Genomic DNA, 56,681 nt, shown 5'->3' on the forward strand with positions numbered 1-56,681 from the left:
CAGGAACTTGCTGAAGTTCCATTTGATCGCGCTCAGGCCCAGCAGCCCGGTCTTCTCGGCCTTCAGCCACTTCCAAAGCGGATGCGCGCCGTCGCCGTTGACCTGGATCTTCTCCGAAAGCGGGAAGTCCACTGCATAGGTCAGCGAGCAGAAACTCCGGATCTCCTCGGCATTGCCGGGTTCCTGGTGACCGAACTGGTCACAGGGGAAGCCGATCACCACCAGGCCCCTCGGGCCGTACTCGCGCCATAGCGCCTCCAGCCCTTCGTACTGTGGGGTGAAACCACACTTGCTGGCCACGTTGACCAGCAGCAGCGCCTTGCCGCGGTACCGCTCCAAGGCCTGCGGCTGGCCGTCGAGGTCGTTGAAGCTGAAATCGTAGGCGGTGGTCATGCTGGCGGGCCTTGGAAGGTGGGGGGCTTCGGCCCATGGTAGCGGGCCAGCCACCGGTGCGGTGGCTCCACGGCATCGCGGCGGCGTGAACATGCCTTTTGACACAAGTGGGCACACGGCCGGCCGGGTTACCCTCGGGCCCTTGTTTGCCTTACCGGAGTTCCTACCTTGACCACTCGCCTTGCCCTTGCCGTGGCCATGTCCCTCGGCCTTGCCCTGCCCGCCTTCTCGGCCGGCGCCGCCACCCCGGCCGCCAGCACCGCCGCCCAGCAGGCCAACCCGTTCTTTGCCGAAAGCCCGCTGCCGCTGCACTTCCCGCAGTTCGACAAGATCAAGGACAGCGACTTCGCCCCGGCCTTCGACGCCGGCATGGCGCAGCAGCTGAAGGAAGTGGAGGCCATCGCCAACAACAAGGCCAAGCCGACCTTCGACAACACCATCATCGCCCTGGAAAAGAGCGGTGACATCCTCGACCGCGCGACCACCGTGTTCTTCAGCCTGGTGGGCGCCGATACCAACGACACCCGCAAGAAGCTGCAGGCCGACTACTCGGCGAAGTTCGCCGCGCACAGCGATGCGATCGCGCTGAACGGCAAGCTGTTCGCCCGCATCCAGGCGCTGTACGACACCCGCAGCCAGCTGGGCCTGGACGCCGAAGGCGTGCGCCTGGTCGAGAAGTACTACGACAACTACGTGCGCGCAGGCGCCAAGCTGTCCGAGGCCGACAAGGCCAAGCTGAAGGAGATGAACGCCGAGCTGGCCAACCTGGGCACCAAGTTCAGCCAGAACGTGCAGTCGGAAGTGAACGCTTCGGCGATCACCGTCGACGACGTCAAGGAACTGGACGGCCTGTCCAAGGAGCAGATCGCCGCCGCCGCCGAAGCCGCCAAGGCCCGCGGCCAGGACGGCAAGTACGTGATCACCCTGCTCAACACCACCGGCCAGCCGCCGCTGACCAACCTGGCCAACCGCGCCCTGCGCCAGAAGATCTACGAAGCGTCGGTCAGCCGCGGCAGCCGCGGCGGTGAGTTCGACAACACCGCGCTGGTCTCGCGCATCATGCAGCTGCGTGCCGACAAGGCCAAGCTGATGGGCTTCCCGAACTTCGCCGCCTACAACCTGACCAACCAGACCGCCAAGACGCCCGAAGCGGTCAACGCGATGCTGGGCAAGCTGGCTCCGGCCGCCGTGGCCAACGCCAAGCGCGAAGCCGCCGACCTGCAGGCGATGATCGACAAGGAACAGAAGGCCGCGCGCAAGCCGACCTTCCAGCTGGAACCGTGGGACTGGGCCTTCTACAGCGAGAAGGTGCGCCAGGCCAAGTACAACTTCGACGAGTCGCAGCTGAAGCCGTACTTCGAAATGAAGAACGTGCTTGAGAACGGCGTGTTCTACGCCGCTGGCCAGGAATTCGGCCTGACCTTCAAGCAGCGCACCGACCTGCCGGTCTACCACGATGACGTCACTGTCTACGACGTGTTCGACGCCGACGGCAGCCAGCTGGCGATCTTCATCTTCGACCCGTATGCGCGTGCCTCCAAGCGCGGTGGCGCGTGGATGAACTCCTACGTCTCGCAGTCCAAGCTGACCGGCTTCAAGCCGGTGGTCGCCAACCACCTGAACATCCCGAAGCCGCCGGCCGGCCAGCCGACCCTGCTGACCTGGGACGAGGTGAACACCACCTTCCACGAGTTCGGCCACGCCCTGCACGGCATGTTCTCCAACGTGAAGTACCCGTATTTCTCGGGCACCTCGGTGCCGCGTGACTTCGTCGAGTTCCCCTCGCAGGTCAACGAGATGTGGTCGGACAATCCGGTCATCCTGAAGAACTACGCCAAGCACTACCAGAATGGCTCGGCGATGCCGCAGGCACTGCTGGACAAGGTGCTGGCCGCGGCCAAGTTCAACCAGGGTTTCGCCACCACCGAGTACCTGGGTGCGGCCATGCTTGATCAGCGCTGGCACCAGATCGGCGCCGACCAGGTGCCGGCCGCCAAGGACGTGATGGCCTTCGAGCGCGCCGCGCTGGAGAAGGACGGCATCTACTACGCGCCGGTTCCGCCGCGCTACAAGACCCCGTACTTCAGCCACATCATGGGCGGCTACTCGGCCGGCTACTACGCCTACATCTGGTCGGAAGTGCTCGACGCCAACACCCAGAAGTGGTTCAAGGACAACGGCGGCCTGAGCCGCAAGAACGGTGACCACTTCCGTGCCACCCTGCTGTCCAAGGGCGGCAGCGTCGACGCGATGCAGCTGTTCCGCGATTTCGCCGGCCACGAGCCGCAGATCGAGCCGCTGCTGGAAAAGCGTGGCCTGACCGGCGCTGGCAACTGATCGCTGGTGCGGTAGCCTGAAACGAAAACCGCCCGGGAAACCGGGCGGTTTTTTTTTGCAGGGCCATCCACGCATGGCGTGGATCTACCCTCATTACGCAGACCCGGTAGATCCACGCCATGCGTGGATGCTCTTCCAGATCAACGCGGCGCCACGTACCCACCCGGCACGCCTTCCGGCGACAGCACCAGCTGCCACAGCTGCGCGTGCCGGCAGCGGAAGGTGGCCATCGATCCGGCCAGGTAGAAGCGCCACATGCGGCGGAAATGCTCGTCGTAGCGCGCGTCCAGCTGCGGCCACGCCGCTTCCACGTTGCGTCGCCAGGCCTGCAGGGTGAGGTCGTAGTCGGTGCCGAAGTTGTGCCAGTCCTCCAGCACGAAGCGCCCTTCGAACGCCTTGCCGATCTGCACCGCCGACGGCAGCATTGAATTGGGGAAGATGTAGCGCGCGATCCACGGATCGGTGCGATGCCGCGAGATGTTGGTGCCGATGGTGTGCAGCAGCAGCAATCCGCGCGAAGACAGGCAGCGCCTGGCCACCTCGAAGAAGCTGGCGTAGTTCTTGTCGCCGACATGCTCGAACATGCCGATCGAAAAAATCGCATCGAACGGTTCGTCCAGCTCGCGATAGTCCTGCAGGCGGATCTCGATCGGCAGGCCCGCGCACAGGTTCCGCGCGAACTCGGCCTGCTCCTGCGAAATCGTCACGCCGACGCCGCTGACACCGTAGCGCTCAGCGGCGAACTTCAGGGCTTCGCCCCAACCGCAGCCAATGTCCAGCACGCGCTGCCCCGGGCGCAGGCCCAGCTTGCGGCAGACCAGGTCAAGCTTGGCTTCCTGTGCGGCGTCGAGATCACCGGCATTGCGCCAGTAGCCGCAGCTGTACACCAGGCGCTGGCCGAGCATGGCCTGGTAGAGATCGTTGCCGAGGTCATAGTGGCGGCGACCGACTTCGTAGCTGCCCTGCCCGGCCTGCAGGTTGAACAGCCGCGCCTTCAGCGCATCGGCCACTTCGCGCCAACCGTGCACCCGTTCGTCCAGGTGCGCCCGCATCAGGTGGACAAGGAATTCATCGAGGACGTTGGCATCCCACCAACCTTCCATGTAGCTCTCGCCGAGACCCAGCGAGCCGTGGCCCATGACCCGCGCGAAGAAGCGCGGGTCATGCACCTGGATGTCCTGTGGCTGGGTACCGCCGATGCGGACCCCGGCTTCCTGCAGCAGGCCGGCGACCCGCTCCTGCAACCCTGTATCCACGCCACCTCCTCGACTGCGGTCAACCGCGTGCGAACAGCTCCACGTAGTCCTTGGCCACGTGCGGCAACAGCACCGCCGCCGGTACATCGGCGGTCTGGGTGCCGTCCGAGTATGGACCCACCTGGTACGGCGGGAACACAAAGCGCAGCGCGGTGATCTGCCCCTTGTCGTCGGTCAACGGCTGGAACTGGCTGAAATTGTCGGCCTGCGGGCCGGTACCGTCGGCGATCATGCGCGATGCGTTGCGCAGCGATTCCTGCAGCTGGGCCGGGTCCATGTCCTCGCCGCTGAGGCGGGTGGCCACGCGTTCGCGCAGCTGGTCGGCGACGAAATCGCTGATCGCCTTCCAGCCCTTGGCATCGGCCACCAGCTTCTCGGCGCTGAGCATCTGCTGGTGCTGCGGCAGCCATACGAAGCGGGCCACCAGCGGCTCGCCGTGGGCGCCACCGGTGTAGCGGCTGCCATCGGCACTGACCACCACCAGCTGCGGGGTTTCCAGCAGCTTCTCGAAACTCAGCGACAGCTCGTACGGCATGGTCGGCTTGTCGTTGCCAAGCCCGTCCAGCGCCTGCTGCAGGTCACTGCGCGCGCTGGTGGCATAGTCCTGCAACGCGCGCGCCAGGCCCGGGTAGCGGTCGATGCCGGCCGGGTAGCTGATGCCCACCACTTCGCGCTCGTTGTTCTCGATCACGTCGCGCAGGTCCAGCGGCGCGTCCGTGGCCGGCGTTTCACCCGCAGCGGTGGCCTCGGCGGCGGGGGCCGCATCGGTCGCCGGTGCCGGCTCGCTCTCACGCTGGCAACCGGCCAGCAACAGCACGCCCACCACGCCGGCCAGCACGCTGCCGCGCAATGGCCGGTTGTTTCCAATCTTCATCGGGATCCCCTGTTCATGTTTGTACATCATCGCCTGCCATGGCTGAAGCGTGGCCCGCTGGCATTCAGCCAACGAGCAGGTCGTGATACTCCTCATGCCGCTGCAGGAAGGCTTCGGCATACGAACATGCCGGCACCACCTTGTACTTCTGCTCGCGGGCAAAGCGCAGCGCCACGCGGGTCAGCTCACCGGCGATGCCACGGCCGGCAATCGGCTCGGGCACTTCGGTGTGGGTGATGACCATGCGCTTGCGTTTGATCTGGTAATCAAGCACCGCCAGCTGTCCGCGCACACGGGCGGTGAAGCGATGGTTGGCCAGATCGTGTTCGACCTCGTAGGCCAGACCGGGGGGCGTGACCGAAGCCATGGAACTGTCTCCTGCGGCGACTGCGTGGATGGTGCGCAGCCGGGCGCCATGATCGCGTGAAGCCTGAACAGGGGCAAGTCCAATCCATTCACGTCAGATTTCGACCCTCAAGCTGGAGGGTGGACGGCCGCTATCGCCTGTGGAGGGGTACGGCCAGGCTGGCACGGCCCTTGCGACCGTTGACCATGCGCATCACCGCGGAGGCCCCGATGCACCCCAGCGATTCCCATTCCGATACCGACCGCGCCCTGCTGGAGGGCCTGCTGCAACTGGCGGTGGAAGGGCAGACCGAAGACCAGGATTTCCAGCGCATCGGTGAAGAAGTATTCGCCCGTCTGCTGGACACCTACGGCCAGCAGACCCGCGCCTGACCAGGAGCGGGGGCCCTGCCCCGGGGGTTGCCCCAGGGGTCGGATCCAGCGGATCCGCCCCCTGCCCCTCAACCGCCGCCGAGGCGGAAGGTCGGGTTGGAGAGTTCGCGCAGGAAGTGGGTGAAGATGCTCGGCTGCATGGCCAGCATGAAGATCACGCCGAACGCTGCACCGGCCAGGTGCGCGCTGTGGTTGATGCGATCACCACCGCGCTTGTCCATCCAGATGCTGTAGCCCACGTAGAACGCGGCATAGACAATCGCCGGTGCCGGGATGAAGAACACCAGGATGATCGACCACGGCTTGATCAGGATGAAGGCGAACAGCACCGCCGACACCGCTCCGGACGCGCCGAGGCTGAGGTAGTTCGGGTTCTTCTGGTTCTTCAGGTAGCTGGGCAGGATCGAGACCAGCAGCGCTCCGATGTAGAACGCCGGGTAGGTCAGGTAGCTGCCGGTCAGCTGCACCATCACGCTCTCGATGAATCCCCCGAAGAAGAACAGGGTGATCATGTTGAAGATCAGGTGCGACCAGTCGGCGTGGATGAAGCCATAGGTCACCAGCCGGTCGTACTGGCGGTGACGGTCGATGGCCGGCGGCCACAGGATCAGCCGGTCGGCCAGCTTGCGGTTGTTGAACGCCATCCACGACAGGATGGCGGTGACGGCGATCAACAGCAGATTGACGGGGGTCATGTCGGGCTCAGGCGCTACGGTAGTTGTCGACCATACGATAGCGTTTCGCGTACCAACCGAAGGCCAACGCCGCGACGAAGGCAAAACCGGCGAAGAAGAACATCAGGAATGCCGCCTCGCTCAGGCCCGTACTGGCGATCTTGTGGGTCACCGCGTCATTGCGCACGGCGGCATTGGACAGCAGCACCCACAGGTTGCCGATGGTGGTGGTCAGGTTCCAGAAGCTCATCACCACGCCCTTCATCGCCTGCGGCGCCTGGCTGTAGGCGAATTCCAGGCCGGTGGCCGAGACCAGCACCTCACCGAAGGTCAGCAGCGCGTACGGCAGCATCTGCCAGAAGATCGACATGGCGTTGCCACCGTCCATCACCACCTGGATACCGCCGACGACAATCCAGGCCAGGCCGCTGAAGGCGATACCGGCGGTCATGCGGCGCAGCGCGGTCGGCTCGAAGCCGAAGCGGCGCAGGGCCGGGTACAGCACCAGGTTGTTGAACGGGATCAGGATCATCACCAGCAGCGGGTTCAGCGCCTGCATCTGCGAGGCGGTGAACCAGCTCGGCATCTGCATCTGCTGGCCCTGCAGGACCCAGGTCGAGGCCTTCTGGTCGAACAGCGAGAAGAACGGCGTGGTCAGGGCGAAGATCACCAGCACGCGCAGCACCGAGCGCACGCCTTCAACCGCTTCGGCCGGATGCAGGCCACGGGCGCGATCCAGCTGCAGCCAGGTGCCACCGCCGATGCCCGCCAGGATCGACACCAGCGCCAGGCACAGGCAGATGACGATGCCCAGCGAGGCGACCAGGCCGAACGAGGCCGCTGCCAGCACCAGGCCGAGCACGGCGATCACCAGGCCCGGACGGCCCTGGCCGGCCACGCGCGTGGTCAGTGCGGTACGCACCACGTTGGCGAACGAATGCGGATCCTTCGGCGGCAGCGGCACCAGCACGTAGCGCTTGCGGCCCAGCCAGAACACGAAGGTGGCGATGAACATCAGGATGCCCGGGATGCCGAACGCCCACTGCGGGCCCCAGTTCTTCAGCACCAGCGGGATCAGCAGCGAGGCGAACAGCGAGCCGAAGTTGATGATCCAGTAGAAGGCGTCGAACACGATCTTGGCCAGGTGCTTGTTGCTCTGGTCGAACTGGTCACCCATGAACGAGGCCACCAGCGGCTTGATGCCACCGGCGCCGAGCGCGATCAGGCCCAGGCCGAGGAAGAAGCCCTCGCGGCTGTTCTCGAACAGGGCAAGGCACAGGTGGCCGGCGCAGTAGACCAGGCTGAACCAGAGGATGGTGTGGTACTTGCCAAAGAACCTGTCGGCCAGCCAGCCACCGAGCAGCGGGAAGAAATACACGCCGATCATGAAGCTGTGCATGATGTCCTTGGCTTCACCGGCACGCCCTTCCGCAGTGATTTCCTGCAGCAGCAGCGAGGTGATCAGGAACTGCACCAGGATGTTGCGCATCCCGTAGAAACTGAACCGCTCGCAGGCCTCATTGCCGATGATGTACGGGATCTGGCGCGGCATCTTTCCCTGGCCGGCGATGGGGGCAACTGCGTCGTGGCTCATCCTGTAAGGCAATCCTGCAAAGCGAAAGGCGCAAGGTTACCGGAACCGGGGCTTGCGAAGCACGCTGCAGGGCTGCATGACAACGGTGCCAATCCATGGCAGGCAGCTTGTGCCCTGCCGGAAGTCACGGCACCTCCACGACAAAAGCGTAAACTTATCGTTATGCGCCCCCTCGCCCACGCCCGTCTCCTGCTCAGCTGCCTCGCAATGGTGCTGGCGTTGCCGGCCCAGGCTCGGACGCAGGTGCCGGCCAGCGCAAACGGTGACGCCGAGCCGCGCCAGCTGACCGTGGCTGCCCTGGAACTGCCCAGTCGCGATGACGCGCAGTGGAAGCTGCGTCGCGAACAGGTGGCAAAGCTGCTCACCGAGCTGCAGCCTGACGTGATCTCGGTGCAGCAGGTGCTGCAGCAGCAGGGCCGCAATCCGGCCTGCTGGCTGGCCAGCCGGCTGCGCTACAGCTGCGACTTCGTTACCGCCGACCCGCCCAGCCAGCCGCTGCGGCATGGCAACGCCATGCTGACCCGGCTGCCAGTCAGCGAGGATGGCGTGACCCTGCTGCACCCACCCGGCACCTTCAGTGCGGCCGGCATGATGCGGCTGAAGCTGGGCGAGGCGCTGGTCAACATCTATGTGGCGCGGCTGCGCCCGGACCCGGACGAGACCACCGCGCGCCAACACCAGACCAGCGACCTGATGACCTGGATCGGCGCCACCGCCGAAGGCATGCCCAGCCTGATTGCAGGCGATTTCTCGGCCAACACGGTGGAACTGGTGCGCAGCACGCCCGGCTTCCAGCCGGCCCGGCGCAATCCTGGCGGTCGCCCCGAGCCCCCGGCGGCCAGCGGCGGCGGCGCCAGTGGTCACGGCCTGGACGTGCTGTTCCAGGTCAAGCACTTCGGCGGCATCCGCCAGCAGCCGATCCTGCTGCCCGCCGACGGCGATCTGCCCGGCCTGCGGCTGGGCGTGATGGCCACCCTGCGCCTGCAGGGTGATACGGCCACAACCGAATGAATCCTGCAACGGAAAAGGCCGGGGTCTCCCCCGGCCTTTTCAGTTCATCCAGTCACGTAGATCAGGCGATCGCTTCCTGGTAACGGCGCTCGACTTCGTTCCAGTCGATGACGTTGAAGAACGCGCCGATGTATTCCGGACGGCGGTTCTGGTACTTCAGGTAGTACGCGTGTTCCCACACGTCCAGGCCCAGGATCGGCGTGTTGCCTTCCATCAGCGGGCTGTCCTGGTTGCCGGTGCTCTCGACCACGACCTTCTTGTCCGGGGTCACGCTCAGCCATGCCCAGCCGCTGCCGAAACGGGTCAGCGCGGCCTTGGTGAAGGCGTCCTTGAACTTGTCGAAACCGCCCAGGTCCTTGTCGATGGCCTTGGCCACGTCACCCACCGGGTTGCCGCCCGCGTTCGGCGCCATCACGGTCCAGAACAGCGAGTGGTTGGCATGGCCGCCACCGTTGTTGCGCACCGGGCCCTGCAGGTTCTCCGGCAGCGACTTGAGCTTCTTCACCAGTTCTTCGACCGGCAGGTCAGCGTACTCGGTGCCTTCCAGCGCCGCATTGACGTTGTTGATGTAGGTCTGGTGATGCTTGGTGTGATGGATTTCCATCGTCGCCGCATCGATATGCGGTTCCAGCGCGTCGTAGGCGTAGGACAGCTTGGGCAGGGTGTAGGCCATGATGCATCTCCTGATTGCGAGGGCACCCGACGGTGTCGGGCGTTGCGCGGTGAATGATGGGGACAGACCGCCAGATTACCAAGGGGGATGTAAAGGAAATTGCGTCCTGCCAGTGAGCACGACGGCAATTGTTACGCACCGGTGACGCACCGCGCTCCTCATGCACCGTGCAGCGCAGGAGCGCTACAGTGCCTGCCACCACCTCTGCCCGCCCCTGCCCATGCGCAACCCCCGGCTGCTGATCACCGCCATCGCCCTGCTGCTGCTCGGCCTGGTCGTCAACCATTTCATGCAGCGCCCACCGGCGCCGCAGTTCGCACCGGACCTGCAGGGCACACCCGCCGCGCGTGCGCCGGCCGCTGCCGGTGCAGGCAATGACAGCGGCCTGCCCGCCTTCCTGCCCGCCGAAGCCCGGCAGACCATCGCCCTGATCCAGCGCGGTGGGCCGTTCCCGCACCGCCAGGACGGCAGCACCTTCGGCAACCGCGAACAACAGCTGCCACAGCGTCCGCGCGGTTACTACCGCGAGTACACCGTGGACACCCCCGGCGCACGCACACGTGGCACGCGCCGCATCGTCACCGGCGGTGATCCGGCGGAGGCGTGGTATTACACCGACGACCACTACGAATCATTCCGCAGCTTCACCGTACCGGCCCAGGGAGCGCAGTGATGAGCCATGACGATTTCGGCCTCGGCCTGCATGACATCAACAACGCTGGCGTCTACGCCATCGACAGCGACGACATCAGCGCATTGGCCGCCGCGATGCGCGACGCCGGCCTGAAGGTGATCCGCATCGATCTGGAAGGCGTGGCCGACAAGCGCACCCTGCTGGCACGGCTGGCGGCGCAGCTGGATTTCCCGGCGGGCTTCGGCGGCAACTGGGATGCGCTGTCGGACAACCTGCGCGACCTGCAATGGCTGCCGGCCAACGGCTACGCGCTGTTCCTGGCCGACGTGGAGGCACTGCGTGCCGCCACCCAGAAGGACTTCGACACCCTGCTGGACGTGATGGATGAGGCCAGCCGCGACTGGGTCGGCCGCGATGTGCCGTTCTGGGTGTTCCTGTCGCAGAGTGCGTGACGGTAGCGCCGGGCCGCGCCCGGCGAGTGCGCATCGCGGCGTGCACACCACCGCCGGGCATGGCCCGGCGCTACCTGCAACGAATCGGTAGATCCACGCCACGCGTGGATGAGAGTTGACCCGGCATCGCCGCTAGCGACTGCCGTTATCTTCCTGCAGCTCTTTCTTGAACGGGATGTCCGGCGGCGGCCGTGCCACGGCCGGCTGGTCCTGCATGTTCGGATTGGTGAGGCCACAGCCACCACCCGCCTGCAGGATCGAGATCACACAGGAGATCTTCGTACCGGTGCCCGGCAACGGAATCTCCATCGACTTGATGCCCTTGCGCACCCATTCGGCCAGCAGTGATTCCTGCGGCACCCAGTACTTGTCGAACGAGGTCGGCGTGTAATCGTACGGCGGCCGCTTCAACCAGGTACCGGACTGCGCGATGCGCTCCTTGCTCCAGCCATCGTTGGCGCCACCGGGGGCGCCACGCTCGGCGTGCCCGTCACCCTGCTGCCCCGGCACGCGCACGCTGCCATCGGCATTGAACAGGCCATTGCCCCTGCCGGATGTACTGGCCTGGCTCGCGCCCTTGCTGGCGCCATCCTGGTTGCGGCTTGATGCACCCCAATCGTCACCCTTGGCCGGCGTGGCCCAGTTGCCCGGGTTGGGAGCCGGACGCGCGCCGGCCTGGGCCGGTGTCGTGCTGGAGGCGGACGGCCGTGGCGTGCTGCTGTTGGCCTGGCTCGCACTGCCGCTGGCCGCAGGCGCCGCCGTTGCCGCTGGCGCGCTGCCGCTGGACGTTGAAGGCGCCGCCGCGGGTGCCGACGCAACTTCGCGCTCGCGCACCTGCAGGTCACGGCCCGCCGGCGCACGCACGGTCGGCTCACGTCCGGCCACAGCAGCCATTCGTACCTGCGGATCGACCACGGCCTGCACTTCGCGCTCGCGCACCTGCACGTCGCGCTGCGGCACACGGACCTGTACATCAGCCGTGCGCAGCGGCTGCGACACCGCCGGTGCATCGACCGTACTGACTTCGCGCTCCTGCACCGGAATGTCACGCAGCTGCGGTGCCCGCACCGCGATCTCCGGCGCGCGCAGCGTGGCTGGGCTCGGCGGCGCCTGCACCGGCTGCACGCTGCGCTCGCGCACCGTCGGTGTGGTGTCGCGCGGCACGATGCTGACCTCGGTGCGCGGCACGCTGACCGGTGGCACCACGAAATCCGTACTGGCCTCGGCCACTTCGGTGGCCTGCACCGGTGACGGTGGCGGTGCCGCGACCGGCGCCGGCTCGGATTCGGCGGGCGGCGGTGGCACGCTGGCCGTTGCAGCCGGAGCGGGAGCGGACGCAGCTGCCGACGCGGACGCCGGACGCGGCTCAGGCGCCATTGCGGCCCCTGCGTTCTGGCCAGCTGCAACCTGGCCCGGCGGTGCAGCCGCCGCCGCCTCGGCACCCGGCTGATCGCCGCCGCCCTCCTGGGTGGCGCGACCGACGAACTCCACCTGCACGCGCTCGCCCTCGGCGCCTTCTTCTTCCGGTGCCGTGGTGCGGATCACGGCCACCCATAGCAGCAGCATGAAGAACAGCAGGTGCAGCAGCGCACTGGCCAATGCCGAGACCCAGCGCATCCAGCGCTGGTCGCGCGGCGCAGCATCCCAGTCCTGCCAGAACAGACGGCGCAGTGCTTGCCAGGGTGACAACCGGGGCAATTGCCCGGGGGGCCCTGGCAGCGGTCGCGGCAGCAGCACCGCGATCAATTCGCTGGCATGCAGCGGCCGCGGCAACGGACCGAGCGAGCGCAGCCACAACGCCCAGCCATACGGCAGGCGCGTGGTTTTCTCGAGGACGGCCCTGGGCTGCTGGCGGGCCAGCAGCAGGTCGATGAATTGCTCGGCCCGGGTCAGAGGCACGCGTCAGCGATCAGGCGGCGTTGCCGCGAGGGATATACGGCGCGTGGCCACTGTCGTGGTCGGTCGCGTCGCGCACGGCGGTCACGCCCGGCACGCGGCCCATCAGTGTCTTTTCAATGCCCTGCTTGAGGGTCACGTCGGCCATGCCGCAGCCCTGGCAGCCACCACCGAAGCGCAGCAGCACCACGCCTTCGGCCGAGACCTCCTGCACGGCCACCTTGCCGCCATGCGAGGCCAGCTGCGGATTGATTTCGTTTTCCACCACCCAGTGCACACGCTCGACCAGCGAGGCCGCGTCGCCGGGTGCTTCGCCCTTGATGCGCGGCGCCTTGATGGTCAGCTGCTGGGTACCGGCACTGCCGGCGACGATGTCGATCTCGGCGCCATCGAGCCAGCCGACGCTGCTGGCATCGACATACAGGGTGAAGCCATCGCAGTCCACCGCCCACTCGTCACCGAGCAGGTCGGCCGGCTCGGCGAACTCCAGCCGGGCGTCGGCGCGCGGAGTGCCAGGATCGACCGCGCTGAGGCGCACGCCCATGCCGGGCACGCCCTCGCGTTCGATCAGCTTGCGGAAATGGGTCTGGGCAGTGTCAGAGATCTGGATCATCAGGCTATTCTAGCCAAGTAAGCGTCAGCCGCTCATTCGGTTTATACACCGTCCGGCGCATTGTTCAGTCAACACGAGGTGGAGATTCCCATGGCCGACCTGATTCCACTGGCCCAGGCCCGTTGCGTGCCGCGCAAAGGCAGCGACCACAAGCTGGGCGAGGCCCGCCTGGCCGAACTGCTGCCGCAGATTCCCGGCTGGGAGCTGAGCGAGGGCGGGCAGGCCCTGACGCGCACCTTCCGCTTCAAGGATTACTACGCCACCATGGCCTTCGTGAACGCGCTGGCCTGGATTGCCCACCGCGAGGACCACCATCCGGACCTGGGCGTGCACTACGACCGCGCGGTCGTGCGCTTTTCCACCCACGACGTGGGCGGCCTGAGCGAGAACGACTTCATCTGCGCTGCAAAGACTTCGGCCCTGACGGAGCAACTGCCATGAACGTACGTTTGCTGAGCCTGTCCCTGATCGCTGCGACCGGCCTGGCCGGCTGTGGCCCGTCCGAGCCGCCGGCACCGCCACCGCCGCCGCCGACTGAAGTGGCTGCAGTGAAGACGCCGCCGCCGCAGTACCCGCTTGAGCTGGCCTGCATGGGCGTGGGCGGCACCAGCACCTTCAAGGTCACCATCGGCACCGACGGCAAGCCGAGCGACGTGGCCCTGTTGACCGGCGCCGGCAACCCGCAGCTGGACGAATTGGCGAAGACCGCCGTGCAGGGCTGGCAGTTCAAGGCCGCCACCCGCAATGGCGCTGCCGTGCCGGCCACCATCCAGGTGCCGGTCAGCTTCAACCCGCCGCAGCCGAAGCCGGACCAGTGCTTCGCCATCGAAGAACGCCTTCGCCGCGGCGGCTGACCGCCCGCGCCCCGACGAGGCCAGCCGACGCCCGCCTCGCCCTCGCCGCCCCGGCCTTGCCCGGGGCGGCTGTCTGTTGACCAGGACCGCGTCGGTACATGCTGCAGATTCCCCCCGAAAACATCTGGATCGCGCTGGCGGTCACCCTTGCGGCCGGCCTCGCTACTGCCATCGGCAGCCTGCTGGTGCTGTTCTCGCGCCGCCCCAATCCGCGCCTGCTGGCGTTCGGCCTGGCCTTCGCCGGCGGCGCGATGGTCTATGTGTCGCTGTCGGAAATCCTCAACAAGTCGATCGCATCGTTCGCCCTGGCCTATGGCGAGCGCACCGGCTTCACCTACGGCACCCTGGCGTTCCTGCTGGGCGTGATCGTGATCGTGCTGATCGACCACTTCATTCCCAATCCGCATGACAGCCTGGACAAACAGGATCCTGCGTTCCGCGAGAACAGCCGTGAGTACCTGAAGCGGGTCGCGCTGCTGACCTCGGTCGCGATCACCGCTCACAATTTCCCGGAGGGGCTGGCGACCTTCTTCGCCACCCTGGAAAGCCCGTCGGTGGGCATGCCGCTGGCCTTCGCCATCGCCATCCACAACATTCCCGAGGGCATCGCGATCGCGGTGCCGGTGTACTTCGCCACCCAGAACAAGTTCTATGCGTTCAGTGCCAGCCTGCTGTCCGGCCTGGCCGAGCCGGTGGGCGCGGCGCTGGGCTACTGGCTGCTGTCAGGATCGCTGTCGCACGCTACGTTTGGCTGGGTGTTCGGACTGATCGCAGGCGTGATGGTGTTCCTGGCGCTGGACGAGCTGCTGCCTGCGGCCAAGCGATATGCCAAGGGCCACGAAACCGTATACGGCTTGGTGGCCGGCATGGGCACGCTGGCGATCAGCCTGGTGCTGTTCAAGTGGTGAGGAGTTCCCGGCCAACGGGCTGAGCCCCCTCGCGGCTGGTACGTACCGCAGTATCGAGAGGTCACGGGCGGGGCCGGCTTGCAGGGGGCGCCGTGAATCCATCCATGGAGGCTTGGCCGCCGCATCCATGCGGCGGTCACCCCTGCAAGCCGCCCCCGCCCGTGCCCCGTCATTTTTCCGTGCGTGCCAGCCGCGCGATGAAAGAATGAAAAAGCGAAGCCCGCGCTGCGCGCGTGAGTCGAGCGTGGCTCGACTCTACCCGGGCCGCCGCGCGGCACGGGTCTGCTTTTCTTTTGATGTTCCGTGGCTGACGCGCACGCGATCTGTCGAAGGTCGGTCCGGATGGGTTGGCGGGGGTGTCCGCGGCAAGGATGCCGCGGCCAAGCCCCCATGGATGGGTTCACGGCGTCCCCCGCCAACCCATCCGGACCGACCAAAACCGGAATCCCGCTTTGGACGCCAGCCGCGAGGGGGCTGCGCCCGGTGGCCAGTCAGCCCCGCAGGGGCTACTTCAGCCGGTCCAGCGCCTCGACCAGCTCATCCGCCAGCGGCGCGTTCAGCACATACGGGCTCTTGCCGTCGTCCAGCGCGAACTCCAGCGAGGCCGCATGCAGGAACAGGCGTTTCAGCCCGATCTGCTCACGAAGCCGCTTGTTGACCGCCGGATCGCCGTACTTGTCGTCACCGGCCACCGGATGCCCCAGGTGCTGGGCGTGCACGCGGATCTGGTGGGTGCGACCGGTCTCGATGCGCACCTCGCAGTACGAATGGCCGCCGCGGCGCTCCAGCACCCGGAAGTGGCTGATCGATTCCTTGCCGATCGCGTTGACCTGCACGTGACGCTCGCCACCCTGGCGCAGGCCGACATGCAGCGGCGCATCGACCGTCATCACGCCGTCGGGCATGCGCCCGGCCAGCAGGGTCAGGTAGCGCTTGCGGATGCCGGCACCGTGGTCTTCACGCAGCAGGGCCTGCAGTTCGCTCAGCGCCGAGCGCTTCTTGGCCACGATCAGCAGGCCCGAGGTGTCGCGGTCCAGCCGGTGGACCAGTTCCAGGGTCTGACCCGGGCGCAGCGCGCGCAGGGTCTCGATGGCGCCGAAGCTGATGCCGCTGCCACCATGGCTGGCCACCCCGGTGGGCTTGTTCAGGGCCAGCAGGCGGGCGTCCTCGAAGACGATGGCCTGCTCCAGGCGGCGCATGAACGCCTCCGGAGGACCGGCCTTGTCTCCCTCTTCACTGAGACGGACCGGCGGCACACGCACCTCGTCACCCGCCTCCAGCTTGCGTTCGGCCTTGGCACGGCCGCCATTCACCCGTACCTGGCCGCTGCGCACCAGCTTGTAGACCAGGCTGCGCGGGGCGCCCTTCAGCTGGCCGAGCAGGAAGTTGTCCAGGCGCTGGCCGGCGCGGTCGGCGGGAACGGTGATCATGCGCACGGAAGGCTTGTCGCCAGCGGGTTTGGTCGGGTCTTGGGCGGTCATCAGGCTGTTTATTCTGTTACACTCGGGGGGCGAGATAAGGGATTGATTTCGTTGGAAGTTACTCAGGGCCAGAAGCCCAGCTTCCGACGAATCCGGCACAGTGCGCGACCACCGCCCGCGGGGCGGCCATGTTAGCGGCTCACCGGCCTTCCCGGCCATCGCCGGATGCCTGACACGCAACCGTGCTGAACATGTCCCGCGTGGCGCTCCAGCCTGGCTGACAGCTGCCTGCGGCCTGTAACACCCCAAAACCCATAAGAGTGAAGCGCTCCCGCGGCCTGCCGTGGTGTCGTAGCGCTGGAAACCCAAGCCGCCCTCCCCGCGCTTGCGCGAATGGGCGGCGAACCGTGTCCAGAGGCGAAACCCCATGGCGTTCCGCGCGGTAGCCGCTTGCGAGGAACGCAACAATGAAGCGAATGCTGATCAACGCCACGCAGGCTGAAGAGCTGCGTGTTGCCATCGTGGATGGCCAGTCGTTGTATGACATCGACATCGAACAGCCGTCGAAAGAACAGAAGAAGTCCAACATCTACAAGGGCCGGATCTTCCGCATCGAGCCCTCGCTGGAAGCGGCCTTCGTCGAATACGGTGGTGGCCGCCATGGCTTCCTGCCGCTGAAGGAAATCTCCCGCGACTACTTCCAGGCCGGCGTCGACCACAACAAGGCCGGCATCCGCGAACTGCTGAAGGAAGGCCAGGAGATCGTCGTCCAGGTCGACAAGGAAGAGCGTGGCAACAAGGGCGCCGCCCTGACCACGTTCATCTCGCTGGCCGGCCGCTACATGGTGCTGATGCCGAACTCGCCCAGCGCCGGCGGTGTCTCCCGTCGCATCGAGGGCGAAGACCGTGCCGCCCTGAAGGACGCCCTGGACAAGCTGAACATCCCTGATGACATGGGCGTGATCATCCGTACCGCCGGCGTCGGCCGCGATGCGGAGGAGCTGCAGTGGGATCTGGACTACCTGCTCAACGTCTGGCGCGCCATCGCCGAGGCCGCGCTGAGCAAGCCGGCCCCGTTCCTGATCTACCAGGAATCGCGCCTGATCGTGCGCGCCCTGCGTGACTACCTGCGCGCCGACATCGGCGAGATCCTGGTGGACACCGAGGAAATGTACGAGCACGCCCGCGAGTTCATGCAGCAGGTGATGCCGCAGACCCTGCGCAAGCTCAAGCACTACAAGGACGACATCCCGCTGTTCAACCGCTTCCAGATCGAATCGCAGATCGAAGGCGCCTACGAGCGCAACGTGCGCCTGCCGTCGGGCGGCTCGATCGTGGTCGACCAGACCGAAGCGCTGACCGCGGTCGACGTGAACTCCTCGCGCGCCACCAAGGGCAGCGACATCGAGGACACCGCGTTCCAGACCAACCTGGAAGCAGCCGAGGAAGTGGCCCGCCAGCTGCGCCTGCGTGACCTGGGCGGCCTGGTGGTGATCGATTTCATCGACATGGCCTCCAACAAGCACCAGCGCGAGGTCGAGAACCGCCTGGCCAACGCGCTGAAGTACGACCGCGCGCGCGTGCAGGTCGGCCGCATCTCGCGCTTCGGCCTGCTGGAAATGAGCCGCCAGCGCCTGCGCCCGAGCCTGGGCGAGTCCAGCCAGATCGTCTGCCCGCGTTGTGACGGCCATGGCCGCATGCGCAGCGTCGAGTCCCTGTCGCTGTCGATCATCCGCGTCGCTGAAGAGCATGCGATGAAGGAGAACACCGGGCAGGTGCTGGTACAGGCCCCGGTGGAGATCGCCAATTACCTGCTGAACGAGAAGCGCAGCGCCCTGCGCGAGATCGAGCAGCGTCACGAGGCGCCGATCGTGATCGTCGCCGACGAGCAGCTGCACACCCCGCACTACACCGTCACCCGCCTGCGCGAGAACGAGCTGGGTGAGGAGAGCAACAAGCCCAGCTACCAGCGCGGCACCCCGCGCAAGCTGCCGGTGCACGCGCTGACCAAGGGCCAGCTGAACATCCCGCCGCCGGCGGTGACCCAGGTCAAGCACACCTCCCCCGCTCCGGTGCGCGAGGAAGTGGAACCGGCTGCAGTGGCCCCGGCTCCGGTCGCTGCAGCGCCGGTGGCGCCGGCACCGAGCGGCGGCGTGATCGGTTGGCTCAAGCGCGTGTTCGGTGGCGAACCGGCGCCGGCACCGGCACCGGCGGCTCCGGTCGCCCGCCAGCAGCAGGACGGCGGCCGCAAGGACCGCAACAAGGATCGCAACAAGGACCGCAAGGACCGTCGCGACGAAAACCGTGGCAACGGTGGCAACGGCAACGCGCAGCAGCAGAAGGATGGCGGCAACCGCAAGGACCGCGGTGAGCAGCGCAACAAGGACGGCCGCAACGGCAACAACGGCAATGCCCAGCAGCAGCCGCAGCAGGGCAAGCAGAAGGAACCGCAGCAGAAGGATGGCCAGCAGCACCCGCAGCAGCAGAACAAGCCGCGCAACGAGCCGCAGGGCCAGAACCAGAACCAGCAGCAGCCGAAGCTGAAGCAGCCCAAGCAGCCGCGTCCGCAGCAGCAGGACGGTGACAAGCCGGCCGAGAAGCCGCAGCGCAACGCCGCCGATGCACCGGCCGAGGCCGTGACCGCGGCCGCAGCCGTGGCCGCTACGGCCGTCGCCGCCAATGTGGTGACTGCGCAGGAAGCCACTGCTCCGGTTGCGCCGCTGGGCGCCGCGCCGGTGGACGCCGCAGCACCGGTCGAGACCGCTGCCAACGCTGCCAGCGAGGCCGAGGTGATTGCAGTTGCCGGTGAAGAGGCTGCAACCGACGCCAATGGCGAGCAGGCAGGCGAAGGCGCGACCCGCCGTCGCCGTGGCCGTCGTGGTGGCCGTCGTCGTCGTCGCGGTGGCGCCGAGAACGCCGCCGGCAGCGATTCCCTGGGTGATGACCAGGACGATGGTGATGACGGTGATGACGCCGATGGCGCCGAGCCGAACATCGACAGCACTGCCGGCACTGCGCCGGTCGCTGCTGCACAGCCGGCCCGTTCGCAGCCGGAGTTCGACTTCGATGACGAAGCCGAGCCGGTCGCTGTCGAAGCCGAAAAGCCGGCCCGCGCTGCCGCCGCTGTTGTCGCCGCGCCCGTCGCGGTGGTGAGCAGCGCCGTGGTCGAGGCCGCTGCGCCGGTCGTGGCCGAGGTACAGGCCCCAATCGAAACCGTGGCCAAGGCCGAACCGACATCTTCGCCGGTGCAGACCAGCATGCTCGATGCCATCGACGCGGCGACCCCGGCCCAGCCGTTGGTGGCTGCGGCACCGGTGGTCGAAGTGAAGCCGGTCGTGGTCGAGGCCGCTCCGGTCGTGGAATCGAAGCCGGAGATCGCTGAAGCCGCTCCGGCGGTCGAAGCCAAGCCGCTGGCCGTTGAGGCTGCTTTGGTGGTGGAGGCCGCTCCTGCGGTTGAAGCCAAGCCGGTCGTCGAGACCACGCCGGTCGCCGAACAGCCGGTCGCTCCGGTGACGGTTGAAACCGTGCCGGTGGAAGCTGCGGCCCCGGTTGCCGAGGCGGTGGTGACACCATCGATCGATCCGGTCGCCGATGGCCACGCCGATGCCGCCGCCCAGGCAGCCGAAGCCAAGGCCGACGAAGAAGATGAAGAGGCCGCCAAGCGCACGCCGCCGGCGAACTGATCAATCGTTGATCGCGTGAAACGAAACGGCGGGGATCGATGATCCCCGCCGTTTCTGTTTGTGCCGTGCCGTGGTAGTTGCCGACCTTGGTCGGCGGCGTTGATTCAACGCACGCGGATACGTCCGTGCCAACCAAGGTTGGCACCTACCAAAGCAGGGACACGGACGCCGCCGACAGCACGGGCGCCGCAGTGGCGATTGCCGGACCTTGGTCGGTGCCGTTGTTCGCGCCAACCAGGGTTGGCATCTACCGAAAGCAGGTGTGCTCAGGGCTTCGGCGCGAACTGCAGGCGGGTCCACACGCCGTAGTGGTCCGAGGCCCAGCGACCGCTGTCGTCGGGCTGGTCGAACAGGATCTTCGCCTCGCGCGCAACCATCTCGTCCTGCTGGAAGAAGATGTGGTCGATCCGGGAGGGCGCCTGGTAATAGTGGCGGTTGAGCGTACTGACCCCGGCCAGGTCGGTATTCACGTGCACGCTGCCGTAGCTGTCGCCGTAGTGGCTGCGCAGCTCGCTCAGGTCGCTGGCATCCACCAGTGCATTGAAGTCGCCAGCAATCACCACCGGTGCGCCGGCCGACGTTGCAGCGATGAAGCGCAGCAGGTCCTCGACCTGGCTGCGGCGGATGCGTTGCCCGCTCTCGTCACTGCGCTCGTTGAGATGCGTGGCGTAGACATTCACCGGCGTACCGTCGACATCGATGCGCAGGTGGGCAACCGTGCGGTAGTCATCCAACGGCTGCAGCAGATGATCGCCGTGGGCAAGAATCGGCCGCCGGGTCAGCAGTGCATTGCCGTAGCGTTTGGGCGCGCCGACCGGATCGGTGGACACGAACACGTACTTGTAGCCGAGTTGGCTGGCCAGCCATTGCGCCTGGTTTCGCACGTTGCGGCGCTGGATCACCTCCTGCAGGGCAACCGCATCCGGCTGCAGGCGCTTGAGCTCGGCCAGGATGGTGCGGCGGCGGCTTGGCCAGTCCTCGCGGTCATGATGCAGGTTGAAGGTGACCATGCTCATGCCTGGCGCGGTGGCAACGTCAGCCGCTGCCGCGGCGGCCGGCTCGGCCGCCATCACCGCGCCCGGCAATGCCAATGCAATTGCCAGCCCCAGGGCACGCACGGTCGTGCGCACCCTTGCCCCCTGCTGCTTCATCGTTACTGCCCCTTGCGCTCGGCGCGGCGCACCGCGCTCGGTACATCGATCTCGACCCGCGCCGGCAGCTGGTGCACGTGCAGTTCCTTGTTGACCCATTCGGCCGCTTCACCGTTGATGGTCGCCTCGCCCGGGTCACCGGCGTACGGCCACGGCAACACCACGCCACCGACCGGTGGCAGCAGGCCCGGCTGTACCTCCAGCACCAGCTGCTTGTCGCTGCGCTGCAGGCGGTAATTGAGCTGGCCCTGCGGCGTGCGCAGGCCCTGAACGGCGATGCCCTCGCCCTGCAGCCACGCGCTCGGCACGCCAGCGGCCAGCACCAGCGCATCGTCCATGTCGCGGTTGTAAGCGAACATGTCCAGCGCCGAACGCACGAAATCCGAGGCCACCCACGCGTGCGGCAGGTCACCGACGAAGAACGGCTTGCGCGGGGTACGCGAGACCACTTCGGCCCACTGGTTCCAGGCCTGCGGCGCACGGTCCTTGAAGAAGAATTCGGTGGCCTGCCAGGCGCGGTCACGCCAGCCCAGGCGCACGAACGCCGCCACGTTGCGCCACTCGTACGGGGTGTAGTCCTTCCACTCCCGCTTGCCATCGCGACGGGCCACGAACTCCTTCCAGTAGCGCTCGAAGGTCGCCTCCAGCGCCTGCTGCGGCAGTCGGCCCTGCTCGCCGCCCGGCGCCAGTGCGATCGTGGTCGAGGTCGCATCGAAATCGCCCAGCTCGGCCGAGCCCGGCAGGTAGTCGATGGTGTGCTGCTGCATCGCCGACAGCAGCGATGCCTGCAGGTCATCACGGAACTGGTCACGCGATTCAGCGATCTGCATCGCCTCGACCTTGCCCAGCTGGGTCGCAAGCAGTGCCGCGTCCTTGTAGCCGCGCAGCGCCCAGAAGTTGTCCCAGTACGAATGCATCGGCTTGGCCGAATAGCCCTCGTGGCTGATCGAGGCCGGCATCATCCCGTAGAAGGCCGGGTTGCGCGCGCGGTTCTCTTCGGTGCGCTCGCTCGCGCGCAGCTGCTCCATGTAGGTGTAAGCGCCCTGCACGTGCGGCCACATCAGCTCGGTGAAGGTGCTGTCGCCGGTATAGCGCCCGTACTCGGCGATGCTGTAGATCAGCTCACCGTGGCTGTCGTTCTCCGGCACCGGGTCGCTGCCGCGCGCGTCGACGCAGCACGGCACCTTGCCGTTCTCGAACTGGTACGGCGCATACCAGTTGATGTAGTCACGCACCGCATCGCTGCGCCCCATGCGCAGCAGGCCCTCGGAAATCATCGCGCCATCGCGGATCCAGCTGCGGGCATAGGAACGCGTGCCCGGCTGCAGGCGCGGCCCGACGCGCGAGATCAGCATGTGCGCGACTGCCGTGCGCAGGGTGTCGACCAGCGGCTGGCCCGCAGCGGGCACCTGCAGCGAGACCACGCCCAGCTTCTGCCGCCACTGCTCGGCCACCTGCGCCTGCGCCCTGGCCACGTCCAGCGCCTTCGGCGCCCAGCCACCGGTCTGCGGCAGTACCACCGCCACCTCGCGGCTCTGGCCGGGCTCGAGCTTGATCGTGTAGATCAACGCGCCCGACGCCATGCCGGTGCTGTCCTTCACTGCGGTGGCCGCCGGGTACTTGCCGTCCGCCAGATGCATCGCATCGAGCTTGCCATCGAACGTGCTGGCAAAGCGCGCATCCGGAACCTGCAGCGGGTAGATGCGCGGCTCACCGTTGACCCGCACCAGCTGCTCGCCGACATCCAGTGCATCGATGCGGCTGAAGCCACCGACGGTATTGAGGAACTGCGTGGGCGGATTGACCTGCCACGGCCGGATCGCCAGTGCCAGGGTGTATTCGTGTGCGACCTTGTCCGGATTGCTCAGCCGGTAGCGGCCGATCAGCTGCGCACGCTCCGGTGTGCCCTGCACGAAACCGGTCACCGCCAGGCCGGCCTTTTCATGCACCCAATCGACATTGGCGATCGGCAGGTAGTGATCCTGCAACGACTGGGTGATCGCGACCTTTGACCAGTCCAGCAGCTTGCCATCGAGGCGGATGAACGGCTCGATGCTGAAGCTGCCCTTGGCCGGCTCCAGCGCGCCATCCTCGCTGATCAGCGCCTGTTCCTGGCCGCCATCAAGGCCGAGCAGGGTCCAGTACGGCTGTTCGCCCACATAGGCGCGCGGCAGCGAGCCACGCGGCAGATCGGCGGCCACCGAGGACAGGAAGGCATTGGGCGTGGCGGCGAACGCCAGCGGCTTCAGTGCGATGTCACGGATGCCGTAGCGCCAGTTCGGGCCATCCTGCAGATCGAAGCGCACGTAGCGTGCATCGGTATCCGGCAGCGCCAGCCAGTCACGGCCACCGGCGCCGCTGGTCACCTCGCGCACGGTGCGCCAGTCGCGGCCATCTTCGGAGGTACGCACGGTATAGCGGCGCGCTTCCAGGTTCGGCAGCCAGTCGATCACCGCACCGCCGATCTCGCGGCTCTTGTGCAGGTCAAGGCTGATGGTCTGCTGCTTGACGCCACCGCTGATCCAGAACGTATCGCTCTTGCCATCGATCATGCGGTCCTGCAGCGCGGTGGCGGTATCGGCGATCACCGACGGCACCAGCGCCGAATCATCCTGCGGCGGCAGGCCCTGCAGGGTCAGCTTGTCGAAGCACACCGTGCCGCGGCCGCCGACCTTGCTGTAGATGGTGAATTCAACCGCGGCGCTGCGTGCCATCTCCTTCTCGGGCGATGGCCCCCATGCCTTGTCGATCTGCCGACGCCGGTACTCGACCGGCGTCCACGCCTTGGGGAAGCTGTAACCGGGCCGGTTGACCCACCAGACGTTGTCGCCGCTGGCGTCGATCAGCTTGAACTGCAGGTCATTGCCCGGTGAATCACCGCGCAGCTGGAAGCCGAAGCGGTAATTGACCGGGTACTCGATGTTCAGCGCGCGACGGATGCCAACATAGCCGGAGACATCGTGGAAATCGTAGTCCAGGCACAGCGCGCGGCCACCGCCGGCGCCACTGACCGGGCGCAGCGAACCGCTGACCTGGTCGGACAGCACCAGCGTCCAGGCTGCGATGTCGTCGAAGTCGTCCAGCACCTTCGGTGCCGGCAGCGCCGGAGGTGCGGCGATCGCCAGGGAAGTCCACAACAGGCCCAGTCCAACGGCGATCGCTCGCTTCATCCCTTGACGCTCCCCAGCAACAGACCTTGGATGTAGTACCGCTGCAGCACCAGGAACAGCGCCAGCACCGGGACCACGGTGACCACCGCGCCAGCCATCATCATTTCCACGTCCATGATGTGCTCGCGCGAGAGGGTGGCCAGTGCCACCGGCAAAGTGTAGTGCTCCTGGTCGGTCAGCACGATCAATGGCCACATGAAATCGTTCCATGCGCCCATGAAGGTGAAGATCGCCAGGGTCACCAGCACCGGCTTGAGCATCGGCAGCACGATCTGGAAGAAGATGCGCAGCTCCCCTGCCCCGTCGATGCGCGCCGCTTCCAGCAGTTCGTCCGGGATGGAACGCGCGTACTGGCGTACCAGGAAGATGCCGAACACGCTGGCCAGCGCTGGCACGATCACGCCACCGAAGCTGTTGACCAGGCCCAGCTGCTTCATCAGCAGGAACAGCGGCAGCATCGCCACCTGCGCCGGAATCACCAGCGCCGCCATCAGCACCTGGAACAGGCGCTCGCGGCCGACGAAGTTGAGCTTGGCGAACGCGTAACCGGCCATGGTGTTGAGCAGCAGCGAACCAACCGTGATGCCGAGCGACACCAGCAGGCTGTTGGCGAAGTTGCCGCCCATGCCAGTGCGCGCGAACAGCTCATGGTAGTTGTGCGTGGTGATGCTGGAAGGCAGCAGCGGCGGCGGGAAATGGCTGGCCTCGCCCTGCGGCATGAACGAGACCGAGAGCATCCACAACAGCGGTGCCAGGCTGACCAGGGCCAGCACCAGCAACGCACCATTGATCAACCACGGGTACCAGCGCGACTGGCCGATTTCACGACTCATACCAACTGCCTCTTGCGGCCGAAACGCAGCATCACGGTGGTCACCGCCAGGATGATCAGGAACAGCAGGAACGCCACGGCGGAGGCGCGTCCCAAGTTCCACCACTTGAAGCCTTCCTCGAACATGAAATACAGCACGCTGACGGTGCTCTGCAGTGGGTCGCCGCGGGTCATCACGTAGGGTTCGGCGAACAGCTGGAAGTAGCCGGACACGGTAATCACCCCGACCACCAGCAGCACCGGGCCGAGCATCGGCAGGGTGATGTGCAGGAACTGCTTCCAGCGCGAGGCACCGTCGATGCGCGCGGCCTCGTACAGGTCATGCGGGATCGCCTGCAGGCCGGCCAGGAAGATCACCATGTTGTAGCCGAAGTTCTTCCACACCGCGAACAGCATGATGGTCGGCATCGCCCAGTTGGGATCGCCCAGCCAGTCGATCGGGCTGATGCCCAGATGGCCCAGGCCGTAGTTCACCAGGCCGTAGCTGGTATGGAACAGGTAGCGCCAGATCACCGCCACCGCCACCAGCGTGGTCACCACCGGCGCGAACAGCGCGGTGCGGAACAACGCCTTGAAGCGTGCGGCCGGCGCATTCAGCAGCATTGCCGCGCCCAGCGACACGCCGATCGACAAGGGCACACCGATCAACACGAAGTAAGTGGTATTCCACAGCGACTTCCAGAACATCGGTGTCTGCAGCAGATCGATGTAGTTGCCGAGGCCGACAAAGCGCAGGTTGCTGCTGTCAGCCAGGGCATACAGGTCGAAGTCGGTCACGCTCAGCGCCAGCGCCGAAGCCACCGGCAGGCCGAAGAACACGCCCAGCACGATCAGCGAGGGACCGGCGAAAATCCAGCCGGCGAGTGAAGTACGTTTCATTGCGCGCTCCCGGCGGCCACGGCACTGCTCGATTGCGGCGACGGAACGCGCTGCTGCAGGCGTTGTTGTTCATGCATCCAGCGGCGCTTTGCCAGCACCTTGTCCACGCGCTGGTCGAGCTCTTCGACGGCCTTGTCCTGCGGCAGGCCACCGCGCACCACCTTCTCGGTGACGATGCGCATTTCCTGCACGGTGCGCTCCCATTCGAGCACCTTCGGCGTCGGCTTGACCCGCTCCAGCTGGTCACGGAACGCTGCGGCCAGCGGATCGTTGGCCAGCGACGGCGCACTCCACGTGCTGCGGCGTGGCGGCAGGTCGCCGATGATCGAATGGAAACGTGCCTGGATCTGCGGGCGCGACAGGAACTCGATCAGCTTCCACGACGCCTCCTTCTGCTGCGACTTGCGGAAGATCACCAGGCTGGTGCCACCGGCGATGCCCGCGCCCGGACCCTCCGGCCCCGGCAGCGCTGCGGTGCCCCACTGCCCTTCCAGTTCCTTCGGCTGCAGCTTCTTGAACTCGCGGATGTTCCATGGGCCGGAAATGTAGAAGACGTTGAAGCCACGGAAGAACTCATCCCAGACGTTTGAGATCTGCGTCTCGGACATCTTCGGCGCCCAGCCCTGCTCGAACATGTTGGCGTAGAACGCCAGCGTGCGGCGGAAGCCGGGGCTGCTGAAGTTGCCGCGGGTGTCATCATCGCGCAGCAGCGGATCGGGCTGCTGCAGTGCCAGCGACAGCTGCTGCTCGAACTCGTTGATCGGCATCAGCACCGCATAGCGGTTCGGGCCCTGCATGCGCTTGATCGCTGCCATCTGCTCATCCCACTCCTGCCACGTGCGCGGCGGGTGGTCGTAGCCGGCCTTGGCCAGCAGGTCCTTGCGGTAGTAGATCAGGCGCGTATCGACATACCACGGCACGCCCACCAGCTCGCCGTGGATCACGTTGGTGTCCCAGATGCCCTGGAAATAATCCTTCTCATCGACCACGGCAGAGCGATCGACGAACGGCTGCAACGGGGTCAGCGCATCGAGCTCGGCGAACTCCGGCACCCAGGTGTTGCCGAGCTGGCACACGTCCGGCAGGCCGTCGGCGGCGAACGCGGTCAGCAGCTTTTCGTGCGCAGCGGTCCACGGGATGTTCTGCACGTCCACCTTGATGCCCGGGTTCTCGGCTTCGAACTCATGGATCAGTTCGCTGACCACCTCGGCTTCCCGGCCCATTGCCCAGAAGCGCACAGTGGTGGTGCCCGGTTCGGTGCGGGCGCAGCCGGCCACGGCCAGTGCGGCCAAGGCTGGCAGTGTCCAGCGGCGCAGACGGTCGATCCAGTTCGGCATCGGGTTACTTGCCCTGGCCTGTGTTGCGGTTGGCATTGTTCTTCTGTTCCTGCGCGGCAGCCGCGCGTGATTCGGCGATACCCACCGCGCGTGCCGCCGCGGCCTTTTCGTCTTTCTGCAGTTCCAGCGGCTGGAACGAACCTTCCGGCGCCAGCCAGCCACCACTGAACCCCGCCCGCTCCAGGCCCTTGCGGATGTACGGGTTCTTCTTCATCACTTCCCAGACGAAATCATTGCGATAGTTGGCGATCATGGTCAGGATCGGCCCCTGGTCGATGGCGATGTAGTCGCTGGCGACCCAGCCACGATCCGGCACCACGCGGCCGGTCTTGATCGGGATGTCGTAGTTGAAGCTGGGATTGAACGAATCCAGGAAGCCGTAGCTGGAATAGATGTAATCGCCGTAGCGCTTGTGCATCTCCAGCGTGGCCGGGATCACCTGTTCCGGCGCGAACACCACCGACGCGATCGCGGCGGTCGGAGCGATGGTGCCGTCATCGAAGTTCTCGCGCAGGCCAGCCCCGCGCGAAGAGTAATGGCGGAACTGGCGCTGCTCGCCACGGTATTCCTGCGTGGTGTTCTGCGGGCCATCGCTGGCGGTCAGGCCCCAGACGTTCTCACCGTAATCCTTCCACTGCATCGGGTTGGCGATGGCGTACTCACGCTGGGCCAGTGCGGCCGAGCGGCTGTTGAGGAAGTAGGTGCTGCCGCGCTCGCGCATGTAGGCGTCCTGGATGTCGCGGAAGTCGATCCAGACGTGGCTGTACTGGTGGCCGAACAGTGGGCCGAAGGACAGGTATTCCTGGCCCTGGTAGACCCCCCAGTCGTTGTCATAGGTGCGCGTCCACACCGTCCACGCATCCGGGCTGACCGGGTGCGTCGGCGAGCCGAGGGCAAGGATGTAGACCATCATCGCCTCGTTGTAGCCCATCCAGTCGTGGTCGATGAAACCGCTCTCGGGGAACCAGCCCATCGAGATCAGCGGCGCACGCTGCTGCAGCCAGGGCCAGTCGACCTTCTTGTACAACGTGTCGGCGATCTGGCGGATTTCCTTCTCGCGCGGATCGTCACCGTCGTAGTACGACTGCGCGAACAGCACCCCCATCATCAGCAGCGCGGTATCCACCGAGGACAGTTCGACCCAGCTGTCGTAGCGACGGCCTTCCTGCATGTCCAGGAAGTGGTAATAGAAGCCCTTGTAACCCGCTTTGCCGGTACGCTGCGGGCCCATCGGCACGTCGCGGAAGAATTTCAGGGTAGTCAGGGTGCGGTCGATCGCCTGGTTGCGGCTGACCCAGCCGTTCTCGATGCCGATCGGATACGCGGTCAGTGCGAAGCCGACCGAGGCGATGCTGGCGAACGGCCGCGACGGATAGCGGTCCGGGGTCAGGCCATTGATCTCGTTGGTGGTATCCCAGAAGAACTGGAAGGTGCGGCGCTCGATGTCATCGAAGAGCGGCGGCAGCTCAGGTTTCATCGGCCGCGGCGGTGCATCGGCCTCGATCAGGATCACCGGCGGCCGCGGCTTGGCAGGCTCCTGCTGGGCCGGCTGGCAGGCGGCCACGGCCAGGCTCAACGCTGCGGCGGACAACAGATGACGTGCCTGCATGGCCTGATTTCTCCGGTGGTCTGATCGATGGGAAAGCATACCGTCCAATGATCTGAAATCGTTTACAAGGTGCGTTCTTAAAAAACCACGAAAAACGTGGTTTGACACCGCGATCATTGCCCATGCCGATGCCCCCTGACCGGCAGCGGCATGGGCAATGGACCGGCGCAGGGCCGGCCATTGCCGTTTTCACGCGACCGATGCCGCCGGCGGAGCGGCGGCATCGGGGTCATGCATCCATCCAGGCTTAGAAGCGGAAGCCCACTTCGGCCTTGACCTGGCGCGGCGTACCGACGATGTCGCCGGTCTCGTTGTAGCTCACCAGCAGCTTGCCGTCGCTCTTCACGTAGTTCAGGTTGGAGAAGTTGTCAAAGTTGAGCACGTTGATGATGTCGATACGCGCATACAACTCGGTATCGCCGGCCAGCTTGAAGGTCTTGGTCGCCTGCAGGTCAAGCGACCGGTAGCCGAAGATCTTGCCGCCGAGCAGGAAGCGGCCATTGCCCCCCGGGTAGCCGGCGGCCGGGGTCGGCAGGCAGTTCGGGTTGCCGGCCTGTGCCACGCAGGACCAGTCGTTGCCCGCCACCGGGGTGGCCAAGGTCAGCTTGCCACCGAAGGTGATGCCCCAGAAGCCATCGTAGGAGCCCGTGACCACCAGACGGTGGCGCGGCGCGCCGTTGGACTTGATGTATGGGTATTCGCCGATGGTGCCGCGATCGAACGAGTAGTGCTCGTCAATGTTGCGGTTGTGGCGCGCAGTGGTCCAGGTATAGGCAATCGAGGTACCCCAGCCGCTTTCCTTGGTGTACGGCTTCTGCGCCGACAGCAGGATCTGGGTAGCGCGGGTCTTGATGCCCTGCTGGCCAATGATCAGGCTGCCGAAGCCGGGGATGTTGCAACCCCACGGTTGGCCGTAGGTTGGCTTTTCGGCACCACACAGCATCTGGTTGTCGAAGAAGTTGCCGTTGCGGAAGCGATTGCCCAAAGTGTAGGCGAAGCCATCATAGGTCAGCGTGCGCGAGATGGTGGCGTCGGTCAGCCACTCCCCGATCTGGTTGCTCATACCCAGACTGAACTGGTCCGCGTAGGGCACCTTCAAGTTGTTGTTGAGCAGGTCCACTTCCAGGCCTTCGTTGCTGGTACTGCCCAGCAGGGCCTGCACGTTGCCGATGCCATTAAGCAGGTTCGGGTTCCAGTCGAAGCACGGGTTCTGCCCGTACAGGCAGGCTCCGCTGCGCGGGTCGCGGAAGTACACGGTCGGCTGCGGCAGGGCCAGCTTGGTGGTTTCCAACGCCAGGTAATCGAAAAGATCACGGTCGTAGGAACGACCGGCGCCACCATGGATCACATGCTGCTCGTCGGCATTGATGTCATACGAGAAGCCCAGCCGCGGCTGCCAGGCATCCTTGAATGCCTTGCGGTTGTGGCCGTTACTGATGTAGTCGTTGATGTTCAGGCCGCTCAACGCGAGCGTCTGCGCGTAGCTCTGCCCGGCCGGGCCATGCGGATCCTGCGCATTGAGCGCGCTGACCACTTCCGGCGGAGTCACGAAGTCCAGGTAGGTCGGGTTCTTCTCGTAGTCCCAGCGCAGGCCCAGGTTCAACTGCAGGTGGTCGTTGACCTGCCAGTCGTCCTGAATGAACAAGCCGATCTGCGTGGTCTTCGAGCGTACTTCCGGCAACACGCCACTGACCCCAGTAATCGGCTTGGTGAATTGCGCCTTGTACGGCGTATCAATGCCGAATTCCGGGTTGCCCACGGTGTAGTAGAACTGCGGGTTGATCTGCTGCGCGTCGGAGGCGTACAGATTGATCTTCTTGTACTTGGCACCCATCTTGATGGTGTGGTCGCCAGCCCACTCCAAGCCGTCCAGGGTCAGGTTGTCTTCGATCGACCAGCCCTTCTGGCCCTTCACCTGCGAGGCGAAGGCGCTGGCACCACCGATTTCCACAATGGTGCGTTCCTGCGGAGTGTTGCCGTCGATGTCACGGCCGTCCGGCGCGGTGTACACGTAGCCGTTGCCCAGAGTCAGCGGCAGCGGGTTGTTGAACGACTTCTCGTGGGTGACCATCAGCTCGTTGTAGAAGCGCTCACCGCTGTGATTCCAGCGCAGCGCGAAACGACGGTCTGTGTTGTCAGTGACCTTGCCATGTTCCTTGGAGGTCTGGTCACTGAACTGCTGCTGGTTCTCGTCACGATCCTGGACTGTGAACTCGATGCGGTCGTTGTCGGTCGGCTCGACGTCGATCTTGGCGAAGATCAGGTCCTGCTTGAACGGCTGGCTGGCCGGGCCCAGGCCGGCGGCGGCCGCCGCCGGCAGCTGCGAGGCAGCGCTGGTGACCGCGCCATTCGGGGCAATGGTCACTGGCAGATCGAAACGCTTGGCTTCGTAGGTCACGAAGAAGTGGGCCTTGTCCTTGATGATCGGGCCGCCCAGCGCGAAGCCGTATTCCTTCTCCGCCGATTCTTCCTTGCTCTTTCCCGGCTGGCGTTCGGCCGGGGTCATCGCACGCATATTGTCGTTGGTGTAACGATAGAAGGTCTCGCCCTTGAACTCGTTTGTACCGGACTTGGTCGCGGCGGTGATCGCGGCGCTGGACACCTGGCCGTACTCGGCCTTGTAGTTGCCGGTGATGACCTTGTACTCGCCGATGGCCAGCTGCGGGAACGGGTTACCGGCACTGCCGGACTGGCCGGCCACGCCGCCGCCCTTGACGTAGCTCTTCTGGCCCACGCCGTCGATGTAGACGTTGGTGCCGTCAGCGTTGGTCGCGCCGCCGCGCAGCGAGGTGTTGCCCTTGGCGTCGCGGGTGAAGATCATGCCCGGCACCGCGTCGGCGAACTCCAGGAAGTTGCGCGAGACCTGCGGGGTGGTCTGGATCTGCTGCAGGCTGACGGTCTTGCCGACTTCGGACGTGCGCACTTCCTGCAGCAGGGTCGGCGCGACGACGTTGACAGTGTCCAGGTTGGTGGCTGCGGTCGTACCCGGGGTGCTGCTGGCAGCGCCGGCAAAGTTCAGGGTAGCGGTCGAGGCCACGGTGACGGTGACCTTCTGCGACTGGCCGTTGGCGACCACGTCATAGGTGCCCGGGTCCAGGCCCATCAGCGAGTAGCTTCCATCGGCACGGACGGTACCGCGACGGACGGTGCCGGTGGCCACGTTGGTGGCGGTCACCTCGGCGCCGGCCTGCGCGCCGGAAACCTGGCCGCGCAGGCTGGCATTGGCCGACTGCGCCATGACGTTCGGAGCAGCAGCCAGCATCAGGCAGCTGACCAGTGCGGTGCTCAGCAGCCGGCGCGCCGGCGTGCGGAAGGTGGTGTGCATCATCAACTCAATCTCCGGGTGGCGGTAACCGCTTGCGCGGTCCCTGCGATCAATCAAAAAAGAAGGAACGCCTCCGGCTTCAATGGCCGGATGGCGGAGTGGTGGAATCGCGAACTATCAAGCGGGGAACCAGGGTCTGCTTGTCCCCTGTCCCATCCGTGGAGGTGCCGTCCATCAACTGCATCAGGCGCGTCATGGCCCGATCGCCGAGTTCGGCGATGCTGACCTGCATGGTGGTCAGCGACGGGTGGACGAAACGCGCCAGTGGAATGTCATCGAAACCGGCCAGGGCGACGTCGGACGGAACGTGGACACCTGCCTGCGTGAAGGCGTACAGGCAACCCAGCGCCATCATGTCGTTGGCGGCGAACACGGCATCAGGCAGCGCTCCGGCTGCCAACAACTCCTGACCGGCGCGATGGCCGGAAGCTTCGTCGAAATCACCGGGCAGCTCGATGCCTTCGGCGTCACTGCCGAAAGCCGCCAACGCGTCACGGAAGCCACGCAGGCGCTCGCGCGCGTCGAAGTTGAGGTCCGGGCCAGAAATGAAAGCGATACGGCGGTGACCCGCGTCAAGCAGATGGCGGGTCATCGCCATCGCACCGGCATGGTCATCGATGCTCAGCACCGGGTGGTCCTGCCCGGGCAGATAGGTGTTGATCAACACCGTTGGCAACGACTGCGGCAGGTTGTCGGTCAGGAAGCCAGGGCTCTCCGCATAGGGCGAGAGCACCAGCAGGCCGTCGACGCGGCCGCGCATGGCGCGCAGGGCCGCGCCCTGCTGCTCCTGGTCACCGTGGTAACTGGACACCAGCAGGTGCTGGCGGCGGTTGCGGGCGACGTTGTCGATGCCGCGCATCAGCTCGGAGAAGAATTCGCCGTACAGGTCAGGCAGTACCACGCCCACCGTATTGGTGCGACGGCTGCTGAGGCTGCGGGCGGCGGCATGCGGGGTGTAACGCAGCCGTGCGGCCACCTCCAGCACAAGCTGGCGGACCGGTTCGGCGACATTTTCATGCCCGTTGAGCGCGCGGGAAACCGTGGCCACGGAGACCCGGGCTTCGCGAGCGACGTCTTTGATTGTGATAGCTGCCTTGTTCACGAAGCCGCCCTCCACGGCTTGGACCTACCAGCATTGGCGCGGAATGTAAGCGTTTCCATCTGGGCTTGTAAACAGTCCGTTAGGCGAATGTCCTGAAATGGACATGGAAATCTGTCTGTGGCGGGCCCGCAGACGGACCCGCCAGGACAGTGTGGGACAAGGGCTCAGCCCTGTTCTGACGGGGTCAATGCGCGAATGGACAGCGCGTGGATGTCGGTCTCCATCATCGCGCCCAGCGCGGCATAGACCGCGCGATGCCGGGCCAGTGGACCCAGTCCGGCGAAGCGTTCACTGACCACATGCACGTTGAAATGGCCGCGGCCATCGCGCGCACCGGCGTGGCCGGCATGACGATGACTGTCGTCTTCGATTTCCAGCACGCTGGGGGCCAGCGCGTGCTGCAGTGCGTCACGCATCCGCTCGATCCGCTCCGCGTTCACGGCAGGACCTTGCGGAACGGACGCACCTGTACATGGGTGTAGACGCCCGCGGCTACGTAAGGGTCGGCATCAGCCCAGGCCTGGGCCTGCACGAGCGACTCGAACTGCGCGATCACCACCGAACCACTGAAGCCGGCCGGGCCCGGCTCCTCGCTGTCTACTGCCGGGCACGGTCCGGCCAGCAGCAGGCGGCCTTCGTCGCGCAGCGCGTGCAGGCGCGCCAGGTGTTCCGGACGTGCCTGCAGTCGCTGTGCCAGCACATCCCGGCCGTCATAGCCTTCAATCACATACCACACGGCATTTCCTCGCTTGCGTTGTCGGGTGCGCAGATTCTAGCCAATGCGGCCCCCGCCCCGGCCCGGCTGGACACTGGCCCGACAAAGGCTTACCCTAGGCTCCATTGCACGTGGCTGGATGCAGCAGCCCGTCGGTTTTTGCGGCCAACGCAGCCCCCGACGACCGTCCCGCTGCTTCAAACCGGCCCACCTGGCCGGGCCACGTAGACGACCTCCCCGTAGTTCCGTCGCTGCCGTTTCCTGCGGCGCGTCCTGCTGTTTGATATGTGTGGAATCGCGCCGATCCCGGCGTGTCTGGTGCCCTGGGGCTCCGTGGCGCTGGCCCGGCGAACCCGGTGCCGCGACTGGTCCGTTGCAATCCTGATGTCCATTAGATGACTTCCGAACTCGCGCTCGACGCGAACCCGCCAACCCGGCCGCCCGCCCCCCAGCAGCAGGAAATGCCGCTGGCCGTGGTGCATGGGCAACCGGTCCTGCAGATTCCGCAGGACCTGTACATTCCGCCGGACGCGCTGGAAGTCATCCTGGATGCCTTCGAGGGCCCGCTGGACCTGCTGCTGTACCTGATCCGCCGCCAGAACCTGGACGTACTGGACATTCCCGTGGCCGAGATCACCCGGCAGTACGTGGAATACATCACAGTGATGCGCGAGCTGCGCTTCGAGCTGGCCGCCGAGTACCTGGTGATGGCCGCGATCCTGGCCGAAGTGAAGTCGCGCATGCTGCTGCCGCGCCCGGTCAGCGAAGACGGCGATGAGGCCGATCCGCGCGCCGAGCTGGTGCGCCGGCTGCAGGAGTACGAACGCTTCAAGCAGGCCGCCGAGGACATCGATGCCCTGCCCCGCCAGGACCGCGACACCAGCGTGGCCCATGCCTTCATGCCCGACCGCGCTGCGGTGAAGCTGCCGCCACCGGTGGACCTGAAGGAAATGCTGCTGGCCCTGCACGACGTGCTCAAGCGCGCCGAGCTGTTCAGTGGCCACGCGATCAAGCGTGAAGCACTGAGCGTGCGGCAACGCATGGGCGAAGTGCTGGGGCGCCTGGAAGACGGCAAGTTCTATCGTTTTGAAGGGCTGTTCACTGCTGAGGAAGGCAAGCTGGGCGTGCTGGTCACGTTCCTGGCGGTGCTGGAACTGGCCAAGGAACAGCTGCTGGACATCGTCCAGGAAGAACCGCTGGCGCCGATCTACGTGAAGTCGCTGGCGGCCGGCAACACCAATGCCCCGCTGCAGTTCAGCAGCGAGTTCGACGACAACGACGCCGCCAACGAGAACGAGTGAGCGCTGACTGCCGATGGACCAAACGCTGATCAACCGCATTGTCGAGGGTGCCCTGCTGGCCTCCAGCCAGCCGCTCACCCTGGCCCAGCTGAAAGACCTGTTCCCGGAAGAGGAGCCGGCACCGCCGGGCAGCATCGAACGTGCGCTTGAGCGCCTGCGCGAAGCCTGCGAAGGCCGTGGCGTGGAACTGGTCGAGGTCGCCTCCGGCTTCCGCTACCAGGTGACCGGCGAAGTGCATGGCTGGATCAGCCGGCTGTGGACCGAACGCAAGACCCGCTACACCCGTGCCACCCTGGAAACCCTGGCGCTGATTGCCTACCGGCAGCCGATCACCCGTGGCGAGATCGAGCAGGTGCGCGGCGTGGCGGTCAGCAGCAACATCATCCAGGCACTGGAAGAGCGCGAGTGGATCCGCGTGGTCGGCCACCGCGACGTGCCCGGCAAGCCTGCCCTGTTCGGCACCACCAAGGGCTTTCTGGACTACTTCGGCCTGAAGCGTCTGGACGAGCTGCCGCCGCTGTCGGAACTGAAGGACCTGGGCGAGCTGGAACCGCAGCTGGCCCTGGACCGTGACGCACCGGCCGCCGCCAGCGCCGATGGTCCGGACATTTCGGCTGGCGCCGACGGCACTGCCGCGAACGATGACACCGGCCTGGCCGGCAGCGAGACCCCCGATTCCGCCGACGCAGCGTCTGCGTCGGCTTCCGATGAGCAAGCACCTTCGCCCCTCGATGATGGGCACCCCGATTCCGCGCCGGGCGAGCGCGCGGTGACCCTGAACGAACGCGAAGACAACGCCGTCGCGATGACGACCGTGGCTGTTGACCAAGCCGATTCCGAACCAGAGGCCGACCTCGAAACCGTCGGCCGGAGCAAAACTGATGAGTGACACCCCCCGTAACAAGCTCTCGCTCAAGCGCGAAGCCACCTCCGAACAGTTCAAGCTGGAAGAGCGCCTGCACAAGGTGCTGGCCCAGGCCGGCCTGGGTTCGCGCCGCGCGCTGGAACAGCGCATCGCCGAAGGCCTGGTCAAGGTCAACGGTGAAGTCGCGCAGACCGGCATGTCGGTCAAGAGCGGCGACAAGATCGAGCTGGATGGCCGCGGCTTCGTCGCCACCGCCCTGGCCGAACCGTCGCGCGTGCTGGTCTACAACAAGCCGGAAGGCGAAGTGACCACCCGCGAAGACCCCGAAGGCCGCCCGACCGTGTTCGAATCGCTGCCGCCACTGAAGGGCGCGCGCTGGATCGCGATCGGCCGCCTGGACATCAACACCACCGGTCTGCTGCTGGCCACCACCGACGGTGAACTGGCCAACGCCATGATGCACCCGTCGTTCGAGGTCGAGCGCGAGTACGTGGTGCGCGTGCGTGCCCCGGAAGGCGAGGAGAAGGTCTCCGACGCCATCGTCGACCGCCTCGCCCGCGGCGTGGCACTGGAAGACGGCCCGGCCAAGTTCGACGAGATCGAACGCATCGGTGGCACCGACTCGCACGACTGGTTCCGCGTCGTGGTGAAGGAAGGCCGCAACCGCGAAGTGCGCCGCCTGTGGGAGTCGCAGGGCTGCCAGGTCAGCCGCCTGAAGCGCACCCGCTATGGCAAGGTGAGCCTGCCGCGCGAACTGGCCCGTGGCCATTCGGTGGAACTGGGCACCACTCAGGTGGAAGCCCTGCGTGCACAGCTGAAGCTGGAAGAAGGCGCGCCGTCGGCACTGACCCTGCAGCCGGTGATCGGCCAGCGTCGGGCCGCCAAGACCACCGTGCGCGTGCGCGAAGGTGGCCGTGGCAATGCCTACGTCAACGGCCATAACACGGCTGACGAAGGCCGCGAGCTGCGTCGTTTCGACAACGTGCGCGAAGACCGCGGCCGTGGCCGCGGTGGCAAGGGCGGTGGCTTCAAGGGTGGCCTGACGGTCAGCGGTGAAGCAGCAGCCAAGCAGTCGCAGAAGCCGTTCAAGCAGCGCACCCAGAAGAACGACCGTTCGCTGCCGGAAGGCAACCCGGCCGCGTTCCGCACCTGGTACGTGCCGGATGGCGTGAGCACCGGCCCGAGCGGCCATCGCAATGCAGGTCCGGGTGCCCGTGGCCCGGGTGCCCGTGGTCCGGGCGCAGGCGGCCAGGGCCGTCCGTACGGCAAGCCGAAGGGTCCGGGCGCTGGCGCCGGTGGCGGCCAGGGCCGTGGCGGTTTTGGTGGTGAAGGCCGTGGCGGCGCAGGCGGCCAGGGTCGTCCGGCCGGTGGCGGCAACCGCTCGCAGGGCCAGGGTAACAAGCACCCGTACGGCCATCCGGGCAACGCCCCGAGCTTCCCGTCCGACCACGCCACCCCGGGCTTCAACCCGTATGGCAGCCCCAAGCCGGCGCAGGGCGCCCGTCCGGGCGGCCGCGGTCCGGGTGGTGGCAACCGTGGTCCGGGCGGCAATCGCGGCCCCGGCGGTCCGGGTGGCAACCGTGGCCCGGGTGGCCCCGGCGGCAACCGCGGTCCGGGCGGCCCGCGCCGCAGCGGCCCGCGCGGCGGCTGATCACCGGCACGCCTGAAATGAAAAACCCCGGCGCAGGCCGGGGTTTTTCGTTGAAAAGGGGACGGAGGGGATTAAGTCGTTTTTGCCACGGCCTGTGTCGAAGAGGCGAAAGCGACTTAATCCCTTCCGCTCCCTTTTGCGTGGCGCTGGAACGCGGCGGGCGTGGTGCCGGTCATGCTGCGGAAGAAGGCGATGAACGGGCTCTCGGCGGAGAAGCCGGTGTCCTGCGCCACATGCGCGACGCGATGACCCAGCAGCAGCAACTCCATGGCCCGCATCAGTCGCCATTGCTGGCGCCAGGCCTGATAGCCCATGCCGGTATCGCGTTGCATCAACCGGCCGACCGTGCGCACGCTCAGGCCCGCACGCGCGGCGAGCTCACCCAGTTCGGGCGGCAGCTGTTCGGCCACCGGGAGGCACCGTGCGATCCGCGGATCACGAGGCAGAGGCAGGTCCATCGGCGCCACCGGTGCAGCAGCGATTTCCAGCACGCACAACGCCAGTTGGTGGTGCGCGCGCGGCGACTGCCAGTCATGGTCGAATGGCGCCTGTGCGATCGGCTCCAGCAAGGCCTGCAGCAGCGGCCCCACGCCGATGATCGCCGGCTGCCGGGGCAGTTGGGCCGACAGCGTGGCATCGAAGTACAACGAACGGTAGTCGACCGCCTGGCGCATCTGCGCGCGATGGCGCAGCCCGCCCGGAATCCACGCGGCGCGCGCGGGCGGCAGCAGGCTGATGCGATCACCGTAGGTCAGGCGCGTGCAGCCCTGCCGGGTGTACAGCAGCTGCGCGCGTGCATGCTGGTGCCAACCCGAGTCGTGATCCGCCAGTGAGGCTGCGATCCCCAGCACCGGAGCGCTCCAGGCATCGGCGTCGAAGTGCGCGTGCGGCTGCAACCAGGCCATGTCTGATTTCATACATTCGATGACAGGATAGACAGAGTGCGCCATTGCGGACGCGACCACAATGCGCGGCCCTGTTCCTGGAGCGCCCGCATGTCGCGCCGCCTGTTGTTGCTCGCCATTGCACTGCTGATGTTCCCGCAGTTGGCACAGACCCTGTACAGCCCGGCCCTGGCCGATCTGGCCGAACGCTTCGCCCTGCCGCCGAGTGCCGCCAGCCAGGCCATGAGCCTGTACCTGTTCGGCTTCGCTGCAGGCGTGCTGCTGTGGGGGCGCCTGGCCGATCGTATCGGTCGTCGCCCTGCCCTGCTCTGCGGCCTGGCCGTGTTCGCACTGGCCGCCTGCGGCGGCCTGCTGGCCAGCACCTTCGGCCAGGTCCTGCTGGCACAGGCACTGGCCGCACTGGGTGCGGCGGCGGCCTCGGTCGTCACCCAGACCGTACTGCGCGACCACCTGAAGGGACCCGCGTTGGCGCAGGTGTTCTCGTGGATCGGCATGGCGCTGGCCTTGAGCCCGGCGATCGGGCTGGCACTGGGTGTGCTGCTGGTGGACAGCCATGGCTATGCCGGCGTGCAGGCCGGCCTGCTGCTGATGGTCGTCCTGCTGATGCTCGGATGCGCATCCGGCCTGCAGGAGAGCCGCCCTGCCGAAGTCGTGCACACGCCCCTGCTGCCACTGCTGCGGCAACTGCTGCGTGATCGCTGGATCTGGTCACAGGCGCTGCTGGTGATGGCGTTCAACGTGGCCATGTACAGCTGGTACGCGCTGGGCCCATTCGTGTTCGAGCGCCTGCACTGGCCGCTGGCCTGGTTCGGTGCCAGCGGCGCGGTGCTGGCACTGGGCTCGGCGCTGGGTGCATGGGGCAATGCTCGCCTGCTGCGCGCAGGCCTTGCCTCGGCCACGCGCATCCGGCTCGCCGCAGGGCTGGTGCTGGCCGGTGGCCTGTTGGCTGCACTGCTGCAGGATCATCCAGCGCTGGTCGTGGCAATGGTGCCGGTGGTGACGGGATTCGGCCTGGCCATTCCCAATGTGCTGGGTCAGGCCCTGCGCGGATATCCACATTGCCTGGGCAGTGCCGGTGCCCTGTTCGGACTGCTCTACTACCTGTTGATCGGCGTGGCGATGGCCGTGGTCGGGGCACTGCAGCTCCTGGCACCGACCCTCATCGCGTGCGGCCTGCTTGGCCTGTGGGTGCAGCGGCGGGCCCGGCTCAACGCCGGCTGATGGTGAAAGCGGCGCCGTCCACGCCCAGGTCCCAGCCCTTGCCGGTGCCGGACAGGGCCAGCGAGATGTCGCCCTTGGTCATGACCTGCGCATTGCTGGACTTCACCGCACCGGCATGTGCACCCACCGAGGCGTAGGTACCCAGCAGTTCGTTGACGCTCACGGCGCCGGTGAAGCTGCCGCGGCCATTGGTGATCTTCGACTTGCCCACGGTCAGGCCGCCGCCCTTCACTTCGATGCGCACCGGCAGGCTGGCGCCATTGCTGCAGGTGACCGTGCCATTGCCGGAGGCGGTCTTGTAGATCAGCGACCAGCCAGAGAGGTTGTAGCGCAGCTCGCAGTCGAGGTTGCCGGCGGCGTGCGCGGCCGGGGCCAGCGATGCGGCAGACAGGGCCAGCAGCAGGGCGAAGGGCTTGTTCATGGCAGGACTTCCAGTTCGGTCGGACTGCCGGCGAATCTAGCAGCGCGCGCGTGCACGTTGGATGCAGGCGCGCGCGCTGGTGCGGCAGTGTTCAGGCCGTTACTCAGGCCTGTTCGTCCAGGTGGAAGGCATCGGCATCGAGCATCGCCGGGAAACGCGCGCGGTGTGCGGCCAGCGCCTCGGCCGAGATGGTGGTGGTGACCACCTGTTCGCGTTCGCGGACCTCCACCTGCGGCTGGCCGAGGAAATCCAGCACCGCGCTGTCGCCGGCGTAGTGCAGCTGGTTGCCATCGACACCGACACGGTTTACCGCTGCCACGAAGCACAGGTTTTCGATCGCACGTGCACGCAGCAGCGTCTTCCACGCATAGGCGCGCGCCGACGGCCAGTTGGCGACGAAGATCTGCAGGTCGAAATCCAGCTGCTGCGGACGCTCCACATTGAAGCGATTGCGGCAGAACACCGGGAAACGCAGGTCGTAGCAGACCTGCGGATTGATCCGCCAGCCCTTCCATTCCACGCTCAGGCGGTCGCGACCGGCGGCATAGCGCTCGTGCTCGCCGCCGTAACGGAACAGGTGGCGCTTGTCGTAGTACTCCAGGTTGCCGTCGGGCGTGGCGAACAGCAGGCGGTTGTAGACGCCTTCGCCGTCGCGCAGCTGGACGCTGCCGATCACCGCCGCGTTCAAGTCCTTGGCCTGTTCGCGCACCCAGGCCACGGTCGGACCGTCCATGCCTTCGGCCTGGGCAATGGCCTCGTTGGAGAAGCCACTGGTGAAGGTCTCCGGCAGGATCACCAGGTCGGTGGTGCCGGCCAGCGGTGCCAGCAGCGCGCCGTAGTAGGCGCGGTTGCCGGCCGGGTCGTGCCAGCGGGTGTCGCCCTGGACGAGGGAAATGCGCAGGTCATGCATGGTCACTGCTCCGCTCACAGCAGGCGCAGGCGTTCGATCGCCGCGTCCATGGTCGCTTCATTCTTGGCGAAGCACAGGCGCACCAGGCGCTGGCCGGCCGGCGGATTCTCGTAGAACGGCGACAGCGGGATGGCAGTCACGCCCTTCTCGATGGTCAGCCACTTCACGAACTCGTGGTCCGGCAGGTCACTGATGGCCGAGTAGTCGACCAGCTGGAAATAGCCGCCCGGCACCGGCAACGCCTTCAGGCGGGTGCCGGCCAGCTGCTCGCGGAAACGGTCGCGCTTGGCCTGGTAGAACGCGCCCAGCTCCAGGTGGTGTTCCGGCTCGTCGCGGATCATCGCGGCGAAGCCGTACTGTGCCGGGCCGAAACTGGTGAAGGTGTTGTACTGGTGCACCTTGCGGAATTCGGCGGTCAGCGCCGGCGGCGCGATTGCATAGCCGATCTTCCAGCCGGTGCAGTGGTAGGTCTTGCCGAAGCTGGAGATGACGAACGCGCGCTCGCGCAGTTCCGGGTAGCGCAGCGCCGATTCATGGCGGCGACCGTCATAGATGATGTGCTCATACACTTCATCGGAAATCAGGTAGATCTGCGTGCCCCGCAGCAGTTCGGCCAGCGCCTGCATGTCCTGGGCAGACAGCATCGCACCGGACGGGTTGTGCGGGGTGTTGACGATCAGCATGCGGGTGCGCGGGGTGATCGCCGCACGCACGCGGTCCCAGTCAACGGCGAAGGTCTGCGGATCCAGCGACACATGCACGGCCTTGGCACCGGCCAGGTCGATCGCCGGTTCATAGCAGTCATACGCCGGGTCGAGCACGATCACTTCTTCGCCGGCACGCACCACGGCGTGGATGGCGTTGAAGATGGCCTCGGTACCGCCACTGGTGACGGTGATCTCGCTGTCCGCATCGACCTGCGCGCCGTAGCAGTCCAGTGCCTTCTGCGCGATGGCCTGGCGCAGCGGCGCCACGCCGGTCATCGGCGGGTACTGGTTGAACCCGGCGGCCATCGCCTTGGCGGTCTCATCGATCAGGCGCTGCGGCGCGGAAAAGTCCGGGAAACCCTGGCCCAGGTTGACCGCGCCGTGTTCGGCGGCGAGCTGGGACATCACGGTGAAGATCGTGGTACCGACCTTGGGCAGCTTGGTGTTGGGTTGCATCGGCCTGAGGGATATGGGGAGACAGACGCCTGAGTTTACGCAATCCCCGCTTCGGTAGTGCCAGCCGCCGGCCGGCAACCTCGGCCAGGCAACCGGCGCCGGGGCCAATTGCCGGCCAGCGGCCAGCACTACCATCAGCATTCACCGCTACAATTGCCGCCGCACTCCGGCATGAAGACCCCTGCCCCTTGAACACCCCTGCATTGCTGGCTGCCAGCGGCCTGAGCTTCTCCCGCAATGACGAGCCGGTGTTCGGCCCGCTGGACTTCCATGTGGACGCCGGCGAAGCCCTGCTGGTGCAGGGAGGCAATGGCGCCGGCAAGACCACCCTGCTGCGCGTCCTGGCCGGCCTGGCCCGGCCCGGCGCCGGCCAGGTGCGGATCGACGGCAAGCCGGCCAGCAATGCCGAGCGTGCACGCTACGTGGCCTACCTCAGCCACCTGCCGGCCTTGAAGCCGGACCTGGATACGCTGGAGAACCTGCATTTCCTGTGTGGCCTGCACGGCCGCCGTGCGCGGCAGATGCCGGGCAACGCGCTGGCCATCGTCGGCCTGGCCGGCTACGAGGACACCCTGGTACGCCACCTGTCGGCCGGGCAGAAGCGCCGGCTGGCACTGGCGCGCATCTGGCTGTCGCCGGCGCCGCTGTGGCTGCTTGACGAACCCTACGCCAACCTCGACCTGGAGGGCATCACCCTGGTCAACCGGATGATTTCCGCGCACCTGCGCGCCGGGGGCGCTGCGCTGGTCACCACCCATGGCGCCTATGCCGCACCGCCGGTGCGCACCCGCCAGCTCGACCTTGGCGGTGCCGCATGATCGCGCCAGGCACCGAACCGGGCCTGTGGCAGACCGCGGGCGCCCTGCTCAAGCGTGACCTGCGCCTGCTCTGGCGCCGTCGCGGCGATGCGCTGCAGCCGCTGCTGTTCGCGGTGCTGGTGGTGGTGCTGTTCGCGCTGGCCCAGGGCCGCGAACCACAGCCGCTGGCCGCCACCGCCGGTGCGGTGCTGTGGTTGGCCGTGCTGCTGGCCGGCCAGCTGTCGCTGGATTCGCTGTTCCGTTCCGACGCCGAAGATGGCTCGCTGGAACAATGGCTGCTGGCGCCGGTGCCGCTGGCCTGGCTGGTGCTGGTGCGCGTGCTGCTGCATTGGGCCACCACTGCACTGCCGTTGATCGTGGTCAGCCCGCTGCTGGCGGAAATGCTGCATCTGCCGCATGACCAGCTGCCGATGTTGCTGGCATCGTTGCTGCTGGGAACACCGTTGCTGAGCCTGATCGGTGGCGTGGTCGCCGCGCTGACCGTAGGCATCCGGCGCTCTGGTATTCTCGTGGCGTTGCTGTCGTTGCCGCTGTATGTGCCGGTGCTGGTGTTCGGCGCAGGCAGCCTGGCGGCAGCCGGACGCGGACAGGATCCGGTCGGTGCGCTGCTGATGCTGGGCGCCGGCCTGCTGGTCGCACTGGTGCTGGCACCACTGGCCACTGCTGCTGCAATACGCATTTCTCTGAGTTGACCGAGCTGAGAGCCAATCCACCCCTGCTGGATAGCCGCCACGCATGAATCCGATTGTCCGCTGGTTCCACCAACTCGGTTCACCGCCCACGTTCGACCGTTTCGCTGCCCGCTGGTCGCGGGTGTTCTACCTCGCCGCGGTGCCGGTGCTGCTGGTCGGCATGTGGCAGGCGCTGCTGGTGGTGCCGCCGGAGGCCAAGCAGCTGGACAGCTTCCGCATCCTCTACATCCACGTGCCCAGTGCCTGGATGAGCCTGTTCGTGTTCGCGCTGATGGCGCTGTATGCGGCCATCGCGCTGATCTGGCGGATCAAGGTCTGCGAGATCCTGGCCATGGCCTGTGCGCCGATGGGCGCCGGCTTCACCCTGATCACCCTGCTGACCGGCAGCATCTGGGGCAAAGGCACCTGGGGCACCTGGTGGGACTGGGACCCGCGCATGACCAGTGAGCTGGTGCTGCTGTTCCTGTACCTGGGCGTGATCGGCCTGTACCACGCCATCGAGGACCGCCGCAGCGCCGCGCGCGCGGCCGGCCTGCTGGCCATCGTCGGCGTCAGCCTGCTGCCGGTGATCCGCTATTCGGTGGACTGGTGGGGTGGCCTGCATCAGCGCCAGTCGATCAACGTATTCGGTGAATCGGCGATCAGCAGCGCGATGATCGCGCCGCTGTGGTGGATGGTGATCGGCACCAAGTTCTGGTTCGCCGGTTCGGTGCTGGCCAAGGCACGCGCCGACAACCTCGACCGCGAGGCCGGCAAGGCCTGGGTCGGTGGCCGCGTCGATGCCGCACGCCCGACCGGGGAGGCCCAGCCGTGACCCACCTGCCTTATGTGATCGGCGCCTACGCCGTGTTCGTGCTGGTGCTCGGCGCCGATGCCATCGGCTCGTGGCTGCGCCTGCGCGTGGCGCGCCGGCTCGCCCTGGCCCGCCAGCAACGCCAGCAGACCCGCTCCGGCAGGCAGGATGCGGCGGCCTCGCTGCCGGCGGAGCTGGAACGATGACGCCGGTGCAGCGTCGCCGCCTGGCCTGGGTGCTGCTGGCCCTGCTCGCCTCCGGCCTGGCCACCGCACTGGTGGCGATGGCGCTGGAGCGCAACATCGCCTACCTGTACACGCCCGCGGAAGTACTGCGCGGCGATGTGGATGCGCAGTCGCGCTTCCGCTTGGGCGGCATGGTGGTGAAAGGCTCATTCAACCGCCCGGTCGGTTCGCTGGAAGCACGTTTCGAAGTGACCGATGGCGATGCACAGCTGGCGGTGACCACCTCGCGGATCCTGCCGGACATGTTTGCAGAAGGCACCGCCGTGGTCGCCAGCGGCCGCCTGCAGGACGGCACCTTCGTCGCCGACGAAGTGCTGGCCAAGCACGACGAAAAATACGTGCCGAAGGAAGTGGCGGACAAGATGGGCGATGCCCATCGCAAGCACGACGTGCCGGTGACGGCACCCGAGGTGCGCTGAGTGCTGCCCGAACTGGGTCAGATCCTGTTGTTGTGTGCGTTGCTGGCCTCGCTGCTGCAGGCTGGCCTGCCGCTGGTGGGCGCGCATCGCGACAACACGGCATGGATGGCGGTGGCGCGGCCTGCCGCGTTCGCGCAGCTGCTGCTGACCGCTGGTGCGTTCGCGGCGCTCACCGCCGCGTTCGTGCAGCAGGATTTCTCGGTGCGCTACGTGGCCGAGAATTCCAATTCGCTGCTGCCGATGATCTACCGCTATTCGGCGGTATGGGGCGCGCACGAGGGCTCGCTGCTGATGTGGGCGCTGGTGCTGGCATTGTGGACCGGCGCGGTGGCGCTGTTCTCCCGGCACCTGCCTGCACCGGTACAGGCGCGCGTACTGGCGGTGATGGGCATCGTCAGCGTCGGATTCCTCGCCTTCCTGATCTTCACCTCCAACCCGTTCCTGCGCCTGAACCCTGCGCCGCTGGAAGGGCGCGATCTCAACCCGCTGCTGCAGGACCCGGGCCTGATCATCCATCCACCGATGCTCTATATCGGTTATGTCGGCTTCGCGGTGCCGTTCGCGTTCGCGGTGGCCGCGCTGCTGGAAGGTCGCGTGGATGCGCGCTGGCTGCGCTGGACGCGGCCCTGGACCAACGTTGCGTGGGGCTTCCTGACCCTGGGCATCGCCCTGGGCAGCTGGTGGGCGTACTACGAGCTGGGCTGGGGTGGCTGGTGGTTCTGGGACCCGGTGGAGAACGCCAGCTTCATGCCATGGCTGGTCGGTGCGGCACTGATCCATTCGCAGGCCGTCACTGAAAAGCGCGGCACCTTCGGCAGCTGGACCCTGCTGCTGGCGATCGCCGCCTTCGCGCTGTCGCTGCTGGGCACCTTCCTGGTGCGCTCCGGCGTGCTGACCAGCGTGCATTCGTTCGCCGCCGATCCGTCGCGCGGCCTGTTCATCCTGGTGTTCCTGTCGGTGCTGGTCGGCGGCAGCCTGCTGCTGTACGCGCTGCGTGCCAACCAGCTCAGCGTGGACGCCGACGATCCGCGCCGTGGCTTCACCGCCACCTCGCGCGAGACCCTGCTGCTGGCCAACAACCTGCTGCTGGCCACAGCCTGCGCGATGGTCCTGCTCGGCACACTGTATCCACTGCTGGCCGATGCGCTGTCGCTGGGCAAGATTTCCGTCGGGCCGCCCTACTTCGGCAGTCTGTTCCTGCTGCTGATGGCCCCGATGGTGCTGCTGCTGCCGTTCGGCCCGCTGGTGAAGTGGCAACGCGACCAACCTTCGCGTGCATTCGCGCTGCTGGCGCCGTGGCTGGGGCTGGCCGTGCTGCTGGGCGCCCTGGCCTGGTGGCAGGCGCCGCAGAACGGCTGGAAGGCCGGCCTTGGCGTCGCCGCGGCGGCCTGGGTTGGAATCGGCACCGCGCGCTTCGTCTGGCAGCGCCTGCGCGGCAACGGCCGCTTCACCGCCGAGATGCTCGGCATGATCGTCGCCCACGCCGGCATCGCCGTGTTCCTGGCCGGCGCACTGCTGGTGGAAGCCTTGAACGTGCAGCGCGAAGTGGCGCTGGCGCCGGGCCAGCAGCTGGTGGTCGGTCGCTACGAAGTCCGCTTCGAAGGCGTGGACCATCGCGAAGGGCCGAATTTCATCGCTGATCGAGGCCATCTGCGGGTGTTCCGCAACGGCCGCGAGCAGGCCCTGCTGCATCCCGAGAAGCGCCAGTACGCCAGTGGCGGCCAGGTGATGACCGAGGCCGGCATCGATGCACGCTTCGACGGTGATGTCTACGTGGCATTGGGCGAGCCGCTGGGCAACAATGCATGGGCGGTACGGGTGCACATCAAGCCGTTCGTGCGCTGGATCTGGCTGGGCGCGCTGCTGATGGCCCTGGGCGGATTCATCACCGCCGCCGACCGCCGTTTCCGTCGTCCGTAGGAGTTCCCATGTCCGAGTCCCCCGCCCCTCGCCCTTCCCGCCCGCTGCCGCCGGTAGCCATCGTGATAGGCGTGCTGTTCTTCTTCGGCCTGCTTGGGCTGATGATCTACGGGGTGATGAAATCGGGCGATCCGCAGCGCGACGTGCTGCCCTCGGCGCTGATCGACAAGCCGGCGCCGGCGTTCGCGCTGCCGGTGCTGCACGACCCGGAAATGATCGTGCACAGCGACGACCTGCGCGGTGCGCCCTACCTGCTGAACGTATGGGGCAGCTGGTGCGCGGCCTGCCGCGAGGAACACCCGGTGCTGACCCGCTTCGCCGAGAGCAAGCGCGTGCGCGTGATCGGCTACAACTGGAAGGATGACCCCACCGACGCGCTGCACTGGCTGGAACAGCTGGGCAACCCGTTCATGGTGGTGCTCAGCGATGTCGAAGGCCGCACCGCGATCGACTGGGGCGTGACCGCTGCACCGGAAACCTTCCTGGTAGACGGTAGTGGCATCGTGCGCTGGAAATACAGCGGCGCGATGACCCAGCGCGTGGTCGACGAGAAGCTGATCCCGGCGCTGGAGAAGATCGAGAAGGCCCAGGGCAATGCCGGCAACACCCTGCACACGGCGCCTTGAGCCCATGCGCTGCCTGCTGGCGCTGCTGCTCCTGATGCTGCCACTGGCCGTGCCGGCCCAGCAGCCGCTGCACGATCCGCAGCCGCTGCAGTTCCGCGATGGCGCCGAGGAACGCCGCTTCCATGACCTGGCCGCGCAGCTGCGCTGCGTGCAGTGCCAGAACCAGTCGCTGGCCGATTCCAACGCACAGATCGCCCAGGACCTGCGCCGCGAGGTGCTGCAGCTGATGCAGCAGGGCCACGACGATGCGCAGATCAAGCAGTTCCTGGTCGCGCGCTATGGTGAGTTCGTTCTCTACCAGCCACCGCTGCAACCAGGCACCTGGCTGTTGTGGGGGGGCCCGCTTCTGGTACTGGGTGCGGGCGCACTGGTGGTGCTGGGGATCGTCCGCCGTCGTGGACGCACGGTCGGCGCCGCGCCGGCCGGCAAGGCCGATGAAGGAGATGGATGGTGAGCCACTGGCTGCCGATGCTGGCCGGCCTGGTCGCTGCGCTGGTGGCAGCGCTGGTGCTGTGGCCGCTGCGCCACCACGGTCGCCGCGGTTTCGCGGTGGGCGTGATTGCACTTGGCGTGGCTGGCGCCTGTCTTTACCTGCTGGTGGGCGATCCGCGCGCCGCACAGGTGCAGCCGGCGCCGTCGGTGGCGACGCTGCGCGATGGCGTGCAGGCCCTGCAGGATGCGTTGGAGCGTGACCCACAGCGGGCCGATGGCTGGACCCTGCTGGGTCGTTCGCAGGCCGAACTGGGCAATGCCTCAGCTGCGGCGGGCGCGTTCGCGCGGGCCGCAGCATTGGCACCGGATGATCCGGGCGTACTGGTGGAAGCCGCGCAGGCACGTGCGCAGGCCGACGCCAGCAAACAATTCGATGACACCGCAATGGCCTGGTTGCAGCAGGCGCGCACGCTGGCACCCGATGCCGAGCGCGCAAGCTGGCTGCTCGGCATCGCCCTGCGCCAGCGGGGCCGGAATGCCGAAGCCGCCGACGTCTGGAGCAGCCTGCTGCCGCGACTGGAACCGGGCGCCGCGCAGGCACTGCAGGCACAGATCGCCATCGCCCGCGAAGCTGCCGGCCAGGCACCTGATGCTGCCGCTGCGACGCCGCAGGCGCTGCTGCAGGTGCGCGTACAGCTGCCTGCACTGAAGGCGAACGAGTGGCCAGCCAGCACCCAGGTGTTCGTGCTGGCCCGTGCCGTCGGCGGCCCGCCGATGCCGGTGGCCGCTCGCAAGCTGCCGCTGGCCGGCTTCCCGGCCACGGTCGGGCTGGGCGACGGTGACAGTCCAATGCCGACCGCACCGCTGTCGGCACATCGCGAAGTGGAAGTGCTGGCACGCATCTCGCGTACCGGTAGCGCCAACCGCAGCGAGGGCGACCTGCAGAGCGTGCCGGTGAAGGTGAGCCTGCCGCATGACGGCGTGGTTGAGCTGCGGTTTCCCTGACCTGTAGCGCCGAGCCCATGCTCGGCAGCCGAACATGGGCTCGGCTCTACAGTAGATCCACGCCATGCGTGGATACGGCCACCGATGGAAACCAGCATGTCGCCAGCTGCACATCCGGCCCCGCTAGAATGCCCGCATGACTGAATTCATCCCGCCCGGCACCCGTTTCCATGCCCTGCCCTCGCCGTTCCCGTTCAAGCGCGGTGGCGCCCTGCACGGCGCCCGCGTGGCCTATGAAACCTGGGGAACGCTGGCTGCCGACGCAGGCAACGCGATCCTGATCGTGACCGGTCTTTCGCCGGATGCGCACGCAGCGGCCAACGACGCCAATCCGGCACCGGGCTGGTGGGAAGGCATGGTTGGTCCCGGCAAGCCGATCGATACCAACCGCTGGTTCGTGGTGTGCGTGAACTCGCTGGGCAGCTGCAAAGGCTCCACCGGCCCCGCCTCGCTCAATCCGGCCACGGGCGAACCGTATCGCCTCGACTTCCCCGAACTGTCGATCGAAGACGGCGCACGCGCCGCCATCGAAGTCATGCATGCGCTGGGCATCGAGCAGCTGGCCTGCGTGATCGGCAATTCGATGGGCGGCATGACCGCGCTGGCCGTGCTGATGCTGCATCCGGGCATCGCGCGCAGCCACGTCAACATTTCCGGCAGCGCGCAGGCGCTGCCGTTCTCGATCGCGATCCGCTCGCTGCAGCGCGAAGCGATCCGCCTTGATCCGCGCTGGAACGGCGGCCACTACGACGACGACGCGTATCCCGAGTCCGGCATGCGCATGGCGCGCAAGCTGGGCGTGATCACCTATCGCTCGGCACTGGAATGGGACGGCCGTTTCGGCCGCGTGCGGCTGGATTCGGACCAGACCGATGATGATCCGTTCGGCCTGGAATTCCAGGTGGAAAGCTATCTGGAAGGGCACGCGCGGCGCTTCGTGCGTTTCTTCGACCCGAACTGCTATCTGTACCTGAGCCGATCGATGGACTGGTTCGACCTGGCCGAGTACGCCGATGGCGATGTGCTGGCGGGGCTGGCGAAGATCCGGGTGGAGAAGGCGCTGGCCATCGGCGCCAACACCGACATCCTGTTCCCGGTGCAGCAGCAGCAACAGGTCGCCGACGGCCTGCGTGCCGGAGGCGCTGAAGCGCATTTCATCGGATTGGAGTCACCGCAGGGCCACGACGCCTTCCTGGTCGACTTCGATCGTTTCGGCCCGGCCGTGCGCGGCTTCCTCGACGCGCTGTAAGTGGGCTGGCGGCGCAACCTGGCGCTGGCCGCGTTCGGCGCGTTGATCGCGCTGATGATCAGCGGCGTGCTGCCGCTGTGGCTGGGCGGATGGTGCCTGCTGGCCAGCGCGGTGTCCTTCGGCCTGTACGGTCACGACAAGCGCGCGGCGCAGCGAAAGCAGTGGCGGATTCCCGAACGTACCCTGCAGCTGCTGGCGTTCGCCGGCGGCTGGCCCGGCGCGCTGCTGGGCCAGGCCGTGTTCCGCCACAAGCACCGCAAGGCCACGTTCCAGTGGGCGTTCTGGCTGTGCGTACTGGCAAACGTGGCCTCGATCGCGGTGATGCTGCGCGAGTTCTCGCGATAGCCAACCTGTAGGGCCGGGCCCATGCTCGGCTGCCTCTTTACGAAGCCGAGCATGGGCTCGGCTCTACAGTAGATCCACGCCACGCGTGGATGTGCATCGGTCAAAGTTCGCGGACCAGGGCGCCATCACGCAACCGGTACTGCGCGTCAACCACGCCTTTGGGCAGATCATCGTGGGTGATCATCAGCAGGCTGCGCCCGTCCAGCAACCCGGAAAGATCCTGCAGCAGCGCACGTGCTGTATCCACGTCCAGGCCTTCGGTGGGTTCGTCCAGCAGCAGGATCGGCGCATTGCGCAGCAGCGCGCGCGCCAGCGCCAGGCGCCGCGCCTGGCCGGCCGACATCGTCGCGCCGTTCTCGCCCACCCAGGTCTGCAGGCCACCATTCCGCTCGGCCCATTCACCCAGGCGCACGCGGCGCAGCACCGCCCACAAGGCGGCATCGCTGGCATCGGGATCACCCAATCGCAGGTTCTCGGCCACGCTGCCGGCAAACACCGGCGCGTTCTGCGGCAGCCATGCCAGTTGCTGGTGCCAATCAGCCTGACAGAAATCACGCAGGTCGCGGCCGCCGTAGGTCAGTCGTCCCTGCTGAGGATCCCATAGCCGCAGCAGCAGGCTGGACAGGGTGGTCTTGCCACTGCCGCTGTCGCCACGGATGGCAATTCGTTCGCCCGGCGCGAGGGTCAACTGCAGGCCGGACAACACCGGTCGCGCCGCGCCCGGCCACTGGAAATGCACGTCATCCCAATGCACGCGTGCGGCCTGCGGCACTGCCTGTGGCGCCTGCGGATCCTCCACCGTCGGCGGTTGCTCGACGATGGCCTGCAGGCGATCGGCGGCGATGCGCCCGGCCTGCAGCGACTGCCAGGCCAGGCCCATGCCCGCCCACAGTTCGATCAGTGCCACGGTAAGGAACACCAGGCCCGCCGCCATTTCCGGCGCGATGCGCTGCTGTTCGGCCGCGAGGAGCGCCAGCGCCAGCATCGCCACCAGCCCCAGCCCCGCGACCACGCCATGCAGGGTCGAGGCTGCGATCAGGCGCCAGCGCCGACGACGATCACGCGCGGCCAGCTGCTTGGCGGCCACGCGCACCTTCAGCTGCCAGGCCGCATCGGCATGCAGCGCGGCCAGATCGCCCGCCCCCTCCAATCCTTCAAAGGCGGCTGTGCGCAGTGCAGCACGATGCGCGGCACGGTCGGCCTCTTCATCGTCGCGGCCACGCACACCCAGCCACGGCACGCCGAAGGCGATCAGCAGCGCCAGCACCGCCAGCAGCACCGCTGCCGACGGCAGTATCAGCGCCGCCGATGCAACCGCCACCAGCGACAGCGCGCCCAACGCCACCAGTGGCCCGATCGCACGCACCAGCAGGCCATCCACTTCACCGATGTCACCGAGCAGGCGCGCCAGAAGTTCGCCGGTGCGCGTAGCCCCCAACCGTGCGGGTGCCAGCGGCAACGCGCGGCGGAAGAACCACACGCGCAGGTCGCGGGCGATGCGCAGGGTGGCATCGTGGCCGACCAGCTTCTCGAAGTAGCGCGACACGATGCGTGCCATCGTCAGCCCGCGGATACCTGCGGACGGCGAGAAGAAGTTGAAGCCCTGGCCGAGGCCGGCCGCACCAGCCAATGCGGCGGCGGTGAGGAAGCCACCGGACAGGCCCAGCAATGCAGTGCCGGCCAGCATGGTGGTCCACAACAGCAGGATCGTCAGCAGCAGGCGCGGCCGATGACGCAGGAACACCGCACGCAGCGAATCAGGCGAGCGGCTCATGCGCGCACCGCCTGCGCCGGTTCCACCAGGCGACCTTCCGGCAACAGCAGGCAACGGTCGGCCCAGGCGATCACCGCCGGGCTGTGGGTGGCGACCACCACGCTGCGGCCTCGTGCATAGGCCGCCAGGCTGCGCAGCAGGGCCGCTTCGGTATCGGCATCGAGAAACGCGGTGGGTTCGTCCAGCAACAGCACCTGCGGGTCGCGCAGCAACAACCGGGCCAGGCCGATGCGACGGGCTTCGCCGCCGGACAGGCCGAAGCCACGTTCGCCGATCACCGTATCCAATCCCTGTGGCAGGCGCTGTGCGAACTGAAGCACCTGCGCGGCCTCGGCCACCGCACGCAGGCGCGCATCGCTGGCACCCGGATCGGCCAGGCGCAGGTTGTCGGCAATGCTGCCGTGGAACAGGTACGGGCGCTGGCTGGCATAGGCCACCTGCACGCCAGGACGCAGCTGCAGTTTGCCGGCGCGCGGTGGCAGCCAGCCGGCCAGCGCTTCCAGCAAGGTGCTTTTGCCGGACCCGCTGGGACCGACCAGGGCCAGGCGCTGGCCCGGCTCCAGCAGCACGTCCAGATCGTGCAGCACATCATGCGGCGCGCCCAACGGGCGAAGCACCAGGCCCTGTGCCTGCAGCGGCGGCAATGCAGCTTCGGCCGGTTCCACCGCCAGCGGTGCGATCTCGTTCTCGATCAGGCCCTGCTCCTCGGGCAGAGACTGCAGCAGCCGTTCCACCTCGGCAGCAGCGGCCAGTGCGTTGGCACGATCGTGGTAGTGCGCGGCCAGGCGCCGCAGCGGCGCGTAGAACTCCGGCGCCAGCAGCAGGCAGAACAGGCCCGCGCCCAGCGTCGGCACCATCGAGTGCAGCGACATCATGCCCAGGTAGCTCAGGCCCAGGTACAGCGCGACCATCGCCACGCTCACCGAGGCGAAGAATTCCAGCACCGTGGACGACAGGAAGGCGATGCGCAGCACCTTCAGGGTGCGCACGCGCACCCCTTCGGCGGCGGCCTCGATACCTTCCAGCTCGGCCTCGCCACGGCCATACAGGCGCAGCAGGCCCAGGCCCTTGATGCGATCAGCGAAGTGGCCGCTCATCCTCGCCAGTTCGCCCAGCTGGGCACGACCGGCGGCTTCGGCGCCCCAGCCCACCAGCATCATGAAGAACGGCACCAGTGGTGCGGTGAACAGCAGGATCAGCGCCACCACCCAATCAACCCACGCCACCGCGGCCAGGATCAGCAGTGGCACCACCACCACTTCGGTGCGCACCGGCAGGAAGCCACTGTAATAGTTCTCGATCGCATCGCCGTGATGCAGCATCAGTTCGCCCAGCTCACCGGTGCGGCGTTGCCGCAGCCACAGCGGGCCATGCCCGAGCAGTCGCGCGAACACGCGCTCGCGCAGGGCCAGCCGTGCGGCATCGGCCACATCACCGGCGGCAGCCTGGGTGGCGCTGCCGAGCAGCGTGCGCAGCACCAGGACCAGCGCCAGCCCACCCAGCACCGGCAGGCCCGATGCCAACGGTGCGCGCTCCACCAGCACCTGCTGCACCAGCCAGGCAATGGCGGCAGCCTGGCCGATCAACAGCGCTCCGGACAGGCTGATGCACAGCGCCGCCAGGCGCTGGCGGCCTCGAGCGGTGCGTGCCAGGTCAGCCAGCCAAGCCGTGCGTACGCGCCGCTGGCGGGCGGTTTCAGCTTCCGGGGAAAGGCCGTCAGGGGTCGTTTCGGCAGCGCTCAAGGGGTCTTCACGGGCATCGGGGGAGACACGGCATTGTAGGCGCAGGCAACAGCCCGCCCCTGCGGCCGGCGGTCGCAGTCTTCATCAGGTTCGCATACGATCCCTTCGCATACCTGTTCATACATTGATCTGGATCAAGGCTGTTTGAAGTAGTCGGTCACATCATTCACGTCGTAGACCACCCTTCCCGCCACCTGCAACGGCACTATCCAACGAGGTAGCCAGGCCATGATTGATCAGACAGTCGTAGAACTGTCGCGGCTGCAATTCGCGCTGACCGCGATGTACCACTTCCTATTCGTACCGCTCACCCTCGGCCTGTCCTTCATGGTGGCCATCATGGAGAGCGTGTACGTGATGACCGGCAAGGAGATCTGGCGCAGGATGACCCTGTTCTGGGGCGTCCTGTTCGGCATCAACTTCGCCATGGGCGTTGCCACCGGCATCGTCATGGAATTCCAGTTCGGCATGAACTGGTCCTACTACAGCCACTACGTGGGTGACATCTTCGGTGCGCCGCTGGCGATCGAAGGCCTGATGGCCTTCTTCCTGGAGGCCACCTTCGTCGGCCTGTTCTTCTTCGGCTGGAACCGCCTCACCAAGGTCAAGCACCTGATGGTGACCTGGCTGATGGCGCTGGGCACCAACCTGTCGGCAATCTGGATCCTGGTGGCCAATGGCTGGATGCAGAACCCGACCGGTGCGGTGTTCAACCCGGAAACCATGCGCATGGAAGTGGTCGACTTCATGGCGGTGGTGTTCAACCCGGTGGCGCAGGCCAAGTTCGTGCACACCGTCAGCGCCGGCTACGTGACCGGTGCGGTGTTCGTGATGGCGATCAGCGCGCTGTTCCTGCTGCGCAACAAGCACAAGGACCTGGCCCGTCGTTCGTTCGCGGTGGCCGCGGCGTTCGGCCTGCTGTCATCGCTGTCGGTGGTCGTGCTGGGTGACGAGAGCGGCTACGCCGCCAGCGAACACCAGAAGATGAAGCTGGCCGCGATCGAAGCGATGTGGGAGACCGAGCGTGCGCCGGCCGACTTCACCGCCTTCGGCATCCCGAACCAGGAAACCCACCAGAACGACTATGCGGTGAAGATCCCCTACCTGATGGGCCTGATCGCCACCCGCTCGTTGAACCAGCCGATTCCGGGCATCCTGGAGCTGGTCGAGCGCGCCGAACACCGCGTGCGTGGCGGCCAGCTGGCCTACGGTGCATTGGAACGCCTGCGCGCCAACAAGAACGACGTTGAAGCACGCGAGATGTTCGACCGCCACTGGCAGGACCTGGGCCACGGCCTGCTGCTCAAGCGCTACCGCGACGACATCCTCAACGCCACCCCGCAGGAAATCTCGCAGGCGGCGATGGACACCGTGCCGCGCGTGATGCCGCTGTTCTGGACCTTCCGCGTGATGGCCGGCCTCGGCTTCTACCTGATCGCCTTCTTCGCACTGGCCTTCTACTACTCCTGCCGCAACAACTTCCAGGACAAGCGCTGGTTCCTCACGCTGGCCCTGTGGACGCTGCCGGCGCCGTGGATCGCGATCGAGTGCGGCTGGTTCGTGGCCGAGTATGGTCGCCAGCCGTGGGCGGTCGATGGCGTGCTGCCGACCTTCTATGCGGCATCGGGCCTGGCCCTGCATGAAATCGTGCTGACCCTGGCAGGCTTCACCGCAATCTACACCGCGCTGATCGTGGTCGAGATCAAGCTGATGCTCAAGGCGATCCGCAAGGGTCCGGACGAGGTGCTGCCGTCGCTGCAGTCGCCCCAGCCGCATGCTTCCCACAATGCCTCGGCGCCGGCCGCCGGCCAGGCCTGAGGCAGGAGAACCAAGATGGATTTCATTCTTCTGGACTACACCACGCTGCGCGTGATCTGGTGGCTGCTGCTCGGCATCCTGCTGATCGGTTTCGCCGTGATGGATGGTTTCGACCTGGGCGTGGGCACCCTGCTGCCCTTCGTCGCCCGCAACGACGCCGAGCGCCGGCTGGTGATCAACACCATCGGCCCGGTGTGGGAAGGCAACCAGGTGTGGCTGATCCTGGGCGGCGGCG

At 66.8% G+C, this 56,681-nt stretch carries 52 protein-coding genes (2 of these 52 only partly in view); 26 read left to right on the forward strand and 26 right to left on the reverse strand.

Annotated elements, in window-relative coordinates:
• Nucleotides 1–393: the 5' portion of a glutathione peroxidase gene (locus ACZK29_RS14455; protein WP_106550984.1), read on the reverse strand. Its footprint begins 93 nt before the window's first position; the window shows 393 of its 486 coding nt (coding positions 1–393); it begins with the start codon at nt 391–393; its stop codon lies off the left edge, out of view.
• A 168-nt stretch (nt 394–561) separates the two neighbouring features.
• On the opposite strand from ACZK29_RS14455, the gene ACZK29_RS14460 reads away from it, so the two are divergent.
• On the forward strand, nt 562–2,730 hold the full coding sequence (locus ACZK29_RS14460) for a M3 family metallopeptidase (RefSeq protein WP_106550983.1): 2,169 nt from the start codon (nt 562–564) through the stop codon (nt 2,728–2,730).
• Nucleotides 2,731–2,870: 140 nt separating this feature from the next.
• Here the strand turns inward: ACZK29_RS14460 and cfa are convergent, their stop codons facing one another.
• The 3 genes from cfa to ACZK29_RS14475 are packed head-to-tail and all read right to left on the reverse strand — an operon-like array spanning nt 2,871 to nt 5,227.
• On the reverse strand, nt 2,871–3,986 hold the full coding sequence (gene cfa / locus ACZK29_RS14465; RefSeq protein WP_111205081.1) for a cyclopropane fatty acyl phospholipid synthase: 1,116 nt from the start codon (nt 3,984–3,986) through the stop codon (nt 2,871–2,873).
• Nucleotides 3,987–4,005: 19 nt separating this feature from the next.
• The gene (locus ACZK29_RS14470; protein WP_111112310.1) at nt 4,006–4,887 is read right to left on the reverse strand and encodes a DUF3298 and DUF4163 domain-containing protein; all 882 of its coding nucleotides are present in this window, start codon (nt 4,885–4,887) and stop codon (nt 4,006–4,008) included.
• Nucleotides 4,888–4,924: 37 nt separating this feature from the next.
• Complete coding sequence (locus ACZK29_RS14475) at nt 4,925–5,227, reverse strand: GNAT family N-acetyltransferase (RefSeq protein ID WP_005417588.1); 303 nt, start codon at nt 5,225–5,227, stop codon at nt 4,925–4,927.
• Nucleotides 5,228–5,436: 209 nt separating this feature from the next.
• Here ACZK29_RS14475 and ACZK29_RS14480 point away from each other — a divergent pair, with 209 nt between their 5' ends.
• Entirely contained in the window at nt 5,437–5,598 is a 162-nt protein-coding gene (locus tag ACZK29_RS14480; RefSeq protein WP_005413966.1) for a hypothetical protein, read from the forward strand.
• Between the two features lie 68 nt (nt 5,599–5,666).
• On the opposite strand, the gene ACZK29_RS14485 is transcribed toward ACZK29_RS14480, so the two are convergent.
• Together ACZK29_RS14485 and ACZK29_RS14490 are read right to left on the reverse strand one after the other, a co-directional pair.
• Nucleotides 5,667–6,293: a rhomboid family intramembrane serine protease gene (locus ACZK29_RS14485; protein WP_111205080.1), complete on the reverse strand. Its 627-nt coding sequence runs from the start codon at nt 6,291–6,293 to the stop codon at nt 5,667–5,669.
• Between the two features lie 7 nt (nt 6,294–6,300).
• Nucleotides 6,301–7,866, reverse strand: coding sequence for a POT-type proton-dependent oligopeptide transporter (locus tag ACZK29_RS14490; RefSeq protein ID WP_111205079.1), 1,566 nt, complete (start codon nt 7,864–7,866; stop codon nt 6,301–6,303).
• Between the two features lie 162 nt (nt 7,867–8,028).
• Between ACZK29_RS14490 and ACZK29_RS14495 the strand changes: the two genes are divergently transcribed.
• A complete protein-coding gene (locus ACZK29_RS14495; RefSeq protein ID WP_478446186.1) occupies nt 8,029–8,877 on the forward strand; it encodes an endonuclease/exonuclease/phosphatase family protein in 849 nt (282 codons plus the stop codon).
• Nucleotides 8,878–8,938: 61 nt separating this feature from the next.
• Here ACZK29_RS14495 and ACZK29_RS14500 read toward each other — a convergent pair whose 3' ends face one another.
• Nucleotides 8,939–9,550, reverse strand: coding sequence for a superoxide dismutase (locus ACZK29_RS14500; RefSeq protein ID WP_005410310.1), 612 nt, complete (start codon nt 9,548–9,550; stop codon nt 8,939–8,941).
• 220 nt (nt 9,551–9,770) lie between these two features.
• Between ACZK29_RS14500 and ACZK29_RS14505 the strand changes: the two genes are divergently transcribed.
• The gene (locus ACZK29_RS14505; protein ID WP_180866321.1) at nt 9,771–10,223 is read left to right on the forward strand and encodes a guanyl-specific ribonuclease; all 453 of its coding nucleotides are present in this window, start codon (nt 9,771–9,773) and stop codon (nt 10,221–10,223) included.
• Nucleotides 10,223–10,636: a barstar family protein gene (locus ACZK29_RS14510; RefSeq protein ID WP_111205077.1), complete on the forward strand. Its 414-nt coding sequence runs from the start codon at nt 10,223–10,225 to the stop codon at nt 10,634–10,636. Before ACZK29_RS14505 ends, ACZK29_RS14510 begins: the two co-directional genes overlap by 1 nt.
• 132 nt (nt 10,637–10,768) lie before the next feature.
• Here the strand turns inward: ACZK29_RS14510 and ACZK29_RS14515 are convergent, their stop codons facing one another.
• The gene (locus ACZK29_RS14515; RefSeq protein ID WP_478446187.1) at nt 10,769–12,535 is read right to left on the reverse strand and encodes a hypothetical protein; all 1,767 of its coding nucleotides are present in this window, start codon (nt 12,533–12,535) and stop codon (nt 10,769–10,771) included.
• Between the two features lie 10 nt (nt 12,536–12,545).
• A complete protein-coding gene (locus ACZK29_RS14520) occupies nt 12,546–13,145 on the reverse strand; it encodes an NfuA family Fe-S biogenesis protein (RefSeq protein ID WP_049429107.1) in 600 nt (199 codons plus the stop codon).
• A 90-nt stretch (nt 13,146–13,235) separates the two neighbouring features.
• On the opposite strand from ACZK29_RS14520, the gene ACZK29_RS14525 reads away from it, so the two are divergent.
• From ACZK29_RS14525 to zupT, 3 genes are all read left to right on the forward strand, one after another.
• On the forward strand, nt 13,236–13,586 hold the full coding sequence (locus tag ACZK29_RS14525) for a 4a-hydroxytetrahydrobiopterin dehydratase (protein ID WP_005410315.1): 351 nt from the start codon (nt 13,236–13,238) through the stop codon (nt 13,584–13,586).
• Nucleotides 13,583–13,999 (forward strand): energy transducer TonB, encoded by a 417-nt coding sequence (locus ACZK29_RS14530; protein WP_478446188.1) that lies wholly within the window; start codon nt 13,583–13,585, stop codon nt 13,997–13,999. Before ACZK29_RS14525 ends, ACZK29_RS14530 begins: the two co-directional genes overlap by 4 nt.
• Before the next feature lie 98 nt (nt 14,000–14,097).
• A complete protein-coding gene (zupT, locus tag ACZK29_RS14535) occupies nt 14,098–14,907 on the forward strand; it encodes a zinc transporter ZupT (RefSeq protein WP_010486740.1) in 810 nt (269 codons plus the stop codon).
• A gap of 506 nt (nt 14,908–15,413) precedes the next feature.
• On the opposite strand, the gene ACZK29_RS14540 is transcribed toward zupT, so the two are convergent.
• Complete coding sequence (locus ACZK29_RS14540; protein WP_029550681.1) at nt 15,414–16,388, reverse strand: RluA family pseudouridine synthase; 975 nt, start codon at nt 16,386–16,388, stop codon at nt 15,414–15,416.
• A 407-nt stretch (nt 16,389–16,795) separates the two neighbouring features.
• Here ACZK29_RS14540 and rne point away from each other — a divergent pair, with 407 nt between their 5' ends.
• Nucleotides 16,796–20,011, forward strand: a complete 3,216-nt coding sequence (rne, locus tag ACZK29_RS14545) for a ribonuclease E (RefSeq protein ID WP_459047079.1) — start codon at nt 16,796–16,798, stop codon at nt 20,009–20,011.
• Between the two features lie 266 nt (nt 20,012–20,277).
• On the opposite strand, the gene ACZK29_RS14550 is transcribed toward rne, so the two are convergent.
• From ACZK29_RS14550 to ACZK29_RS14595, 10 genes are all read right to left on the reverse strand, one after another.
• Complete coding sequence (locus ACZK29_RS14550; RefSeq protein WP_478446189.1) at nt 20,278–21,162, reverse strand: endonuclease/exonuclease/phosphatase family protein; 885 nt, start codon at nt 21,160–21,162, stop codon at nt 20,278–20,280.
• 2 nt (nt 21,163–21,164) lie between these two features.
• Nucleotides 21,165–24,332: a discoidin domain-containing protein gene (locus tag ACZK29_RS14555; RefSeq protein WP_478446190.1), complete on the reverse strand. Its 3,168-nt coding sequence runs from the start codon at nt 24,330–24,332 to the stop codon at nt 21,165–21,167.
• Nucleotides 24,329–25,165, reverse strand: coding sequence for a carbohydrate ABC transporter permease (locus ACZK29_RS14560; protein ID WP_005410322.1), 837 nt, complete (start codon nt 25,163–25,165; stop codon nt 24,329–24,331). Before ACZK29_RS14560 ends, ACZK29_RS14555 begins: the two co-directional genes overlap by 4 nt.
• On the reverse strand, nt 25,162–26,043 hold the full coding sequence (locus ACZK29_RS14565; RefSeq protein WP_005410323.1) for a carbohydrate ABC transporter permease: 882 nt from the start codon (nt 26,041–26,043) through the stop codon (nt 25,162–25,164). The genes ACZK29_RS14560 and ACZK29_RS14565 overlap by 4 nt, the downstream gene beginning before the upstream one ends.
• Nucleotides 26,040–27,380 (reverse strand): sugar ABC transporter substrate-binding protein, encoded by a 1,341-nt coding sequence (locus tag ACZK29_RS14570; RefSeq protein ID WP_478446191.1) that lies wholly within the window; start codon nt 27,378–27,380, stop codon nt 26,040–26,042. The genes ACZK29_RS14565 and ACZK29_RS14570 overlap by 4 nt, the downstream gene beginning before the upstream one ends.
• Before the next feature lie 4 nt (nt 27,381–27,384).
• On the reverse strand, nt 27,385–28,989 hold the full coding sequence (locus tag ACZK29_RS14575) for a glucoamylase family protein (RefSeq protein WP_024956629.1): 1,605 nt from the start codon (nt 28,987–28,989) through the stop codon (nt 27,385–27,387).
• A gap of 247 nt (nt 28,990–29,236) precedes the next feature.
• Nucleotides 29,237–32,317 carry a TonB-dependent receptor gene (locus ACZK29_RS14580; RefSeq protein ID WP_024956628.1) on the reverse strand — a complete coding sequence of 1,027 codons (3,081 nt, stop codon included), beginning with the start codon at nt 32,315–32,317 and terminating at the stop codon, nt 29,237–29,239.
• Nucleotides 32,318–32,393: 76 nt separating this feature from the next.
• Entirely contained in the window at nt 32,394–33,431 is a 1,038-nt protein-coding gene (locus ACZK29_RS14585; RefSeq protein ID WP_111202828.1) for a LacI family DNA-binding transcriptional regulator, read from the reverse strand.
• A 149-nt stretch (nt 33,432–33,580) separates the two neighbouring features.
• A complete protein-coding gene (locus ACZK29_RS14590) occupies nt 33,581–33,832 on the reverse strand; it encodes a BolA family protein (RefSeq protein WP_111202829.1) in 252 nt (83 codons plus the stop codon).
• Nucleotides 33,833–33,852: 20 nt separating this feature from the next.
• Nucleotides 33,853–34,152 carry a YciI family protein gene (locus ACZK29_RS14595; RefSeq protein WP_111202830.1) on the reverse strand — a complete coding sequence of 100 codons (300 nt, stop codon included), beginning with the start codon at nt 34,150–34,152 and terminating at the stop codon, nt 33,853–33,855.
• Between the two features lie 374 nt (nt 34,153–34,526).
• Between ACZK29_RS14595 and ACZK29_RS14600 the strand changes: the two genes are divergently transcribed.
• Genes ACZK29_RS14600 through ACZK29_RS14610 form a run of 3 tightly spaced genes read left to right on the forward strand, consistent with a single transcriptional unit; the run spans nt 34,527 to nt 37,948 of the window.
• Nucleotides 34,527–35,432 carry a segregation and condensation protein A gene (locus ACZK29_RS14600; RefSeq protein ID WP_111202831.1) on the forward strand — a complete coding sequence of 302 codons (906 nt, stop codon included), beginning with the start codon at nt 34,527–34,529 and terminating at the stop codon, nt 35,430–35,432.
• 13 nt (nt 35,433–35,445) lie between these two features.
• Nucleotides 35,446–36,321 carry an SMC-Scp complex subunit ScpB gene (gene scpB / locus ACZK29_RS14605; RefSeq protein ID WP_164146680.1) on the forward strand — a complete coding sequence of 292 codons (876 nt, stop codon included), beginning with the start codon at nt 35,446–35,448 and terminating at the stop codon, nt 36,319–36,321.
• Nucleotides 36,314–37,948, forward strand: a complete 1,635-nt coding sequence (locus tag ACZK29_RS14610) for a pseudouridine synthase (RefSeq protein ID WP_111202833.1) — start codon at nt 36,314–36,316, stop codon at nt 37,946–37,948. The genes scpB and ACZK29_RS14610 overlap by 8 nt, the downstream gene beginning before the upstream one ends.
• A 116-nt stretch (nt 37,949–38,064) precedes the next feature.
• On the opposite strand, the gene ACZK29_RS14615 is transcribed toward ACZK29_RS14610, so the two are convergent.
• Complete coding sequence (locus ACZK29_RS14615; RefSeq protein WP_111202834.1) at nt 38,065–38,853, reverse strand: AraC family transcriptional regulator; 789 nt, start codon at nt 38,851–38,853, stop codon at nt 38,065–38,067.
• 90 nt (nt 38,854–38,943) lie between these two features.
• Here ACZK29_RS14615 and ACZK29_RS14620 point away from each other — a divergent pair, with 90 nt between their 5' ends.
• Complete coding sequence (locus ACZK29_RS14620; RefSeq protein WP_164146679.1) at nt 38,944–40,074, forward strand: MFS transporter; 1,131 nt, start codon at nt 38,944–38,946, stop codon at nt 40,072–40,074.
• Here the strand turns inward: ACZK29_RS14620 and ACZK29_RS14625 are convergent.
• The 3 genes from ACZK29_RS14625 to ACZK29_RS14635 form a co-directional block, all read right to left on the reverse strand.
• Nucleotides 40,061–40,495 (reverse strand): hypothetical protein, encoded by a 435-nt coding sequence (locus ACZK29_RS14625; RefSeq protein WP_111202837.1) that lies wholly within the window; start codon nt 40,493–40,495, stop codon nt 40,061–40,063. The two genes, ACZK29_RS14620 and ACZK29_RS14625, sit on opposite strands and share 14 nt — an antisense overlap.
• Nucleotides 40,496–40,598: 103 nt before the next feature.
• The gene (locus ACZK29_RS14630) at nt 40,599–41,405 is read right to left on the reverse strand and encodes an amidohydrolase (RefSeq protein ID WP_111202838.1); all 807 of its coding nucleotides are present in this window, start codon (nt 41,403–41,405) and stop codon (nt 40,599–40,601) included.
• A gap of 14 nt (nt 41,406–41,419) precedes the next feature.
• Complete coding sequence (locus ACZK29_RS14635; protein ID WP_459047087.1) at nt 41,420–42,568, reverse strand: pyridoxal phosphate-dependent aminotransferase; 1,149 nt, start codon at nt 42,566–42,568, stop codon at nt 41,420–41,422.
• 203 nt (nt 42,569–42,771) lie between these two features.
• Here ACZK29_RS14635 and ccmA point away from each other — a divergent pair, with 203 nt between their 5' ends.
• The 11 genes from ccmA to ACZK29_RS14690 all read left to right on the forward strand — a co-directional run bounded on the left by ccmA (nt 42,772) and on the right by ACZK29_RS14690 (nt 51,112).
• Nucleotides 42,772–43,386 (forward strand): heme ABC exporter ATP-binding protein CcmA, encoded by a 615-nt coding sequence (ccmA, locus tag ACZK29_RS14640; protein WP_414490363.1) that lies wholly within the window; start codon nt 42,772–42,774, stop codon nt 43,384–43,386.
• Nucleotides 43,383–44,078, forward strand: coding sequence for a heme exporter protein CcmB (ccmB, locus tag ACZK29_RS14645; RefSeq protein WP_197591397.1), 696 nt, complete (start codon nt 43,383–43,385; stop codon nt 44,076–44,078). The genes ccmA and ccmB overlap by 4 nt, the downstream gene beginning before the upstream one ends.
• 43 nt (nt 44,079–44,121) lie before the next feature.
• Nucleotides 44,122–44,892, forward strand: coding sequence for a heme ABC transporter permease CcmC (gene ccmC / locus ACZK29_RS14650; RefSeq protein ID WP_459047089.1), 771 nt, complete (start codon nt 44,122–44,124; stop codon nt 44,890–44,892).
• On the forward strand, nt 44,889–45,077 hold the full coding sequence (locus ACZK29_RS14655; RefSeq protein WP_459047090.1) for a heme exporter protein CcmD: 189 nt from the start codon (nt 44,889–44,891) through the stop codon (nt 45,075–45,077). Before ccmC ends, ACZK29_RS14655 begins: the two co-directional genes overlap by 4 nt.
• Complete coding sequence (gene ccmE / locus ACZK29_RS14660; RefSeq protein ID WP_459047091.1) at nt 45,074–45,535, forward strand: cytochrome c maturation protein CcmE; 462 nt, start codon at nt 45,074–45,076, stop codon at nt 45,533–45,535. Before ACZK29_RS14655 ends, ccmE begins: the two co-directional genes overlap by 4 nt.
• Nucleotides 45,536–47,455, forward strand: coding sequence for a heme lyase CcmF/NrfE family subunit (locus tag ACZK29_RS14665; RefSeq protein WP_478446192.1), 1,920 nt, complete (start codon nt 45,536–45,538; stop codon nt 47,453–47,455).
• An 8-nt stretch (nt 47,456–47,463) separates the two neighbouring features.
• Nucleotides 47,464–48,081, forward strand: coding sequence for a DsbE family thiol:disulfide interchange protein (locus tag ACZK29_RS14670; protein WP_049430564.1), 618 nt, complete (start codon nt 47,464–47,466; stop codon nt 48,079–48,081).
• A 4-nt stretch (nt 48,082–48,085) separates the two neighbouring features.
• The gene (locus ACZK29_RS14675; RefSeq protein WP_111202847.1) at nt 48,086–48,535 is read left to right on the forward strand and encodes a cytochrome c-type biogenesis protein; all 450 of its coding nucleotides are present in this window, start codon (nt 48,086–48,088) and stop codon (nt 48,533–48,535) included.
• Complete coding sequence (locus ACZK29_RS14680; RefSeq protein ID WP_111202849.1) at nt 48,529–49,518, forward strand: tetratricopeptide repeat protein; 990 nt, start codon at nt 48,529–48,531, stop codon at nt 49,516–49,518. Before ACZK29_RS14675 ends, ACZK29_RS14680 begins: the two co-directional genes overlap by 7 nt.
• 136 nt (nt 49,519–49,654) lie before the next feature.
• The gene (metX, locus tag ACZK29_RS14685) at nt 49,655–50,767 is read left to right on the forward strand and encodes a homoserine O-acetyltransferase MetX (protein WP_459047095.1); all 1,113 of its coding nucleotides are present in this window, start codon (nt 49,655–49,657) and stop codon (nt 50,765–50,767) included.
• Nucleotides 50,768–51,112: a DUF1294 domain-containing protein gene (locus ACZK29_RS14690; protein WP_111202851.1), complete on the forward strand. Its 345-nt coding sequence runs from the start codon at nt 50,768–50,770 to the stop codon at nt 51,110–51,112.
• Between the two features lie 100 nt (nt 51,113–51,212).
• Here the strand turns inward: ACZK29_RS14690 and cydC are convergent, their stop codons facing one another.
• Nucleotides 51,213–52,886: a thiol reductant ABC exporter subunit CydC gene (cydC, locus tag ACZK29_RS14695; RefSeq protein WP_111202853.1), complete on the reverse strand. Its 1,674-nt coding sequence runs from the start codon at nt 52,884–52,886 to the stop codon at nt 51,213–51,215.
• The gene (gene cydD, locus ACZK29_RS14700) at nt 52,883–54,628 is read right to left on the reverse strand and encodes a thiol reductant ABC exporter subunit CydD (protein WP_111202855.1); all 1,746 of its coding nucleotides are present in this window, start codon (nt 54,626–54,628) and stop codon (nt 52,883–52,885) included. The genes cydC and cydD overlap by 4 nt, the downstream gene beginning before the upstream one ends.
• Before the next feature lie 228 nt (nt 54,629–54,856).
• On the opposite strand from cydD, the gene ACZK29_RS14705 reads away from it, so the two are divergent.
• Entirely contained in the window at nt 54,857–56,446 is a 1,590-nt protein-coding gene (locus ACZK29_RS14705; RefSeq protein WP_049431332.1) for a cytochrome ubiquinol oxidase subunit I, read from the forward strand.
• Between the two features lie 15 nt (nt 56,447–56,461).
• On the forward strand, nt 56,462–56,681 hold the beginning of the coding sequence (gene cydB, locus ACZK29_RS14710) for a cytochrome d ubiquinol oxidase subunit II (protein ID WP_478446193.1). The gene runs 932 nt beyond the window's last position; 220 of the gene's 1,152 nt are visible here — the first part of the coding sequence; it begins with the start codon at nt 56,462–56,464; the stop codon falls past the right edge of the window.

Source organism: Stenotrophomonas sp. 89682_Sma (assembly GCF_056481405.1).

Excerpts from the sequence above, each read along its gene's own strand:
- ACZK29_RS14470 (WP_111112310.1), bottom strand. The coding sequence starts at position 4,887 with ATGTACAAACATGAACAGGGGATCCCGATGAAGATTGGAAACAACCGG.
- ACZK29_RS14475 (WP_005417588.1), bottom strand. The coding sequence starts at position 5,227 with ATGGCTTCGGTCACGCCCCCCGGTCTGGCCTACGAGGTCGAACACGAT.
- ACZK29_RS14480 (WP_005413966.1), top strand. The coding sequence starts at position 5,437 with ATGCACCCCAGCGATTCCCATTCCGATACCGACCGCGCCCTGCTGGAG.
- ACZK29_RS14485 (WP_111205080.1), bottom strand. The coding sequence starts at position 6,293 with ATGACCCCCGTCAATCTGCTGTTGATCGCCGTCACCGCCATCCTGTCG.
- ACZK29_RS14490 (WP_111205079.1), bottom strand. The coding sequence starts at position 7,866 with ATGAGCCACGACGCAGTTGCCCCCATCGCCGGCCAGGGAAAGATGCCG.
- ACZK29_RS14495 (WP_478446186.1), top strand. The coding sequence starts at position 8,029 with ATGCGCCCCCTCGCCCACGCCCGTCTCCTGCTCAGCTGCCTCGCAATG.
- ACZK29_RS14500 (WP_005410310.1), bottom strand. The coding sequence starts at position 9,550 with ATGGCCTACACCCTGCCCAAGCTGTCCTACGCCTACGACGCGCTGGAA.
- ACZK29_RS14505 (WP_180866321.1), top strand. The coding sequence starts at position 9,771 with ATGCGCAACCCCCGGCTGCTGATCACCGCCATCGCCCTGCTGCTGCTC.
- ACZK29_RS14510 (WP_111205077.1), top strand. The coding sequence starts at position 10,223 with ATGAGCCATGACGATTTCGGCCTCGGCCTGCATGACATCAACAACGCT.
- ACZK29_RS14520 (WP_049429107.1), bottom strand. The coding sequence starts at position 13,145 with ATGATCCAGATCTCTGACACTGCCCAGACCCATTTCCGCAAGCTGATC.
- ACZK29_RS14525 (WP_005410315.1), top strand. The coding sequence starts at position 13,236 with ATGGCCGACCTGATTCCACTGGCCCAGGCCCGTTGCGTGCCGCGCAAA.
- ACZK29_RS14530 (WP_478446188.1), top strand. The coding sequence starts at position 13,583 with ATGAACGTACGTTTGCTGAGCCTGTCCCTGATCGCTGCGACCGGCCTG.
- zupT (WP_010486740.1), top strand. The coding sequence starts at position 14,098 with ATGCTGCAGATTCCCCCCGAAAACATCTGGATCGCGCTGGCGGTCACC.
- ACZK29_RS14540 (WP_029550681.1), bottom strand. The coding sequence starts at position 16,388 with ATGACCGCCCAAGACCCGACCAAACCCGCTGGCGACAAGCCTTCCGTG.
- rne (WP_459047079.1), top strand. The coding sequence starts at position 16,796 with ATGAAGCGAATGCTGATCAACGCCACGCAGGCTGAAGAGCTGCGTGTT.
- ACZK29_RS14550 (WP_478446189.1), bottom strand. The coding sequence starts at position 21,162 with ATGAAGCAGCAGGGGGCAAGGGTGCGCACGACCGTGCGTGCCCTGGGG.
- ACZK29_RS14555 (WP_478446190.1), bottom strand. The coding sequence starts at position 24,332 with ATGAAGCGAGCGATCGCCGTTGGACTGGGCCTGTTGTGGACTTCCCTG.
- ACZK29_RS14560 (WP_005410322.1), bottom strand. The coding sequence starts at position 25,165 with ATGAGTCGTGAAATCGGCCAGTCGCGCTGGTACCCGTGGTTGATCAAT.
- ACZK29_RS14565 (WP_005410323.1), bottom strand. The coding sequence starts at position 26,043 with ATGAAACGTACTTCACTCGCCGGCTGGATTTTCGCCGGTCCCTCGCTG.
- ACZK29_RS14570 (WP_478446191.1), bottom strand. The coding sequence starts at position 27,380 with ATGCCGAACTGGATCGACCGTCTGCGCCGCTGGACACTGCCAGCCTTG.
- ACZK29_RS14575 (WP_024956629.1), bottom strand. The coding sequence starts at position 28,989 with ATGCAGGCACGTCATCTGTTGTCCGCCGCAGCGTTGAGCCTGGCCGTG.
- ACZK29_RS14580 (WP_024956628.1), bottom strand. The coding sequence starts at position 32,317 with ATGATGCACACCACCTTCCGCACGCCGGCGCGCCGGCTGCTGAGCACC.
- ACZK29_RS14590 (WP_111202829.1), bottom strand. The coding sequence starts at position 33,832 with ATGCGTGACGCACTGCAGCACGCGCTGGCCCCCAGCGTGCTGGAAATC.
- ACZK29_RS14600 (WP_111202831.1), top strand. The coding sequence starts at position 34,527 with ATGACTTCCGAACTCGCGCTCGACGCGAACCCGCCAACCCGGCCGCCC.
- scpB (WP_164146680.1), top strand. The coding sequence starts at position 35,446 with ATGGACCAAACGCTGATCAACCGCATTGTCGAGGGTGCCCTGCTGGCC.
- ACZK29_RS14610 (WP_111202833.1), top strand. The coding sequence starts at position 36,314 with ATGAGTGACACCCCCCGTAACAAGCTCTCGCTCAAGCGCGAAGCCACC.
- ACZK29_RS14615 (WP_111202834.1), bottom strand. The coding sequence starts at position 38,853 with ATGGCCTGGTTGCAGCCGCACGCGCACTTCGACGCCGATGCCTGGAGC.
- ACZK29_RS14620 (WP_164146679.1), top strand. The coding sequence starts at position 38,944 with ATGTCGCGCCGCCTGTTGTTGCTCGCCATTGCACTGCTGATGTTCCCG.
- ACZK29_RS14625 (WP_111202837.1), bottom strand. The coding sequence starts at position 40,495 with ATGAACAAGCCCTTCGCCCTGCTGCTGGCCCTGTCTGCCGCATCGCTG.
- ACZK29_RS14630 (WP_111202838.1), bottom strand. The coding sequence starts at position 41,405 with ATGCATGACCTGCGCATTTCCCTCGTCCAGGGCGACACCCGCTGGCAC.
- ACZK29_RS14635 (WP_459047087.1), bottom strand. The coding sequence starts at position 42,568 with ATGCAACCCAACACCAAGCTGCCCAAGGTCGGTACCACGATCTTCACC.
- ccmB (WP_197591397.1), top strand. The coding sequence starts at position 43,383 with ATGATCGCGCCAGGCACCGAACCGGGCCTGTGGCAGACCGCGGGCGCC.
- ccmC (WP_459047089.1), top strand. The coding sequence starts at position 44,122 with ATGAATCCGATTGTCCGCTGGTTCCACCAACTCGGTTCACCGCCCACG.
- ccmE (WP_459047091.1), top strand. The coding sequence starts at position 45,074 with ATGACGCCGGTGCAGCGTCGCCGCCTGGCCTGGGTGCTGCTGGCCCTG.
- ACZK29_RS14670 (WP_049430564.1), top strand. The coding sequence starts at position 47,464 with ATGTCCGAGTCCCCCGCCCCTCGCCCTTCCCGCCCGCTGCCGCCGGTA.
- ACZK29_RS14675 (WP_111202847.1), top strand. The coding sequence starts at position 48,086 with ATGCGCTGCCTGCTGGCGCTGCTGCTCCTGATGCTGCCACTGGCCGTG.
- ACZK29_RS14680 (WP_111202849.1), top strand. The coding sequence starts at position 48,529 with ATGGTGAGCCACTGGCTGCCGATGCTGGCCGGCCTGGTCGCTGCGCTG.
- metX (WP_459047095.1), top strand. The coding sequence starts at position 49,655 with ATGACTGAATTCATCCCGCCCGGCACCCGTTTCCATGCCCTGCCCTCG.
- cydC (WP_111202853.1), bottom strand. The coding sequence starts at position 52,886 with ATGAGCCGCTCGCCTGATTCGCTGCGTGCGGTGTTCCTGCGTCATCGG.
- ACZK29_RS14705 (WP_049431332.1), top strand. The coding sequence starts at position 54,857 with ATGATTGATCAGACAGTCGTAGAACTGTCGCGGCTGCAATTCGCGCTG.